The sequence below is a fragment of the Methylobacterium sp. GC_Met_2 genome (assembly GCF_026540795.1).
Taxonomy (GTDB): domain Bacteria; phylum Pseudomonadota; class Alphaproteobacteria; order Rhizobiales; family Beijerinckiaceae; genus Methylobacterium.
Genome location: NZ_JALNUM010000041.1, coordinates 1 through 48,567 on the forward strand (window position 1 = coordinate 1; position 48,567 = coordinate 48,567).

Consider the following 48,567-nt stretch of genomic DNA (forward strand, 5'->3'; position numbering starts at 1 on the left):
CGATACCGCCGAGCGCCACCACCGGCAGGCCTGCTGTCCGCGCGGCGACGATGCCGTCGGGACCAAGGGCAGGTCCGTAGCCCGGCTTGCTCAAGGTCGGAAAAATCGGGCTGAGCGTCACGTAATCGGCACCGTTCCCCGCCGCCTGCGCGACCTCATGCGCTGCATGGGCCGACACACCGATCAGCGCCCCCGCTCCCAGCGCGTCACGCGCCGCCGCGATCGCCTCCGCGTCCGAGCCGCCGCCGAAATGCACGCCGTCGGCGCCGAGCGCCCGGGCCAGGGCGACATCACCGCCGACCGTCAGGACCCCGCCCGCTGTTCGGACGCGCGCCGCCACGGCCTCACCGAGCCGCCGCCGCGCCACAGGCTCCAGGTCGCGGTCGCGGAACCAGATCCAGCGCCCGCCGCCCTTTAGGATCGCTTGGACAGTCTCGGCGAGCGGCCGCGCATGGCCATGCCGGTCCGTCACCGCCAGCAGCGGCGACGGCAGTGCCCTCACGAGCCGACGAGGCCGAGCTGCGGGCTCGACGGCTCGGCCCGGCCGCGCCGCGGGATGCGCCCGGCCAAGTAAGCGTCACGCCCGGCTGCCACGGCCCAGCCCATGGCACGAGCCATGCGCACCGGGTCGTCGGCCTTGGCGATCGCGGTGTTGATCAGGCATGCGGACGCGCCGAGCTCCATGGCGATCACCGCATCCGATGCGGTGCCGATCCCGGCATCGACCACGACGGGCACCTTGGCCCGGCGGCAGATCAGTTCGAGATTGGCCGGGTTGGCCACCCCCATCCCGGAACCGATCAGCGAGCCCATCGGCATCACGGCGGCGCAGCCGAGATCCTCCAGGCGCTGGCAGACGATCGGGTCGTCGTTGCAATAGGGCAGGACCACGAAGCCGTCGTCCACGAGGTGGCGGCAGGCCTCCATCAACTCGACGACGTCCGGGTACAGGGTCTCGCGGTCGCCGATCACCTCGACCTTGATCCAGTTGGTGTCCAGCGCCTCGCGGGCGAGTTCGGCGGTCATGATCGCGTCACGGGCGGTCTCGCAGCCGGCCGTGTTCGGCAGGAAGCGCCTGCCCTTCAGCAGCGTCACCGTGTCCGAGCCGTGGCCCTGAAGCGAGACCCGGCGGATCGAGGCGGTCACCACCTCGGCCCCGCTCGCCGCGACGGCGTCGCGCATGATCGCCTGCGTGGGATAGCCGGCGGTACCGATGAACAGTCGGGACGACAGGTTCACCCCGGCGATGGTGAAGCTGTCGGGCGTCGGATCGGGGCGCAGCGGCGTAACGCTCTGGTCCATGGTCAACCTCCCTGCATGGCGCGGACGATCTCGACGCGGTCCCCCTCGGCGACCGGGGTCTCGTCCCAGTCCCGGCGGCGGAGCACCCGACCGTTCAGCGCGATTGCGATGCCCTGCGGGCTCTCGATGCCGCTTTCCTCCGCCTCCTGGCGGAACAGGGCGTTCACGGTCCCGGCGTCGCGCTCGCGCGGCTCGCCGTTGATGAAGACCTTCATGCCGAGGCCCTCCAAGGCTCGGCCTGAACAAACCGCGCCCGGGTGAAGGGACGGGCCACCTCGGGCAGCGCGCCGTTCGTCACCAGCTCGGCCACGGCATCGGCGGTGACGGGGGCGAGCAGATAGCCGTTGCGATGATGCCCCGTGGCGGCAACCAGCCCGGGCGCCAGCGTGTCGATGATCGGCGCGTCGTCGTCCGAGGTCGGCCGGTAGCCGCTCCAGACGGCCTCCACGTCCATCTCCTCGATCCCGGGCAGGACCCGCCGCGCACCTTCGAGCAGCGCGTAGAGGCCGCCCGCGGTGACGCCGGGACGGAAGCCGCAATCCTCCACGGTCGCGCCGACGATGAGCTGGCCATCGCTCTTCGGTGCCATGTGGACCTGCTCGGTCCATACCATCCGGCCGAGCGTACCCGTCCGGCGCGTGGTGCGCAGGGCCAGGGACTGGCCCTTCAGGGGCCGCACCGGCAACGACAGGGTCTCCGGCAGCAGCCCACCCTCCCCGCTCCAGGCGCCCGAGGCCAGGATCACGGTGCCGGACCGGATGGCGTGCTCGCCGACGTGGAGTCCCGCGACGCGGCCCCCCGACCAGTCGAGGGCCGTCACCGGGGCGTGCTCGATCAGGCTGACGCCGGCCCGACGGCAGGCCTCCGCCAGGGCGGCCATCACGCGGCACGGATCGACCTGATGGTCCATTGGGCAGTGAACGCCGGCGGTGATCGAGGGGCGCAGGCCGGGCTCCAGGCGCCGGACCTCGCTGCCCGAAAGCCACGTCGCGTCGAGCCCGGAGCGGCGTTGGAGATCGTAGCGGAAGCGCAGGCGCTCAACCTCGTCGCGACCGACCGCCAGGACCAGCGTGCCGTCCGGCCGGTAGTCGATCGACAGGCCCGCATCGGCCTCCAGGGCATCGCGGAAGGCCGGCCAGCGCCGGAGCGAGTCCAGGGCGAGCGGCAGCAGCGGATCGGAGCCGGGTTCGTGCTCGGCGGCCGGCGCCAGCATTCCGGTGGCCGCCAGGCTCGCACCCGCGCCGATCGTCTCGCGTTCCAGTACGGTCACGGAATGGCCGGCCCGGGCGAGCCGCCATGCGATCGACAGGCCGATCAGTCCGCCGCCGACGATCGCGATGTCGGTGGTGTCAGGAAGATGGACCTGCTCACGTGCGCCCGCAGGGCCGCGGCGTTGTCCGATCGGTGACGGGGGGCGGTCCAGGGACACGCGTCTCTCCACAGGGTTCGGTCGTGGAGATCGGGCCAAGTGCTTCGGTAAGAAGCTGTGGCCTGCCTTTCGGGCGGCCGCGGTCCAATCCCTACGCCGGTATGAGCCGGATCAGGTTCAAAGGATTTCCGCGCCGCAGGTCCTGACGGACGTGCCAGCGGTTTCTCAGCCCCTTGCCGGGGATCTCCCTGGAACACGCATAGATTTGGTCGCCCGCTTGCCGCCGGTCAACCCCGCCGCCGGGGCGACGACCGGTCTTCGGGCGAAAACAACCGGGTTCCGGTCATGGTCCGGACACCACGCCGCGCGGAAACGGCACCCCACGGCGCCGGCGTCAGGTCCCGCGCACGATCCCTTCATGGCTCCGGGGTCTCATCGCCCAACGGCTGCACCCCCACCCACAGGCTGACCCGCGTGCGCACAATCCTGCTCGTCTGCACACTCGGCTTCCTGGGTGTCACGGCTGCGCAGAAGCTGCGAGAGGGCCTGCGCCCGGTGCCGGCCGCCCTGCTGGTCGCGTCCCAGCCGAAGCCGGCCCTCGAAGCCGTCGTGACGTCGGGCGTCGCGCTTCAGGCTGGCCGCAACGGCCATTTCTTCGTCCATGCCCTGCTGGACGGCCGTACGCTGCCGATGATGGTGGATACCGGTGCGAGCGCCTGCGCGTTCTCCGAGGAGGATGCGGCGCGCATCGGGATCCGGGTCGGTCCCGCGGATTTCACGCGCGTCTGGAACACGGCGAACGGTCGGGTCCGGGTCGCACCGATCCGGATCGCGGTGGTGCAGATCGGTTCGATCACGGTGCGGGACGTGGAGGCGGTGGTGATCCCGCGGGGGCTCCTCGCGACCAGCCTGCTGGGGATGTCGTTCCTCGGGCGCCTGCGCGAGTTCAGCGTTGCCGGCAGCACGATGACGCTCCGGGGCTAACCGACCGGGCGCTGTGTTCACGTCGCTTTCCGGCCTGCATTGGTACGAAGATGCGTATGGTATGCAGCCAAGAAAAACGCACTCGGTTGTAATCTATAGGTCTATGACTGGTTTAAGTGATTCAATCGTCTTCATTTTATAAGTATAAGCAACATCTTAATCGTACCATCCGGTCGTTTTGCGCGCCCGACGCATCATGTTATGTCCGCGGTCAATTACGGTCGAGCGTCGAAATCGACGTGCGGGACAGTTCGATGACGAAAAAAGCAGGCCCGACGATCTGTCTGTCGATGATCGTCAAGGATGAGGCCCACGTTATCCGTCGATGTCTGGATTCGGTTCGGCCGATCATCGATCATTGGATCATCGTGGATACCGGATCCTCGGACGGGACCCAGGACATCATCCGCACGGCGATGGCCGATATACCGGGCGCCCTCGTCGCGCGGCCCTGGGTCGATTTCGCCACGAACCGAAACGAGGCCCTAAAGCTCGCACGCCGCCACGCGGATTACGTTCTGATCATCGACGCCGATGACACGCTGATCATCCCGGACAACTTCACGATGCCGAAGCTGTCCCAGCCCGGATACCGGTTCGAGATCATCGATACGCAGACGCGGTACTGGCGCAATCAGCTCGTCAGCAGCAGGAAGGATTGGCGCTATCGGGGCGTCCTGCACGAGTTCCTCTCCTGCCCGGGCGTCGAGCGAATGCCGATCCTCCCCCTGGCGATGCGCCGGGGTGATGACGGGGCCCGTCACCGCGACAAGACGGCGGATGCACGTGACATCGCCCTCCTCGAAGGGGCCCTGGCGGTCGAGACGGATTCCTTCATGGTCGCGCGATACACGATGTATCTCGGCAGCACCTATGATGCAGCCGGTGAATACCGGAAGGCGTTCGACTGTTTTCTGAAGCGGGCCGATCTGGGCGGTTGGGACGAAGAAATCTATTTCAGCCTGCTGATGGCCGCGGTGAATGCGGAGCGCGTGGGCGAGCCCGACGACAGGGTGTTGCAGCTCTACGACCGCGCGATCCTCATCCGCCCGGCACGGGCGGAGGCCCGCCATGGGGCCAGTCGGTTATGCAGGCAGAAGAAGCGGTTTGCGGACGGCTATCGCTACGCCGAGGCGGGCCTCGCGCTGGAGCTTCCGAGCGAGGGCATATCGTTGAATCCATGGGTCTATGACTACGGATTGCTCGATGAGTTCGCCGTCAACGCCTTCCACATCGGCCAATACGGCGCCTGCGGATACGCCTGCCTGAAGATCCTCGGGCGACCCGACGTCCCAAGGGACGTCTTCGCCCGCGCCTGTACGATGGCCCGGGAGGTGACGGAGAAGATGGTCGATCCGGTCTGGGGTCTTCAGCCAACCCCTTACAGGTCGGCGTTCGAGCCGGAGTGGGAGAGATTGAGAGCTTAGAGCCGTGCCCGATCGCGTTGCACACGGTACACGACAGTGACACCACCGTCGCCGAATAGGGCGCGGGTCCCCTCTCCCGTGCGGGAGAGGGACAGGGTGAGGGATGAGAACTTTCCGGAAGAGGCGCACCCTGTCAGCGCCTTGAAGGTGCGCGCGATCCTGAACTTTCTCGACCTTCACCCCAACCCTCTCCCGCACGGGAGAGGGGGCATGTCGCGCTTGCCACCCGTGTTGGCAGACGCGTGTCGTGTACCGTGCGCGTTGCAATCGCGCGCGGCTCTCAACCCTTGTTGTGACGCGCTCTCTTGCGCCGAACCGGTGTCCACTTCGGCGGAGAGCGCTCTAGCGCGCTGCGGGGAGGGAGAGGTCGCGTGACGACATCGTCAACGAGACCTGAAAGCCTCCGGTGCAACTGTCCAACCCACACCCTCGTCCTGAGGAGGTGCGGGTGCAAAGCGGAGGCCTTTCGAAGGCTTCGCGATCCCTGCAGCCCTGCTTCGACGCCGGTGCCCAGCACGTCAGGATCAAAGGGTTGGTGGTATCGCCCCGCACAGCGCGCTCAGCTCGGCTTGCGCGGCCGCAGGAACTTCGGTCGGAACACCGCCATCGGCTCCCGGAAACCGTCGAGCACGTGCTCGCCCAGGGGGATCGGATCCCCCCAGAGAAAATCGACGAACGGCTTCGACATCAGCAGCGGCTCGCCCAGGATCCGGTTGAGCTGGGCCAGACGGCTCGCCAGATTCACGTCCCGGCCGATCACCGTGAAGTCGAGACGGGAGCCCGAGCCGACATTGCCGTAGGCGGCCTCGCCGTGGTGGAGCGCGATGCCCGCCGCGACCGGCACCGGGAACTGGTGCAGGGCGTTGGCCTCGTCGAGGGCCGCGAGCGCGTGCTGGGCCGCCGTGAGCGCCCCCTTGGCGGCGCCGCCCAAATCATCACCGGTCTCGCGAAAAATCGCCAGCAGGCCGTCGCCCAGGTACTTCAGCACCTCGCCGCCCTCGCGCTCGATCGGCGGCACGAGGCAGTCGAAGAACACGTTGAGCAGGCCCACCACCTCCTCGGGCGTCATGTCGGCGGAGGTGCGGGTGTAATCGCGCATGTCGGCGAACAGGATCGCCGAGCGGATCCGTGTGACCTGCCCGCGGCGGATGTCGCCCGCCAGGATCGCCCGGTGCGGCTCGTCGCCGACATAGAGCCGCAGCACGTGATCGAGCTGCTTGTTGAGGACGCGCATTTCCGCCACGGCGGCCAGCGCCGGCATGACGAAGCGCAAGATGGCGATGTCGTCCTCACCAAAGCCCTCCGGCGCGCGGGTCGCGAAGGTGATGCCGTTCTTGGTGCCGTTGGTGAAGAACAGCGGCGCGACGACATAATGCGTGTAGCCCCCGGCCTTCAGGTCCGGGATGATCGCGTAGGCGTCGTCCGGAGTCTCGGCGAGGTCGAGGATCAGCCACTCCCCGGTTTCGTGAACCGTGTGGAACGGGCTGTTGAGATAGGCGTCCGTGGATCGGGCACCGTGCGGAAACAACCGCACGGTGGTGCCGCTGTCCCTGGTCCAGATCCGCCCGACGCCGGCATATTCCGAGTGCAGGGTGTCGATGGCCGTGGAAGCCCTGTCTACCGGGACGCCGACGGCGATCAGCCGCTCGGCGAGGCCTTCGAGCATCTCCTCGGCCTTTTCCAACCGGGCGCCCTCGCCCAGCAGCCAGTCGCGGATGCCCACGGATGGCTGCAACGCGCCGAAGGGCACGTCGTCGGCCTCGGAGCCATCCGCGAAGGCCGTTGGAACTCCGGGCGTTGGCGGGCGGCGTTCGAGCATGGCGCCAGTGTCATGCCGCGCGGCGGCGCGGTTGAAGTGCAGGCGCCGCGGACCGTGCCGCGGCGGGGGCTCAGTTGTCCAGGAAGCTCCGCAGCTTCCGGCTGCGTGAGGGGTGCTTCAGCTTGCGCAGCGCCTTCGCTTCGATCTGGCGAATGCGCTCGCGGGTCACCGAGAATTGCTGGCCGACCTCTTCGAGGGTGTGGTCGGTGTTCATGCCGATCCCGAAGCGCATACGCAGCACGCGTTCTTCACGCGGGGTCAACGACGCCAGGACGCGCGTCGTCGTCTCGCGAAGATTGCTTTGGATCGCCGCGTCGATCGGCAGGACGACGTTCTTGTCCTCGATGAAGTCGCCGAGGTGGCTGTCCTCCTCGTCGCCGATGGGCGTTTCGAGGGAGATCGGCTCCTTGGCGATCTTCAGGACCTTTCGAACCTTCTCCAGCGGCATGGCCAGCTTTTCGGCCAGCTCCTCCGGAGTCGGCTCGCGGCCGATCTCGTGCAGCATCTGGCGCGACGTGCGGACGATCTTGTTGATCGTCTCGATCATGTGCACCGGGATGCGGATCGTGCGCGCCTGATCGGCGATCGAGCGGGTGATCGCCTGCCGGATCCACCACGTGGCGTAGGTCGAGAACTTGTAGCCGCGGCGGTACTCGAACTTGTCCACCGCCTTCATCAGGCCGATGTTGCCCTCCTGGATCAGGTCCAGGAACTGCAGGCCGCGGTTCGTGTACTTCTTGGCGATCGAGATCACGAGGCGCAGGTTCGCCTCGATCATCTCCTTTTTGGCCTGCCGGGCCTCGCGCTCGCCCTTCTGGACCATGTTGACGATGCGGCGGTACTCGCCGATCTCCAGGCCGGTCTCGGAGGCGAGGTCGAGGATCTGCGCGCGCAGATCCGTTACCTGCTTCGAGCCCTTCTCGACCAAGTTCTTCCAGCCCTTGCCGCCGAGAGTGCCGACGCGCTCCATCCAGTTCGGATCGAGCTCGTAGCCCTGGTAGTGGCGCAGGAACTCGTCGCGAGCGACGCCGTGGCTCTCGGCGAAGCGCATCAGCCGGCCCTCGTGGCCGATCAGCTGCTTGTTGATCGAGTAGAGCTGGCCGACCAGCGCCTCGATGCGATTGTTGTTAAGCGACAGGGACTTCACGTCGGCGACCACGATGTCCTTCAGCTCGCCCTGCTTCTGGTTCTGAGCCGGTGTGTTCTGCCCACCCGTCGCCTTGCGCTCGGTGCCTTCCGCCTGGAACTTGCGCAGCTTCCGGTAGTTCGCCGCGATTGCATCGAAGGTCTCGAGGACCCGCGGCTTGATCTCGGCTTCCATGGCGGCGAGCGAGACGTTGTTCTCCAGATCGTCCTCGTCGTCGCCGCCTTCGGGGGGCGCGGGCGCCTCGGCGTCCTCGGCGTCCTCACCCTCGCCCTCGGCGATCTGCGGGGCGTTCTTGCCGTCCGGACCTGCGTAGGTCGCCTCCAGATCGATGATGTCGCGCAGGAGGACCTTGCCCTCCACCAGCTCGTCCCGCCAGATAATGATCGCCTGGAAAGTCAGGGGGCTCTCGCACAGGCCGGCGATCATCGCCTCGCGGCCGGCCTCGATGCGCTTGGCGATCGCGATCTCGCCCTCGCGGGACAGGAGCTCCACGGAGCCCATCTCGCGCAGGTACATCCGCACCGGATCGTCGGTGCGGTCAGTTGGCTCCTTGGTGGTGGTGGCGACCGTGACCGCGCGCGCCGGCGCGACCTCGGCGACCTCGCCGCCCTCGGCCTCCTCCTCCTCGCCCTCCGCCGCCTTCTCGCCGGTGGCGGCCTCTTCGGTCTCCTCGGCTTCGACGACGTTGATGCCCATCTCGGACAGCTGCGACAGCACGTCCTCAAGCTGGTCCGGATCGGACTGGCCCTCAGGCAGAACCTCGTTGACCTCTTCGTAGGTGACGTAGCCGCGCTTCTTGGCGAGCTTCACCATGCGCTTGACCGAAGCATCCGTCAGGTCGAGGAGCGGCCCGTCGGTCTGCTGCTCTGGGGCAGCGTCCGTCTCGTCCCGTTCCGTTGCCTTCGTTGCCATGATCAGCCTATTGTTTCGTGGGCGGAGCGCTGCGGAGGCCCTTGAGAGGCCGGTCCACGCCAGCGACGCCGCGGTACGGGATCGGCGCCGGATTGCTCCGTCGCCTTGAGTCGTCGGTATCCGTATGCAAGCCTGAGGCTTGACCGATTGTTAACTATGACGGGCTGCCCCCTGTCGCTACCGCCAGCCCATACCGCCATGACACGGCCGTCAGGCAGCCGTCGAGTCGCTCGACTCCGGCTTGTCGGCCTCAGCCTCGGCAGCGATGACGGTCTCCAGCCTCGCCTTCACCTCGCAGAGCCATGCCCATCCGGCATCGGTCGGATCGTTCTCAAACGCCTGCCGTGCTTCGCGAAGTTCGCTATGTAGCGCTCCTGCCTGCCGGTGCAAGATCATCGCCTGTCGGAGCGCGTCTGCGCGGTGCGCCGGATCGGCATGGGGCGCAAGGGTCAAGCGGTCTCGCGAGCGTCCTAGCGTCAGAATCCGCTCGGAGGCCGCCGTAAGTCCGGCGCGACTGATGCGATTTTGCAACATTGCGGGATCCGTGTGCGGATCTTCGGCTGCGCTGGCAAGGAGCACCGACAGGAGCGCCCGCGCGTCCGGATCCTCGAAATCCAGTTCGGCGATCTCTTCGGCGAACTCACCGAGCATCTCGGGATGCGCCAGCAGCGTTCCAACGATCACCGCCTCGCGGACCGGCGCCGCACCGATGAAGCCCGCCGAGGCCGTCATGGATGCGCTCGGGCTGCCGGTGATCCGTGGCGAGACCGTCTCGCCGGGGCGGACGAAGCGGGTTCGCCCGCGGGGCGCCGGTCCCGAGGCCCGAGCGCTGCGCGGAGACAAAGAGCGGAGCCGTTCCTCGATATCGTCGCGATAGTAGCGCCGCACGGTCTCGTCGCGGATCGTCGCGACGGTCGTGCGCAGGGTCTGGGTCAGGCCGGCACGCCGCTCTGGGGTGTCGATCGGACCGGCCTCGACCGCGCGACGCCAGAGAAGTTCGGAGAGTGGCAGCGCCGCGTTCAGCACCTGATCGATCGCGCCCGCTCCGCCCGAGCGCAGCAGATCGTCGGGATCCTGACCGCCGGGGAGCAACGCAATCCGCAGCGAGCGGCCCGGTTCGAGAAGCGGCAGCGCGATGTCGAGCGCGCGGAAGGCGGCCCGCTGGCCGGCCTTGTCGCCGTCGAAGCACAGGATCGGCTCGTCGGCGTGGCGCCAGAGAAGGCCGAGCTGCTCCTCGGTCAGCGCCGTGCCGAGCGGCGCCACCGTCTCGGGATGGCCGGCCAACGTCATGGCGATGACGTCGACATAGCCCTCGACCGCGATGATCGAGCCGCGATCATGCGCGGCCTTGCGGGCGCCGTGCAGGTTGTAGAGCGTCCGGCCCTTGTGGAAGAGCGGTGTTTCGGGGGAGTTCAAGTACTTGGCGCGCACCTCCTTGGAGAGCGCCCGCCCGCCGAAGGCCACGACCCGACCGCGCGTGTCGGTGATCGGGAACATCACCCGGTCGCGAAAATAATCGTACGGGACCGACACGCCCTCCCCGGTCGCCAGAAGGCCCATCTCGAGCATCAGATCCTTCTCGACCCCCTGCCCGGCGAGATGATCGCGCAGGGCGTAACGGTCGTTCGGCGCATAGCCGAGCCGGAACTTCTGCTGAGTCTCGCGGCCGAGGGCCCGGCGTTCGAGGTAGGCGCGGGCCTCGCTGCCCTGCCCGGATTGAAGCCGGTCCTCGAACCAGCGGGCAGCCATCTCCATCACCTCGATGGCGCCGGCCCGCTTCTGCTCGCTGGCCCGGTTGTCCTCAGTGGGCGCAGGCAGGCTGACGCCCGCCTCCCCGGCCAGCCGCTCGACCGCCTCGGGGAAGCTGAGACCCTCCGTCTCCATCAGGAAGGTGAAGATGTCGCCGTGCTTGGACGAGGAGAAGCAATGGTAGAACTGCTTCTGGTCGTTCACGTAGAAGGACGGGGTCTTCTCGGCGTTGAACGGCGACAGGCCGCGCCATTCCCGGCCGGCCTTCTTGAGCTGCACCCGCCGCCCGACCACGGCGGAGGCCGGCAGCCGGGCACGGATCTCTTCCAGAATGTGGGGCGGATAGCGCACGGGGCCTGGGATGGTTTGCGGGGCCGCCGATCATAGCGTGCCGGACGTGCCGGAGTCTCAACGCCGCCGTCGTGAAAAGGCATCGCCGGGGGATTGCGTGGAGAACTGCGCGTACCGGTCTCCGCTAGGCGATGGCAACCCAGGGCCGGCGCTCCGGCAGGCCTGCCGGTGTATATACATCTGTATCGACGTTGATTCGACTTTGGGCTAGGATATGCCATGGGACGGGTTCGCCTGGGACGAGAGCAAGCGAGCCACCAATCTCGATAAGCACGGTATCGATTTCCGCGACGCGATCGGCATCTTCGATGGGCCGCACCTGAAAAGCAAGACGATCCGGAACGATGAGGTTCGGATGGTCAGCCTCGGTCGGATCGCCGAAAGCGTCATCGCCTTCGTCTGGACCGACCGGGCGGGTGTCGTGCGGATCATCTCCGCGAGAGCAGCGAGGCGAAATGAGAGACAGATCTTCGCGGCGCGCTTCGGTGCTTGAGCGCCAGCCCGGTGTGACCGATCTGGCGCGTATCTCCGCGCTGAGCGACGCCGAGATCGCGGCGGCGGTCGCAGACGATCCGGATGCCGCGCCGCTCGATATCGATTGGGCGCGCGCCGAGGTGGTGGTCCCGGCGCGCAAGGTCGCCGTCTCCATTCGGCTGGACGCCGACATCCTCGACTATTTCAAGGATGGCGGCGGTGGCTATCAGAGCCGGATCAATGCGGTGCTGCGGAGCTATGTCAGGGCCTGCACCGCCGGAGAGACTTGAGCGCCGTCACCCCTTCGCGGCGAGGGCCGCCTTCACCAGCCCGCTCGCCTTGCCGAAATCCATCCGGCCGGCATAGGCGCCCTTCAGGGCGGCGATCACCTTGCCCATATCCTTCGGCCCGGCGGCGCCGGTCTCGGCGATTGCGGCCTCGATCGCCGCCGTCGTCTCGGCCTCGTCCATCTGCTTCGGCAGGAAGCTCTCGATGACCGCGATCTCGCCGCGTTCGTTGGCGGCGAGTTCCGGCCGGCCGTTCTGCTCGAAGACCTCGGCCGATTCGGTGCGCTGCTTGATCATTTTCTGAAGCAGCGACAGGATCTCGTCGTCGGAGATCGGATCCTTGCCGTTGCCGCGAGCCTCGATGTCCCGGTCCTTCAGGGCCGCCTGTATCATCCGGACGGTCGCCAGCCGCTCCTTGTCGCCGGCCTTCATGGCCTCCTTCATTTCGGTGGTGAAGCGGGCGCGCAACATTCGGGTAAACCTTCCAACGGTCGAAACGGCGGGCTGGCCTGCGATTTGCGGATCTGCCCCGTGATAAGCAGACGTTGAGACCTTCAGGGCGCGGAGCCACATTGACCCCATCGCGGGCCGCTCGCTAAGAGCGCCGCACACGATCATGCCGCAAGCCGAGAGCGCCGCAACCCGGCGCTCGCCTTCGGCCGGACATAAGCGAGACTCACCCCATGCTGCAAGACGCCGCCGCGCACGCCCCAGACGCCACGGCGCCCGAGCCCTGGGCCGAGCCGGTGGCCACGGCGCTGCTGGTCCTGGCAGACGGGACCATCCTCGAGGGCTTCGGCATCGGGCAGACCGGTATGGCCGACGGCGAGGTCTGCTTCAACACGGCGATGACCGGCTATCAGGAGATCCTGACCGACCCGTCCTATGCCGGGCAGATCGTCACCTTCACCTTCCCGCATATCGGCAATGTCGGCACCAACGACGAGGATTTGGAGAGCCTGGATGCGGCCCCGGCCTCCGGCGTGCGCGGCACGGTGATCGCCTCGGCGGTGACGAAGCCGTCGAGCTGGCGCTCTTCTTCGCACCTGGACGGCTGGCTCAAGGCCCGCGGCATCGTGGGTATCACCGGCGTCGACACCCGGGCGCTCACCGCCCGGATCCGCGACCAGGGCATGCCGAACGCCGTGATCGCCAACGACCCGGAGGGCCGGTTCGACCGGGAGGCCCTGAAGGCCCGGGCCGCCGCGCTCGCGCCGATGGAAGGGCTGGACCTCGTGCCGCCGGTGACGAGCCGGGCGCCGTCCGAGTGGTCCGAGACCGTCTGGGCGCTCGGCAACGGCTACGGCAAGCGCGTCGCCGGCGAAGGCCTGAAGGTCGTGGCGATCGATTACGGTGTGAAGCGCAACATCCTGCGGTTGCTGGCCCAGGCGGGCTGCGACGTCACCGTGGTGCCGGCCACCACCCCGGCGGACGAGATCCTGGCGATGAAGCCGGATGGCGTGTTCCTGTCGAACGGACCCGGTGACCCCGCGGCGACCGGCGCCTACGCGGTTCCGGTGATCCGCAGGCTGCTCGACGAGAAGGTGCCGACCTTCGGCATCTGCCTCGGCCACCAGCTGATGGGCCTCGCCCTCGGCGGCCGGACCGTGAAGATGGGCCAGGGCCATCACGGCGCGAACCATCCGGTGAAGGACAAGACCACCGGCAAGGTCGAGATCGTCTCGATGAACCACGGCTTCGCGGTGGATCCGACGAGCTTGCCGCAGACCGCGGTGGAGACCCACGTCTCGCTGTTCGACGGTTCGAATTGCGGCCTGACGCTCACCGACCGGCCGGCCTTCTCGGTCCAGCACCACCCGGAGGCCTCGCCCGGCCCGCGCGACAGCCACTACCTGTTCGAGCGATTCGTGACGCTGATGCGCTCGGGCGAGCCAGAGGCAAAGGCCTGATCGGCAGCCCGGCGGTATCCCATTCGGGCCCCGCCGGGGCCATAAAATCCGCCGAATTGACCGGCTTTAAGACGACCCATGACGGCCCTCGAACGGCGGCGCATCCGCGCCGACCGGCAGCGGCCCGTCAGAGGGGAATGCCGGATGACCATCGACGAGGCGCGCGACGATTTCACCCGCCTGCACCGCACCTTCACGTTGCATCTCGGCGTCGCCGTGGGCCTGTCCTGGCTGACCGCCCTCACCGCCGCCTTCTACGCCCCGTGGGTGCGCAACATCCGCGCGCTGATCGATCCGAACGGCGGCCTCGACCGCGTCGAGAGCACGGTGTCGTACCTCTTTGTCCTGCCGGCCGTCCTCGCCCTGGCCTGGGTGTCGCTCTTTTTCGGCCGCGAGGCCCTCCGCCGTGCGCAGACGCTCTCCAACGTCGCCGTCGAGTTCGCGGCCGCCGCGTTGGTGGCCTTCGGGGTGTTCTACCTCTCGATCGACCGGGCCGTGGCCGCCCTCTACGCCGGCTTCTGAGACAGGGCGGCATCTGCCGCTCCGAACGGGTTACTGCACCTTCTCGAACAGCGGCCCGAACCGTTTGGCGGCGAGCTTGCCGTGCGGGACCGCGTTGGCGGCCTCCAGGTTCTGCGGCTTGTCGCCGACCTGGATCAGGCCGACCATGCCCATGATGTCGTGCGGCGCGCATTTGAAGCCGTACAGGCCGGGCTGGTCGAAGGTCACGGCCTCCTCCTTCCCCACCACGGTTTTGAAGCCCGGCACACCCTCGGGGGCCATGCCCTTGATGCGTTCGGCGTTGTAGCCCTTGTCGGCTGCCACGAAGCGAATTGTGTCGCCGGGCTGAATCTTCACGTCAGCGGGATCGAAGACCATCATCCCGCTTGGGCCGCTGTTCGAGGTCTTCGCGACGGTCTCCGCGGCGCCCGCTCCCAAGATCGATCTGATCAGCACCGCCACGGCTCCCATGGATGCCCTGATCATTGTCAGTCTCGAATTGTTATGCTGTCGATCGACGGAAATGACGATCGTTGATGCCTTACGGACCGCGTCCAGGGTCTGCAAGCAATTGCGTCATCCGTCGACAAAGTTGGGAATCTTCAAATACAACTCGCCTGCGGCAGCCTGATGCGTCGTGTGTGCACGTGGCGCGCGAATCCGACCCGGCCTTCCAAAGCGTGGACACCCCGTGTTAACGCGGGGCTCAACGACATTCCCGCCACGTGCGTCCGGGAGCAGGGCTGATGTCAGCCTTGCCCGATCGGGCGCGCTTGGCCTGAGAAGGCCCCCGATGCCCAAACGCACCGACATCTCCTCGATCCTGATCATTGGTGCGGGTCCGATCATCATCGGACAGGCCTGCGAGTTCGACTATTCCGGAACTCAGGCCTGCAAGGCGCTCCGCGAGGAGGGCTACCGCATCGTCCTGGTCAATTCGAACCCCGCCACGATCATGACCGATCCGGACATGGCAGACGCGACCTATGTCGAGCCGATCACGCCCGAGATCGTCGCCAAGATCATCGAGAAGGAGCGCCCCGACGCGATCCTGCCGACCATGGGCGGCCAGACGGCGCTGAACTGCGCCTTGTCGCTCCAGAAGATGGGCGTGCTGGCCAAGTACGGCGTGCAGATGATCGGCGCCACCGCCGAGGCGATCGACAAGGCCGAGGATCGGAGCCTGTTCCGCGACGCCATGACCAAGATCGGGCTCGACACCCCGAAATCGGCTTTGGCCAACGCCTCTGCCGCCAAGAAGGCCGACCGCGAGAAGTATTTGGCCGAGGTTGCGCGGATCGAATCCGCCAATACGGATCCGGAGGCGCGCCAAGCCGCGTTGAAGGCCTTCGAGAAGAGCTGGATGGCGGGTGAGTCGGACCGGCGCAAGCGCTACGGTGAGCATGCTATCGGGCAGGCGCTGATCGCGCTGGCCGAGGTCGGCCTGCCGGCAATCATCCGACCGTCGTTCACCATGGGCGGCACCGGCGGCGGCATCGCGTATAACCGCGAGGAGTTCCTCGACATCGTCGAGCGCGGCATCGACGCCTCGCCGACCAACGAGGTGCTGATCGAGGAGAGCGTGCTCGGGTGGAAGGAATACGAGATGGAGGTCGTTCGCGATAAGAACGACAACTGCATCATCGTCTGCTCCATCGAGAATATCGATCCGATGGGCGTGCATACCGGCGACTCGATCACCGTCGCCCCGGCTCTGACGCTCACCGACAAGGAGTACCAGGTGATGCGCGACGCATCGCTGGCGGTGCTCCGGGAGATCGGCGTCGAGACCGGCGGTTCGAACGTCCAATTCGCGATCAACCCCGAGAACGGGCGCATGATCGTGATCGAGATGAACCCGCGCGTCTCGCGTTCCTCGGCGCTGGCCTCGAAGGCAACCGGCTTCCCGATCGCCAAGGTCGCCGCCAAGCTCGCCGTCGGCTACACGCTGGACGAGATCGCCAACGACATCACCGGCGGCGCGACCCCGGCCTCCTTCGAGCCGACGATCGACTACGTGGTCACCAAGATCCCGCGCTTCGCCTTCGAGAAATTCCCCGGCGCCGAGCCGACGCTCACCACGGCCATGAAGTCGGTGGGCGAGGCGATGGCGATCGGCCGGTGCTTCGCGGAGTCCCTGCAGAAGGCGCTGCGCTCGCTCGAGACCGGCCTGACCGGCCTCGACGACATCGAGATCGAGGGCCTGGGCAAGGGCGACGATCACAACGCCATCAAGGCCGCCATCGGCACCCCGACTCCGGACCGGCTGCTCAAGGTCGCGCAGGCCCTGCGGCTCGGCGTCAGCCACGAGCAGGTCTACGCCTCCTGCAAGATCGATCCGTGGTTCTTGGAGCAGCTCCAGGCGATCATCGATCTGGAGAACCGGGTGAAGGCCCACGGCCTGCCGAAGACGCCCGGCGCCTTCCGGCAGCTCAAGGCCGCCGGTTTCTCGGATGCCCGCCTCGCCGTGCTGGCCAAGACCGAGGAGGCCGCGGTCACCGCGGCCCGTTGTGCGCTCGCCGTGCGCCCGGTGTTCAAGCGGATCGACACCTGCGCGGCCGAGTTCAAGTCGCCCACCGCCTACATGTACTCGACCTACGTGGCGCCCTTCGCCGGCACGGTCGCCGATGAGGCGTTCCCGAGCGACGCCAAGAAGGTCATCATCCTGGGCGGCGGCCCGAACCGGATCGGCCAGGGCATCGAGTTCGATTATTGCTGCTGCCACGCCTGCTTCGCGCTGGCGGATGCGGGCTACGAGACCATCATGGTCAACTGCAATCCGGAGACGGTCTCGACCGACTACGACACCTCGGACCGGCTCTATTTCGAGCCGCTGACCGCCGAGGACGTGCTGGAGATCATCGAGACGGAGCGTCAGGCCGGCACCCTGCACGGGGTGATCGTGCAGTTCGGCGGCCAGACCCCGCTGAAGCTCGCCCGGGCGCTGGAAACCGCCGGCGTGCCGATCCTGGGCACCTCGCCCGACGCGATCGACCTCGCCGAGGACCGCGACCAGTTCAAACGCCTCCTCGACAAGCTCGGCATGAAGCAGCCGAAGAACGGCATCGCCTACTCGGTGGAGCAGAGCCGGCTGATCGCAGCCGATCTTGGCCTGCCCTTCGTGGTGCGCCCGAGCTACGTGCTCGGCGGGCGCGCCATGGCGATCATCCGCGACGAGGCGCAGTTCGCCGACTACCTGCTCGACACGCTGCCCAGCCTGATCCCCTCCGAGGTCAAGGCCCGCTACCCGAACGACAAGACCGGCCAGATCAATACGGTCCTGGGCAAGAACCCGCTGTTGTTCGACCGCTACCTCTCGGACGCGGTGGAGATCGATGTCGACGCGGTCTGCGACGGCACGGACGTGTTCATCGCCGGCATCATGGAGCACATCGAGGAGGCCGGCATCCATTCCGGCGACTCGGCCTGCTCGCTTCCGCCGCGATCGCTCTCGCCCGAGATCATGGAGGAGCTGGAGCGGCAGACGAAGGCGATGGCGCTGGCCCTCAACGTCGTCGGCCTGATGAACGTGCAGTACGCCATCAAGGACGGCCTCATCTACGTGCTCGAGGTGAACCCCCGCGCCTCGCGCACGGTGCCGTTCGTCGCCAAGGTCATCGGTGAGCCGATCGCCAAGATCGCGTCGCGGATCATGGCGGGCGAGCCTCTGGCGAGCTTCGGGCTCAAGCCGAAGACCTTGACGCACATCGCTGTGAAGGAGGCCGTGTTCCCCTTCGCGCGCTTCCCGGGCGTCGACGTGCTGCTCGGCCCGGAGATGCGCTCCACCGGCGAGGTGATCGGGCTCGATGCAAGCTTCGGCGTCGCCTTTGCCAAGAGCCAGCTCGGTTCCGGGACCCAGGTACCGAAGGCCGGCTCCGTGTTCGTCTCCGTGCGGGATGCCGACAAGGCCCGCATCCTGCCGACCATGCAGCTTTTGTCGGATCTCGGTTTTACGATCGTGGCGACCGGCGGCACGCAGCGCTACCTCGTGGAGAACGGTGTTCCGACCGAGCGGATCAACAAGGTGCTCGAAGGCCGGCCGCACGTGGTCGATGCCATCAAGAACGGCGGGATCCACCTCGTCTTCAACACAACAGAGGGCGCCGGCGCCCTGTCGGACTCACGCTCGCTCCGGCGTGCGGCCCTCTTGCATAAGGTGCCGTATTACACCACTCTAGCTGGCGCGATGGCTGCGGCTGAGGGGATCAAGGCCTACTTAGAAGGCGATCTCAAGGTCCGTGCCTTGCAGGAATACTTCGCGGCCTGAGCCTCAGGGTTCCGCCGACTTAATCTCGTGGCCCGGAGGGAGTGCTACACTCTCGGCCGGGCCTCTTCATTGTGGCGCGAGACGATGGCGATAGATAAAGTTCCGATCACGGTGGGCGGGCTTGCAGCCCTCGAAGAGGAGCTGAAGCACCGTCAGCAGGTGGAGCGCCAGCGCATCATCCAGGCGATCGCGGAAGCGCGCGCCCTAGGCGATCTGTCGGAGAACGCAGAATACCATGCCGCCAAGGAGGCGCAGTCCCACAACGAGGGCCGCGTCATGGAACTGGAGAGCATGATCGCGCGCGCCGAGGTGATCGACGTCTCGAAGCTCTCGGGCGATAAGATCAAGTTCGGCGCCACCGTGAAACTCGTCGACGAGGACACGGAGGAGGAGAAGACCTACCAGATCGTGGGCGAGCCGGAGGCCGACGTGCGTTCTGGCCGAGTCTCGATCACCTCGCCGATCGCCCGCGCGCTGATCGGCAAGGGGGTGGGCGACACCGTTGAGGTGACCACGCCCGGCGGCGGCAAGTCCTACGAGGTCGTTGCCGTCCGGTTCGGCGGCTGAGCGCATGTCTGCGCGTTCCCGGGGCTGGCTTGCCGGCCTGATCCTCTCCGCCGTCGCGGGCTCCGCGGCGGCAGACGACTTTCCGGCGACCGCCCAGTTCTCCGATATCCGCGTCGACGTCCGGCCTTTGATCGACAAGGGGGCGGGCCTGCAGGCGGAGGCGCTGGCGGCCGACCTGACCGAGGCCCTGCGCAAGAATTTTGCGGGCCGGGTCGGCGGGCGCGGACCCCGCCTCGTCGTGGTGCTGAGCGGCCTGTCGCTGCGGCCTTTTGCCGGCAGTGGCGGGCGGCCGGGCTTGGGCGGTAATTTCCAGACCGATTATCTTGAGGGCGAGGCACTGCTCGTCGGGCCGAAGGGACAAATCCTCGGCCGTCACCCGCAAATGACCGCATCGCCGTCGAGCTACGGCGGCGCGTGGTACGATCCAAACTTCGACGGGCGTCGGCTGGCGGCGATCGCCGACATCTACGCCCAGTGGCTCGCACGGGATCTGCCGAAGGAGTGAGGGTGCTCCGCCGACGATTTGGCGTTGAAGACGACGCGCTGATCCGTCGGTGCGGCATGTGTTGAAGGCGCGGGGTCCTATTCCCTTTATTCGTCCGGGATCGCAGAGGCAGTCGCTCTAGGCGGTGTCCTGACGGTCGGGCTCGGCACCGGGGCAGAACGGGTTTTTCGAGCAAGGCGCATGGCAAGCACTGACGTCACGGAGGCGAAACCCGCTTCGCGCAACCGCCCGGGCGCGCGGTCCGAACCGTTGCCCGAACTGGCCCGCGCCCGCGCCTGGATCGTTACGGACGGTAAGGCCGGCGACGAGAACCAGTGCGTCGGGATCGCCGAGACATTGGGCGTTGCCTTCGAGATCCGGCAGGTTCCGGCTTCCGGGCCGTTCGGCTGGATGGCGCCCTGGGGCCCTATCGATCCGCGGGAGGGTCCCCGGCGCAGAGCCGGTGCCCTTGCGGGGCCCTATCCCGACATCCTGATCGCCTCCGGGCGCCGGTCGGTGCCCTACCTGCGGGCGGTGCGGCGCGCCACCGGCGGGCGCACTTTCACGGCTTTCCTGAAGGATCCGCGCACCGGCGAGGACAGCGCCGACTTCATCTGGGTCCCGGATTACGACGACCTGCGCGGCCCGAACGTCTTCACCACGCTGACGGCGCCGCATCTCGTGACGGCGGCGCGCCTCGCCGCGGCCCGCGCCCGGCCCGACCCACGCCTCGCGCAGCTCGACGGGCCACGGGTGGCCGTCCTGGTCGGCGGTGACAGCCGCCACCTGAGCTACCGCAAGACCGATATGGTTCGCCTCGTCGGCGACCTGCGCTCGCTCGTCGACAAGGGGTGCCGGTTGATGGTGACGATCTCCCGCCGGACCCCCGATCCGCTGCGCAATGCCGTGAAGGCGCTGACTGCGGAGACCGGCGGCTTCCTCTGGGACGGGACCGGCGAGAATCCCTACGTCGCCATGCTGGCCCTGGCCGAGGCGATCGTGGTCACCTCCGATTCGGCCAACATGGTAAGCGAGGCCGTGGCCACCGGCGCGCCGGTTCTGCTGTTCGACCTGCCGCGTACCTATATCCGGCATCGGCGGATGTTCGCCGGGCTGGCGATCGCCGGAGCCTTGCGGCCGTTCACCGGTCAGTTGGTGGATCTGTCGTACAAGCCCATCGACGCGACGCCGGTGATCGCCGAGGCGCTTGCGACCGCCTATGCTGCGCACCGCACGGCCGACCACGTCTGAGGAGACCGAGAGATGGCCCATACCCACGCCAAGTTGGTGATCATCGGCTCGGGGCCGGCCGGCTATACGGCGGCGATCTACGCGGCGCGTGCCATGGTCGAGCCGCTGCTGATCTCGGGGTTCCAGCCGGGCGGTCAGCTCATGATCACCACGGATGTCGAGAACTATCCGGGCTTCGCCGAGGCGATCCAGGGACCATGGCTGATGGAGCAGATGCGGCTTCAGGCCGAGCATGTCGGGACCCGGATCGTCTCCGAGTACATCACGAAGGTCGATTTGAAGCAGCGGCCGTTCCGGCTGGAAGCCGATTCGGGCGAGACCTATTCGTGCGACGCGCTGATCATCGCCACCGGCGCCCAGGCCAAATGGCTCGGTATCCCCTCCGAGGCGACCTTCCAGGGCGGCGGCGTGTCGGCCTGCGCGACCTGCGACGGCTACTTCTTCCGCGGCAGGGAGGTCGTGGTGGTCGGCGGTGGCAACACCGCGGTCGAGGAGGCGCTCTACCTCGCCAACATCGCCAGCAAGGTGACGGTGGTCCACCGCCGCGATGCATTCCGGGCCGAGCGGATCCTGCAGGAGCGCCTGTTCAAGCACCCGAACGTCGAGGTGCTCTGGCACCGGGAGATCGCCGAGATCTGCGGCGCGCTGAAGCCGGCGCCGGGCGTCACCCATGTCCGTCTGAAGGACCCCCGCTCCGGCGAAATCAGCGAGGTGAAGGCGGACGGGGTGTTCGTGGCGATCGGCCACCAGCCGGCGACCGCGATCTTCGAGGGGCAGCTGCCGATGCGCCACGGCGGCTACCTGACCGTCAAGCCCGGCACTACGGAGACCGACATTCCCGGCGTCTACGCGGCGGGCGATGTGACGGATGACGTCTACCGCCAAGCGATCACGGCGGCCGGCATGGGCTGCATGGCCGCTCTGGAGGCGGAAAAATTCCTGGCGAATCTAGAGATCGGCGAGAATCCGGTCCAGGCTGCGGCGGCTGAGTAGGCCAACATTCCCCAGCGACGCCACGTGCGGTTGTGATTCTGCTGCGGAACCGCTGTCTTGCACGAGATTCCTGATCCATGCGCTTGCGCTCCACCATGCGCCGTGCGCATAGGAGTATCGACTGCGCCGGGATGCATCTCACGCATACCCGCGCGGTGCCGCGCGTGTTTCTCCACGGCCGGCGCCGCGCAGCTCGCCCGGTGATCCGCCCGCTACGCCACGTGTCCGCCGCATTCGGGCACCGAGAGTGGGCTTGCGCTGGTAGGGATTCTCACCTTGGACTGGGACAAGATCCGGATCTTCCTGAACGTCGCCGAGGCGGGCAGCTTCACCAAGGCGGGTGACGATATCGGGCTCAGCCAGTCAGCGGTCAGCCGTCAGATCAGCGCGCTGGAGCGCGAGCTGAAGGCACCGCTGTTCCATCGCCACGCACGGGGCCTCCTCCTCACCGAGCAGGGCGACCTGCTGTTCCGGGCTGCCCGGGACATGAAGCTGCGGCTGGAGAATACCCGAGCCCGCTTGGTCGAGACCGCCGAGCGGCCGACCGGCGATCTCAAGGTGACCACGACAGTGGGCCTTGGCACCTCCTGGTTGTCCCAGCGGGTCGGCGAATTTCTCGATCTCTATCCGGACGTGCGGATCGAATTGATCCTCACCAATGAGGAGTTGGATCTCGCCATGCGGGAGGCCGACGTGGCGATTCGCATGCGTCGGCCGGCTCAGCCCGACCTGATCCAGCGGCGGCTGTTCACCGTCCACTACCACGCCTTTGCGAGCCAGGATTACGTCAAGCGCTTCGGCGAGCCCAAATCGGTCGACGACCTCGACGACCATCGCCTCGTATCGTTCGGCGGCAACGAGCCGTCCTACCTGCTCGCCGCGCATTGGCTGGCCGATGCCGGCCGGGAAGGCCGCGACCGGCGCCAAGTTCACCTGACGGTGAACAATATCGGCGCGCTACAGCGTGCGATGGAGGCCGGCGCCGGTATCGGGATTCTGCCCGACTACGCGGTGGATGGCGACCAGCAACTCGTGCAGGTCCTGCGTGAAACCGAGATGCCGAGCCTGGAGAGCTACCTCGTCTATGCCGAGGAGATGCGATCGGTCGCCCGGGTCCAGGCATTCCGCGACTTCCTCGTGTCGAAGGCGCAGCGCTGGACCTACTGATCGGCGCGGACGGTTCAGACGAACAGCCGCTCGCCCTCCAGACCCTTGTAGAGCGCAGCGACCTGCTCGCCGTAGCCGTTGTAGATCAGCGTCGGCACGCGCTGGTCGGTACCGAGCACCCGCTCGGTCGCCTGGCTCCAGCGCGGATGCGGCACGGCCGGGTTCACGTTGGCCCAGAAGCCGTACTCGGAGGCCTGCAGACCCTCCCAGAAGGTTTTCGGCCGGTCGGCCGTGAACGACACTTTCACGATCGACTTCGCCGATTTGAAGCCGTACTTCCACGGCACCGCGATGCGGATCGGCGCGCCGAACTGGTTGGGCAGCGGCTTGCCGTAGACGCCCGTCACCACGAAGGCGAGGTCGTTTCCGGCCTCGGCCAGTGTCAGGCCTTCAGTGTAAGGCCAGGGGTAGTAGAAGGCGCGCTGGCCCGGGGCCATCGCCTTGTCCATGAAGGTCTCGAAGCGGATATACTTCGCCCCCGAGGTCGGCTTGGCCAGCGCCACCAGCTTCGCGAGCGGGAAGCCGGTCCACGGCACCGCCATCGACCACGCCTCGACGCAGCGGTGGCGGTACAGCCGCTCCTCCAGGCCGACCTTCCGGATGAGATCGTCCACGCCGATCTCGAACGGCTTCTCGACCAGCCCGTCGATCTTCAGAATCCAGGGCTGGGTCTTGAGCGCATTCGCGGCCGGCAGCACCGTCTTGGACGTGCCGAACTCGTAGAAATTGTTGTAGTCGCCGCTGAACCGTTCGGACGTCACCGGCCGGTCGAGGGTGTAGGCGGGGTTCTGCGGCGCCGGATAAAGAGACGGATCGCCCGCGGCCGCCAGGGCGGTCCGGCCGCCGAGGAGTGAGCCGGCGGCGAGTCCGGCCGCACCGCCGATCAGCGCGCGCCGATTGAGGAACAGGGATTCCGGGGTGACGAGATGCTCCGGGATCTCCCAGCCGCGTTTGCGCTTGATCAACATCGCCGCCTCTTCGCGTTTCCTGGGCCTACAACTCACAGATCGGCTCAGGCCGACAGAGCTGCAAGCGCATCCTCACCTTTCGGCGCGTGCGGCTGGGCGGTTACGCGTCCAGGCGTCGCGGGCCGTGATCAGGCCCCCGGCGTCTCGTCCCGCAGCACCCGCCGCAGCACCTTGCCGACGTTGGTCTTGGGCAGGGCCTCGTGGAGCACGATCTGGCGCGGGACTTTGTAGCCTGTGAGCTGCGTGCGCGCATGGGCCCGGATCGCGTCGGGCGCGAGGGACGGATCCTTCAGCACCACGTGGGCGACCACCATCTCACCGGTCTCCGCATTCGGCTTGCCGACCACCGCGCATTCGAGCACGCCGGGATGGGCGGCGAGCACCTCCTCCACCTCGTTCGGATAGACGTTGAAGCCGGAGACGAGGATCATATCCTTCATCCGGTCGACGATCTTGAACTGGCCGTCCGGCAGCATGATCGCCACGTCGCCGGTGCGGAAGAAACCGTCGGCCGTCATGGCGCGGGCCGTCTCGTCCGACCGGTTCCAGTAGCCGCACATCACCTGGGGGCCGCGCACGCAGATCTCCCCCGGCTGCCCGGGCGGGACCGGCGCGCCGGCCGCGTCGCGGATCGAGACCTCGGTGGAGGGCAGCGGGAAGCCGATCGTGCCGGAAAATTCGCGCATCCCCCGCGGGTTGACGCAGACGACCGGCGACGTTTCCGACAGGCCGTAGCCCTCTATGATCGTGTTGCCGGTGAGCGCCTTCCAACGCTCGGCCACGGCACGCTGGACCGCCGTTCCGCCGCCGACCACGAAATCGAGGTGGGAGAAATCCACCGTGCCGATTTTCGGGTGGTTGATCAGCACGTTGAACAGCGTGTTGACGCCCATCAAACAGGTGAAGCGATAGCGGCTGAGCGTCTTGACCATCCCGTCGCAGTCGCGCGGGTTGGGGATCAGCAGGCACGATCCGCCGCTGCGCATGAACTGGAAGAAGCACGCGGTCAGCGCGAAGATGTGGTAGAGCGGCAGCGCCGTGACGGCGCAGCGCTCGATGCTCGGATCCTTCGAGGCGAACCAGAGCTGCGACTGCTCGACATTCGCCATGATGTTGCGGTGGCTCAGCATCGCCGCCTTGGCGATGCCCGTGGTGCCACCCGTATATTGCAGGAATGCGAGGTCCTCCGGGCCGACCTTGGCCGTGGCCCGGGGCAGCGCGCGGCCCTGGCGGAGCAGTGCGGCGAAGGGCAGTGCGAGCCCCTCCGGCAGCCGGAACGGCGGCACCGCCTTGCGCACGTGCCGGCTGGCAAGGTTGATCACGCGGCCCTTCAGGCCGAGCCCGTCCCCGGGTCCGACCAGGACGACGCGGTTCAGCGTCAGATCCGGCAGGGCGGACGCGACCGTGGCGCCGAAATTCTCCAGGACGATCAGGATCCGCGCGCCGGAATCGTTGAGCTGCTGCGTGAGTTCCCGGGGCGTGTAGAGCGGATTGGTGTTCACGACCGTCCCGCCCGCCAGCAGGACGCCGAAGATCGCCACCGCGTAGGCCGGCACGTTCGGCAGCATGATGGCGACGCGGTCGCCCTTGGCCAACCCTTCCGCCTGAAGCCAGGCTGCGAGGTCGCGCGCCTGCTGGCTCAGCGTGGCGTAGGTCATGGCCGAGCCGAAGCACAGCATCGCCGGGCGGTCCGCGAAGGTCGCCGCGCTGGTCTCGAACAAATCGACCAGGGTGCCGAGTTGCGCCAGATCGATCTCGACCGGTACGTTCGGGGGATACGACGCCAGCCAGGGCCGCGCCGCTTCGTCGCCGGCCGGTGAATGCGGCATCCGTCCAGACGGCAGCGCCTGCGCGCCGTGATCGATCACGTTCGCCTCATGCATCGTGAAGCCTCCCCCGGGCCCGGCTCTCGACGGCCGAGTCCCTCAACGCGGAACGGGCTGACTCTGCGGGAACGGCGCCCGCCTCGCAAGGCGGTGCGCTCAGGAGGCCGGACGAAGCCGGCGCAGTGTCGTCAGCGCAGCGTGCGGCAGGGCGGCGGCGACCAGCAGAAGGGCGGCCAAGCCGGCTTCGTCGATGCGCAGCGCCCGGTGCGGCCAGGGGCCGAGCCCGAGCGTGCCGGACAGACCAATGACGGCCGCGCCGAACCAGAGCGCCAGGAATGAGAGTGCTCCCGCGCCGAACCGCCTGAGCCGCGGCCGTAGCGGGCAGTTCGCCACAATGGCGAACAGGCCGAGAATGCCGCCGAACAAGGCCGCCGCCACGCCGGCTCCGAGCGCGTAGGCCAGCCACAGCGGCTGGTGGGTCAGGAACGCCATCCCGCCGGTGGCGAAGCCGGCGCGCAGGATCACGCCGCCGAAGGTCGGATAGAGCCCCGCCAGCAGCAGGATCACCGCGCCCACGAGGCCGAACGCGATGCGCCGCGGGATGGAGGCCGGCCCCGGCCCGGCGGCCACGCGGGCGAGATGGGCGAGCCCGTAGACGAGGGCAAAGATGAAGAGTGGGTATCGCCCGGCGAAATAGCCGAACACCCAGGGTTCGACCGCCTCCGGCAGCGCCGAGCGCTGGCTGAGACCGGTCGCTACGACCAGGGCCAGGGCGAGCAGCATGGCCAGGATCGGCCCGGTCGCCGCCAGCAACCGCGCGCCGGTCCATCGCTCCGCAGCCGGAGCCGCGCCGGCCAGCTCAATCGCTGTCGGCGGCGCAGGCCTCATGCGTTGCTCCACGCCGCCGATATGCGCCTCAAGCCTACTTCGCCTCGTAATGGTCCCGCACCAGCCGGTCGAGCAGGCGTACGCCCCAGCCGGCGCCCCAGCTGCGGTTGATCTCGCTGGCATTGGACGACATCGCCACGCCCGCGATGTCGAGATGCGCCCACGGCACCTCCTCGACGTAGCGCTTGATGAACGAGGCCGCCGTCGCCGCGCCGCCGTGGCGACCGCCGGTGTTCTTCATGTCGGCGAACTTGGAGTCGATCGCCTTGTCGTAGGCGGGGATCAGCGGCATCCGCCAGACCTTCTCGCCCGTGGCCTCGCCGGCCGCGTGGATATGGCCCGCCAGCGCGTCGTCGTTCGAGAACATCCCGGCGATGTCCTGGCCCAGAGCCACGATGATCGCCCCGGTCAGCGTCGCGAGGTCCACCATCGCCTTGGGCTTGTAGCTGCGGACCACGTGGGTGATCACGTCGGCGAGCACGAGCCGGCCCTCGGCATCGGTGTTGATCACCTCGATGGTCTGGCCGGACATGGAGGTGATGATGTCGGAGGGCCGATAGGCGCCGCCATCAGGCATGTTCTCGACGATGCCGATGGCGCCGATCACGTTGGCGCGCGCCTTCCGCGACGCGAGGGCGTGGAGCGCCCCGACCACCGCGGCCGCGCCGCCCATGTCGCCCTTCATGTCCTCCATGCCGCCGCCCGGCTTGATCGAGATGCCGCCGGAATCGAAGATCACGCCCTTGCCGATCAGCGCCACGGGCGCCTCGCCGGCGGGGCCGCCGTTCCAGCGCATGATCACGATCCGCGGCTCGCGGACGGAGCCCTGCGCCACAGCGAGCAGCGCGCCCATGCCGAGTTCGCGCATCCGGGCGGGCTCCAGCACCTCGATCTCGACGCCGAGTGTGCCGAGTTCCGAGGCGCGTTTGGCGAACTCCTCGGGGAAGAGCACGTTCGGCGGCTCGTTCACGAGGTTGCGTGCCAGGATCACGCTGTCGGCGAGCGTCCGGGCGCCCTCCCCCTCGCTGGAAGCCGCTTCATGGTCGGAGAGCAGCAGGGTCAGCGACGTCCCGGCCTTGTCCTCGGCATCGGGCTTCTTCTTGGTCTTGTAGCGGTCGAAGGTGTAGCTGCGCAGGCGCGCACCCAGGGCGAACTCGCCGGCCTCGCGGGCCGATACCGTCGCACCCGGCCAGTCAAGCACCACGCGGGCGGTGCGGCCAGAGACCTTGCCGGCCGTGAAGCCGCCGAGCGCCGGCCAGTCGGTCTTGGCGCGGTCCTTGTCGGAGCCGAGGCCCACGACCACGAGGCGATCCGCCGCGATGCCCGCGGGCGCCGGCAGGCTCATCGCGCTGAGCGAGCGGCCCTTGAATTTTTCCGAGGCGGCCGCGCGGGTGACGAGATCCGCGCCGGACGCACCGATGATCTCCCGGGCCGCTGATCCAAGGGCCAAGTCGTCGCCGACGAAGACCACGAGATCGCCGGATCCACCCGGGCCCGGCCCGCTCGTCTCCAGGGGACCGAAACCGATCTCGATACCGTCCGCCATACCCGCCGCCATCCCTGCCGCCCTATGGCCCGCTTGTGTGGAGCCGCAAACCGAGGCCGCGCGGTGCCCGCGCAGGCCATCCGCCCTGTGTAGCCGCTGAGACGGAGAACGCAACGCGGCGCGAAAGCCCTCGAATCGCCCCTTTTGTCGGGTCATCCCGCCTCGAGGGTGCGAAGGAACAAGCGGAACTGCCGGGCCGATGAGGCAGATCGAGCGCTACATCTTCCGGATCGCCCTGGGGGCCACCTTGGCCTGCCTGATCGGGCTGACCGGCACCATCTGGCTGACGCAGGCCCTGCGCGAGCTCGATCTCGTGACCGCGAAGGGGCAGACGCTGCTCGTCTTCCTGTTCGTCACGGGATTGTCACTGCCGACGCTGATCGTCGTGATCGCCCCGGTGGCCCTGTTCATCGGCACGATCTACGCCCTCAACAAGCTCAACGGCGATTCCGAGCTGATCGTGATGTCGGCGGCCGGCATGCCGCCCCGGGCGCTCCTGCGCCCGTTCCGCAGGCTCGCGGTGATCGTCAGCTTCGTGATCGGATTCCTGGTCGTCGTCGTGATGCCGGCAAGCTTTCAGGAGCTGCGCGACGTCATCACCCGGGTGCGCGGCGACTTCATCGCCAATGTCGTCAAGGAGGGTCAGTTCACCCAGCTCGACAACGGCATCACTTTCCACTTCCGCGAGCGCGGACCCGGCGGCACCCTTAAGGGCCTGTTCATCCAGGACCGCCGCGAGGCCGGCAAGACCAAGGTCTACCTCGCCGACCGGGGCAACGCCGTCGATATCGATGGGCAGAGCTACCTGATCCTGGAGAATGGCAGCGTCCATCAGCAACAGACGGACTCGCGCGATTCCTCGATCCTGACCTTCGAGCGCTACACGATCGACCTCGCGGCATTCGCGCCCCCGGATGCCGACACGATCTACAAGCCGCGGGAGCGCTCGACCACGCAGCTCCTGTTCCCCGATGCGAGCGAGGGCTACTACAAGCTGCAGAAGGGCCGCTTCCGGGCGGAACTGCACGACCGGCTCTCCGCCTGCCTGTACCCGCTGGCCTTCGCCTTCATCGCGTTCGCGGCGCTCGGCGACCCCCGCACCACCCGCCAGGGGCGCGGGCTCGCCATCGCGGGGGCGATCCTCGCAGTGGTGGGGCTGCGCATCGCGGGCTTCGCGGCGGTCAGTGCGGCGGCGCGCAGCCAGGCAGCGGTGGCGGCGGTCTATGGCGTGCCGCTGCTCGCCATCGGTCTGTCCTGCCTCGTCATCTTCTTCGGCCCCCGGGTGCGGGCGTTCAACGCTGCGGTGGCGCGGGGGCTGCGGGGTCTCCTGCCCGGCCGCCGCCTCGCGCCGGCGACCTGACCCGGCCATGTTCATCGGCCCAACCCTGGGGCGCTACTTCGCCGCCCGCTTCGCGCGCACGGTGCTCGGCGTCTTCGTCACCGTCTTCGCGCTGGTCTACACCCTCGATTTCGTGGAGCTGTTGCGCCGCGCCGGCGAGACCCAGGGCGCCTCCACCGGGCTGATGGCGCAGCTCTCCCTCTACCGGACCCCCGCGGTGGCCGAGGGCGTGCTGCCCTTCGCGGTCCTGTTCGGCTCGATGGCGGCCCTGCTTCAGCTCTCGCGCAAGCTGGAGCTGGTGGTGGCCCGGGCGGCCGGCATCTCGGCGTGGCAGTTCCTGCAGCCCGGGATCTTCGTGGCGCTGGCCCTCGGTGCGGCGGCGGTCGGGATCTACAACCCGGTCTCGGCGATGCTGAAGCAGCGCTCCACCGAGATCGAGGCGAAGATCTTCGCCAAGGCCACGAAGGCGAGTTCCGGCAAGGATCTCTGGATCCGCCAGAAGGGCGTCGACGGCGAGGCGATCCTGCGCGCCGAGACCGCGATCGAGGGCACCACGATCCTGTCGGGCGTTTCGGTCTTCGCGTTCGACGCGTCGGGCAAGTTCGTGGACCAGCTGGTGGCCGCCCACGCCACGCTCCACGACGGCTACTGGGAACTGACCGATGTGCGCGTTCTCACGCCGGACGCGCCGCCTGAGTCGTTCGACACCTACCTGATCGCCTCGAATCTCGACCCCGGGCAGGTCCGGCAGCGCTTCACACCCCCGGAATCTGTGCCTTTCTGGCAACTTCCCACAACGATCGCACGGACCGAGCGGGCCGGTTTGGACGCCACCCGATACCGCCTCCAGTACGATGTCCTGTGGGCAAGACCCATCCTCTTCGTTGCGATGGTGATCGTCGCTGCAACCGTTTCCTTACGGTTCTTCCGCTTTGGTGGTGTCGGCAAACTCGTCCTCGGAGGCGTCGCGGCCGGCTTCGCCCTCTACGTGATCCGACAGGTCATGGAGGGGCTCGGAGCGTCCGGTCTCGTCGCCGCACCGGTGGCGGCCTGGTTCCCCGCCGTGGTAGGCAGTCTTCTCGGTACGCTCACGCTTCTGTACCAGGAAGACGGCTGACGCTCGCGGTCACGCGTGGGCAGGGAGACCGGTGGTGGGGTTGGTGGCGGTTGACGTCACAGGGGTTGGGACACGCGTTGCGTAAGGTCGCCGACATCCTGCGGAAGGCGGGTCTCCTGGTCATGCTGACGCTTGCCGCGCCGCTGGCGGGTGGCCTGTCGGCGCACGCGCAAGGCCTGCCGGAGCTCAGGACCGGCAAGCCCGGCGACAAGCTCCTCGTCGAGGCCGACGAGCTGATCTACGACAACGACCACAGCACGGTGACCGCGCGCGGCAATGCCGAGCTGCATTACGGGCCCCGGACGCTGCAGGCCGACCGGGTGCGCTACGACCGGAACACCGGCCGGGTCTTCGCCGAGGGCAACGTCCGCCTCACCGAAGCCGATGGCGGCGTGGTGACCGGCGAGCGCATGGAACTCACCGACGACTTCAAGACCGGCTTCGTCGATGCCTTCCGCGGCCAGCAGACGGTGCAGCGCAAGTTCGAGACCGTGCGCACCCGCTTCTCCGCGCCCCGGGCCGAGCGCCTGAACGGCGAGCAGACGAGCTTCGAATCCGGCAGCTACACCGCCTGCGAGCCCTGCAAGGACCACCCCGAGACGCCGCCGCTCTGGCAGATCAAGGCGAAGAAGATCATCCACGACAACGAGACTCACACGGTCTACTTCGACGACTCGACGCTCGAACTCGCCGGCATCCCGGTCGCCTACCTGCCGTATTTCGAGGCGCCGGACCCGACGGTGAAGCGCAAGACCGGCTTCCTGACGCCGCGCTTCGTCAGCACCACGGCGCTCGGCACCGGCGTGTCGATCCCCTATTTCGTGGACCTCGCGCCGAACTACGACCTGACCCTGACGCCGACCGTGCTCAGCCGCCAGGGTCTCCTGGCGCAGGGCGAGTTCCGCCAGCGGGTCGACAACGGCTTCTACAACCTGCGCCTGTCCGGCATCTCGCAGACCACGCCCTCGGCCTTCCTGCCGAGTCCGCTCGGCGCCGGCGAGCGGGACTTCCGCGGCTCGGTCGAGTCCCAGGGCCGGTTCTACATCAACCCGCGCTGGCGCGCCGGCTGGGACCTCGTCGGCGTCACCGACAAGTGGTTCCTCGACAATTACCGGATCCGCAACCAGAACATCACCACGGATTATTTCCGCGAGGCGACCTCGACCGCCTACCTGATCGGCCAGGGCGACCGCTCGTGGTTCGAGGCGCGGGGCTACTACTTCAAGGGTCTGTCGAGCTTCGACTGGCAGAAGCAGCAGCCGATCGTCGCGCCGGTGATCGACTACGACAAGCGCATCAACGGCCCCGCGGAGATCGGCGGCGAGGTGCGCTTCCAGGCGAACATCACCAGCCTGAACCGCGAAACGACGCAGTTCCAGGGCCTGCCGCGGACGTCGAGCTACCTGTTCTCGCCGAGCGTCAACGGCGTGAGCTTCCCGCTGTACCAGACCTGCACGGTGTTCCAGCGCGGCACCTGCGCGATCCAGGGGCTCGCCGGCAACAACACCCGCGCCTCCGCGGAGCTGTCCTGGCGGCGCAGCTTCATCGACGATTTGGGCCAGAAGTTCACGCCCTTCGCCTATCTGCGCACTGACGCGTTCTTCAACAGCACGGACTTCTCGGGCTACCAGAACAACCTCGTCCCGCAGATCGCCCATGTCGACCAGGGACTGGCCGGCCGGGTCATGCCGGCGATCGGCCTCGACTACCGCTACCCGTTCGTCGCCAATTTCGGCGCCCTCGGCGTCCACACCCTGGAGCCGATCGGACAGATCATCGCCCGCCCCTCCGAGACGCGGATCGGCCACCTGCCGAACGAGGACGCGCAGAGCCTCGTCTTCGACGACACCTCGCTGTTCGAGTGGGACAAGTTCTCCGGCTACGATCGGGTCGAGGGCGGCGTGCGCACCAATCTCGGCGGCCAATACTCCGTCGTGACGCCGTCGGGCTGGTACGCCAACGTGCTGTTCGGCGAGTCGGTCCAGCTTGCGGGCGTGAACTCGTTCCGCCGCGGCGACATCGCCGATGTCGGCCTCGATTCCGGGCTCGAAACCCAACGGTCGGATTTCGTGGGCCGGTTCCAGGTCTCGCCGAACCAGAACATCACCTTCATCACCCGGGCCCGGTTCAACCAGTCCGACTTCCACGTGGCGCGGCTGGAGACCGGTGCGACGGCCCGGTTCGCGCCGTTCCTGCCGCTGACCCTGTCGGCGTTCTACTCGTACTACGAGGCGCAGCCGCTGCTGGGCTACAGCCACTACCGCGAGGGCGTCACCGCCACCGCCACCTACAACATCACGCCGAACTGGTTCATCTCCGGCTCGCTGCTGGTCGACCTCACGCACTACCTCGACGTCCGCAACACCTATCAGGACGCGCTGGCCTCCTATCTGGTGAACCCGATCGGGACCGTGCCGACCTACCAGAATCCGGGCCGGTTCTACCTCTCCGGGGCGAGCTTCGGCGGCGGCTACCAAGACGAGTGCACCACGGTCTCGCTGAACTACATCAACTCGCCGATCGCCACCGCCACGGGCGTGCGCGAGCGCAACCAGACGGTGCTGCTGCGCGTCGAGCTGAAGACGCTGGGCGAGGCGGACCTGCGCCAGAACGTCGGCACCGCGACCACCGCGGACGGCATCGCCTCGGTGCGGTAATCGCCGCCGGACGGCGGCGACGCGGATGCGCCCGCGTCCGGCGGGCGCTATAGACCCTCCATGCCGCCCCTCGCCCTCACCCTCGGAGACCCCGCCGGAATCGGTCCGGAACTGGCGCTCAGCGCCTGGCTCGCGCGCGGCGGTGCCGATCCGCTGCCGCCCTTCTTCCTAGTGGCCGATCCGGCGTTCATCGAGCGCCTCGCGAACCGCCTGAACCGCCTCGTCCCGGTGGCCGAGGTCGATCCCGAGACCGCCGCCGAGGTGTTTCCCAGCGCCCTGCCGGTCGTGCCGCTGCCGAGCGGCGCCCAAGTCAGCGCCGAGCCTGGCGTTCCGGACACCGTCAACGCGGGCGCGACCATCGAGTCGATCACCACCGCCGTGGGCTTCGTGAAGGCCGGCCGCGCCAGTGCCGTCGTCACCAATCCAATCGCCAAGTTCGTTCTGACCCGGACCGGCTTCGCCCATCCCGGCCATACCGAGTTCCTGGCGGCCCTGTCGGTGCCCCCCGGGCGCACGCCGCCGCGGCCGGTGATGATGATCTGGAGCGCGGGGCTCTCGGTCGTGCCGGTGACGATCCACGTGCCCCTGAAGGATGTGCCCGGCCTCCTCACGCAGGACCTGGTGGAGGAAACCGCCACCATCGTCGCCCGGGATCTGCGGCAGAGATTCGGGCTGCCGGAGCCGCGCCTCGTGCTCGCTGGCCTGAACCCCCATGCCGGCGAGGCCGGCACGATCGGCCACGAGGATCGCGACGTGCTCGCCCCCGCGGTGGCGCGGCTGCGCGCGGCCGGGATCGACATCCGGGGGCCGCTCCCGGCCGACACCCTGTTCCACGCCCGCGCCCGGGCAGCCTACGACGTCGCCCTGGCGCCGACCCACGATCAGGCTCTGATCCCGATCAAGACCATCGCGTTCGACGACGGGGTGAACGTCACCCTGGGCCTGCCGTTCGTGCGCACCTCGCCGGACCACGGCACGGCCTTCGACATCGCCGGCCAGGGAATCGCGCGGCCCGACAGCCTCATGGCGGCCCTGCGCCTGGCCGCCCGGCTCGCTGCCAACGCCGCCGATCCCGCCGAGACGCCCGGCGGCGAGGTCATCCCGTTCAACGTCTATGCCGGACGGCCGAGACCCGCCGGCGCCCGGCACTTCGACCCGGAGGACGAGCTGTGAGCGCCGGCGACGGTCTACCCCCGCTCCGCGAGGTCGTCGCCCGGCACGGGCTCGAACCCCGGAAGGCGCTCGGCCAGAACTTTTTGTATGATCTCAACCTGACGGGCCGGATCGCGCGCGCCGCCGGGCCGCTGGAGGGCGTCACGGTGGTGGAGGTCGGCCCCGGACCCGGTGGGCTCACCCGGGCGCTGCTCGCCGAGGGCGCCGCCCGCGTCGTGGCGATCGAGCGCGACCCCCGCGCGCTGCCGGCGCTGGCCGAGATCGCCGCTCATTATCCCGGACGCCTGGAGGTGGTCGATGCCGATGCACTGGTGTTCGATCCGCGGCCGTTGATCGGGTCCGGCCCGGCCCGGATCGTCAGCAACCTGCCCTACAATGTCGGCACGGCTCTGCTTACGGGCTGGCTCGACGGTGCGGCGTGGCCGCCCTGGTGGGATCAGGCCGTACTGATGTTCCAGCGCGAGGTGGCCGAGCGGATCGTCGCCGGGCCGGAGCAGCGGGCGGATTATGGGCGCCTCGGCGTGCTGTGCGGCTGGCGCAGCGAGGCCGAGATCCTGTTCGATGTCAGCCCCACGGCCTTCGTGCCGCCGCCCAAGGTCACGTCGAGCGTGGTCCGGCTGGTGCCGCGACGGGAGCCCCTGCCCTGCCGCGTCGGAGCGCTCGAGGCGGTGACCCGTGCGGCGTTCGGCCAGCGCCGCAAGATGCTGCGCCAGAGCCTGAAGGCCCTGACACCGGAGGCCGGACGCCTTCTGGAGGCCGCGGGCCTCGCCGAGACCGCGCGGGCCGAGGAGATCCCGGTGTCGGGGTTCGTGGACCTCGCCAACCTGTGGGACGCCCAAAGAAAAGCCGGCCCCGCGGAGGCGGCGCCGGCCTGAGGTAAGCAGCCCCCCGGCGCATGCCGGGGCGCAGTGCGGTCAGCGGGTCTGCTGGATCGCCGACAGCACCCAGCCGCGGCCGGGCTGGCGCTGAAAGGTCCACAACTCGGTGGCCTCCGACGAATCCGTGCTCACGATCCGGCCGCCGGCCCGCTCCACCATCACGTCCTTGAGGGCGTAGCGCATCGCGACGGTGGCGTAGTCGGTGCGATCCTCGCCCCAGGATTCCGCGAGGTCACCCTGGAGCAGCTTCACGTCCGTGATCTTGTTCACCACGCCGCGGGACGCGTTGTTACGCAGCTCCTCGTCGAAGTAGCTGACCATCTCGGGCGTCGACAGGTTGCCGAGCGTGACGCGATCCTCACGGGAGTAGGCGTCCTGGATATCGCCGAGCAGGCGCTCGAACGCCTGAAAGTCGTTCGGACCGATCTGCACGGGGCGGTTCTGCGGCGGGCGCTGGCCGCCGAACATTCCGGCGCCGGGACCGCCCGGTGCACCGCCCATCGGGCCGGTCGGACCCTGCTGGCCGTCGAGGGACGAGCGCGCGTAGGGCGCACCCGCGCCGGCCGGCTCGTTCCGGCGGCGGAAGAAGCGGAGCGCCAGCATCACCACGACCACGACCAGCCCGACTTGGAACAGCAGGCCGATCATCGAGGCGAGGCCGCCGAGGCCACCGAAGAAGCCGCCGCCGAGCAGCGCGCCGATCAGGCCGGCCCCGAGCAGGCCCGCGAAGAAGCCGCCGCCGAACCGGCGACCCTGCGCGGGGGCCTGCATACCGGGGCTGCCCATCCCGGGGGACGGAGACGTCTGCGAACGCTGCATCGTCATGCCGCCGCCCGGCGCTGTCGGCGTGGCAGAGGGCGCGTTGAAGGTGCGCGAACCGCGCGAGCCCATGGAGCCGCCGCCGCCCGGACGGGCCTCGACGACGGGCGCCGCGACGGTCAGCGCGGTGGCCAGCGCCAGGAGGGCGGCCACACGCCGGCGGCGCGAAATCTGAGTCAACATGAACAGGCCCCTGGGGACGAGAACCGAACGGCGCGGAGCGCCAGCAACAATATGGGAACGGCTGAGCGCGGGTTTTAGTCCTGCGTCAGCGACGGCGCGGTGACGTTCGCTGTTGCTCATGGCCGATCCGGCAGGGCGCACGGTGATTTAGGGCCGTGCCCGATCGCGTTGCACGCGATACGCGACATGCGTCCGCCGGACAGGGTTGGCAAGCGCGACAGGCCCCCTCGCCCGTGTGGGAGAGGGAACCTCCGCCTCATCCGGCGAGGCTGGCATCACTGTCATGTACCGTGCGCGTCGCAATCGCGCGCGGCTCTCCGCGCCTGTTGTGAAGCGCGCTCATGCGCCGAACCGGTCTCCACTCCGGCGGAGAGCGCTCAATGCAGCGTCCGGTCCGGTGCCGCCGGGAACGATAGACGCACCTCCGTCCCCGCGCCGGTCCGGCTGTCGAGGGTGATGGTCCCGTTCTGCCGCTTCATCAGGCCGTGGACGATCGCGAGGCCCGCGCCGCGGCCGGCTTCGCGGCTGGTCTGGAACGGGGCGAGCGCCCGGGCCAGCATCTCGGGCGACATGCCCTGCCCGGTATCGGCCACCAGGATGCCGACGCTGCCCTCCCCCGGATGCTGCATCGCCCGGTCGCCGGGGTCGATCCGGAAGGTCGAGAGCGTCAGGGTACCCCCGGAAGGCATCGCCTCGCAGGCATTGGCGACGAGGTGCCGCACGGCGAACTCGATCTGGGTCGGGTTGCTGATCGCCCGCGGCAGGCCGGCGGTGGGCGTGACCGTCAGGCGGATCCCGGCGGGCAGGTCGGGCGCGATGCGCGCCGCGAGATCCGCCACGATGGCATCGAGATCGACCGCCCGCACGTCCGGGGCGATGCGGCGGGAATAGGCGAGGAGCTGGCGCGTCAGGATGGCCGCCCGCTCGGTGGCGTCGGCCGAGCGGGAGATCGCTCGCTGGATGAACGGTTCCTGGCGGTCACCGAGCCGGCGCTTCAGGCCGTCGATGTAGCCGATCAGGATCTGGAGGAAGTTGTTGAACTCGTGGGCGACGCTGTTGGTCAGGAGCCCCAGCGCCTCGCGCTGCCGGGACAGGGCGAGCGCACCCTCCGCCTCGCGGCGCGTCGTGATGTCGAGGATCTGGCCGATCCGGAACGGGGTGCCGGGCAGCGGTACCGTGGTCAGGCAGGCCCAGAAACTCGTCCCGTCCGCCCGCGCCGCCGGGAATTCCTGCGCGCCGTCGCGGGCGGGATCAGGTGTGTGCGGCGTCTGCGCGTGCGGGGCCTTGATGAGGTCGAGCCCCTGCCGGACGAGCGCCTCCGCCGGCTGCGCGGTCAGGCGTTCGAGGGCGGGGTTGGCGTGACGGATGCGGCCCTGTGCATCGAGCAGCAGGCTCGGCGTCGGCAGGGCGTCGAAGAGCGCACGTGTCTCGGGCGACAGCGCCTCCGCGTGGGGATCCGTCCCGGGTTGCGCCATGCTGCGTTCGCGCTCAGCGGATGCGGGAGGCCCGCGACGGGCCAGCGATAACGGCGAACGCCGCCGCGGCCAAGCCGTCTGTGACGATCGGGGCCTTCGGTCGAGCCGAAGGTCTCTACTGCCGCACCCACATCACCCGCGCCATCCAGGCGACCTCGCCGAGATTCAGGACCCGATCCGCGTGCTCGGGGTTCAGAGAGGCAAGCTCCACGGTCCGGGCCGTGCGCCGCCTCAGTTCCTTGGCCAGCACCTCGCCCCCGTGCAGCCGGACCACGACGCGGTCGCCCTTGCGCACGCTTGCGGTCGGCGAGACGATCAGCACGTCGCCGTCGCGGAACAGGGGCATCATCGAATCGCCCTGGATCTCGAGTGCGAAGGCACGCTCCTCGCCGAGATCCGGGAACTCGATCTCCTCCCAGCCCGCGCCGCCGGTGGGCATGCCCTCGTCGGTGAACAGGCGGCCGGCGCCGGCCTGGGTCAGACCGATCAGCGGGACCATGGTGCGGGCCGGTATCTCCCGCGCCTCGATCAGCCGGAGGAACTCGTCCAGGCTGGAGCCGGTGGCGGCCAGCACCTTCGAGACCGATTCCGTCGAGGGCCAGCGCTTGCGCCCGTCCGCACCGACACGCTTGGAGCGGTTGAAGCTCGTCGCATCGAGTCCGGCGCGGCGGGCAAGGCCCGAGGCCGAATAACCGTGCCGTTCGGCGAGCCGGTCGATGGCGTTCCAGATCTGCTCGTGCGACAGCATGGCGGACTCGAAGGCTTCACCGTGAGCGGGCCGGCGCCTCCATCCTGCCAGCTTGAGGCTGGCCGTCGTAGGGGCACGAAGACGATATCCCGCCGGGCAGGGTCGGCACCCCGCGGTTACGCACGGAAACATCAGACCTGCCGCGGCCGCGGCCTGATATCCCGGCCCGGACGTTGCTCTATGACGCGCCGCCTAGTCGTAGGAAAGTAGAACTATAGGCGGCAGATTGCAATCGCTCCTCGAATCGCGGGGCGTCTCGGTGTTGCCGCAGGTCGGCGGCACCTCTATCCACGCCACGGTTCGGGGAGCTTCGATGGCGCTCATCTATAAGATCTGTCCGCGTGATCTGTGGCAGGAGGCCGAGGCCGCGGGGCGGTTCGAGGGCGCCCCGATCGACCGTCAGGACGGCTTCATCCACTTCTCTACCGCGGCCCAGGCGGCCGAGACGGCGGCCCGCCACTTCGCCGGGCAGGCCGATCTGCTCCTGATCGCCGTCGACGCGGAAGCCCTCGGCGACGCCCTGCGCCACGAGCCGTCGCGGGGCGGCGATCTGTTCCCGCATCTCTATGGCCCGCTCTCCCTCAATGCCGTGAAGTCGGTAGACGCGCTGCCCCTCGATGCGGAAGGCCGGCACGTGTTCCCGGCCGGGCTCCTGCCGGCATGATCGGCACGGTCTTTCCGCTCGTCCGGCCGCTGCTCCACCGCCTCGACGCGGAGCGCGCGCACGATCTGACCCTGCGCGCCCTGGCGCTCATGCCGGCCGGACGCCGGCCCGACGACGATCAACGGCTGGCCGTCGAACTCCTCGGTCGCCGGTTTCCCAATCCGGTCGGGCTCGCGGCCGGCTTCGACAAGGGCGCGCGTGTGCCGGACGCGCTGCTTGGCCTCGGATTCGGCTTCGTGGAGGTCGGCGGCGTCGTGCCGCAGCCTCAGCCCGGCAATCCGCAGCCGCGGGTCTTCCGTCTCACCGCCGACCGCGCGGTGATCAACCGCTACGGCTTGAACAGCGAGGGGCTGGCGGTCGTGGCCGCCCGCCTGCGCGCCCGGGCCGGTCGGCCCGGCATCGTCGGCGTCAATATCGGGGCCAACAAGGAGTCGGCCGATCGCCTGGCCGATTACGCGGCGTGCACATCCACCCTGGCGCCCCTGGTCGACTTCGTCACCGTCAACGTGTCCTCGCCGAATACGCCAGGCCTGCGCGATCTTCAGGGCGAGGCGTTCCTGGACGATTTGCTCGCCCGCACGGTCGAGGCCCGGGACGCGACCGGTGCGTCCGCGGCGATCCTGCTGAAGATCGCCCCCGACATGGCGCTGGACGCCCTCGATGCCGTCTGCGCCACCGCCCGGCGCCGGGGCGTGCAGGCGCTCGTCGTCTCGAACACCACGGTGGCGCGCCCTGCGTGCCTCGCCGAGCAGGGGCTCGCCCGGGAAACCGGCGGGCTCTCAGGCCGGCCCCTGTTCGGGCCGGCGACGCGGATGCTGGCCCAGGCGCGGCTGCGCCTCGGCACAGACCTGCCGCTGATCGGCGTCGGCGGCGTCGACTCGGCCGAGGCCGCCTGGACCAAGATCCTGGCCGGCGCGAGCCTCGTGCAGCTCTACTCGGCCCTGGTGTATGACGGGCCGGGATTGATCGGGCGCATCAAGGCGGGCTTGCGGGAGCGGATGGACCGGGCGGGCGTGACGCGACTCGACGCGCTGGTCGGGCGTGATGCGGGTGATCTCGCCCGCGCCGCGTAGATACGCTGGATCATTCCTTAGAAACACTTTGCACAACGGGCGTTTAGCCTGTGCCCCGTGCATGAGGGGCCTGCGCCCGCACGCCATTGTGAGGGCGGCGCAGACACGCTTATCTCGCGGTTGCGAGATTGCTCGTGTCATCAATTTCAGGACGGTTCATGGCCCAGTCTGAAGGGTCTTCCAAGCGCTCCTCCGCCGCCGGCGGCTGGGGTGCTCTGAAGAGCTGCGGCAAGCATCTGCTCAGCAGCCGCGCGCCCCTGACGGGCGCCCGCGCCCTGCTGAAGGCGAACCAGCCCGACGGGTTCGATTGCCCCGGCTGCGCCTGGGGTGACCCGGAGCACGGCTCGTCGTTCGAGTTCTGCGAGAACGGCGTGAAGGCCGTCTCCTGGGAGGCGACCGACAAGCGCACGCCGCCGTCCTTCTTCGCCAAGCACACGCTCACCGAGCTGCGGACCTGGAGCGACTACGCCCTTGAGGGCGAGGGTCGCCTCACGCACCCGCTGCGTTACGACGCGGCAAGCGACCGCTACCTGCCGGTGAGCTGGGACGAGGCCTTCGCGGAGATCGGCGCGGAACTCCGCGGGCTCGATCACCCGGATCAGGCCGAGTTCTACACCTCGGGCCGCGCCTCGAACGAGGCCGCCTACATCTACCAGCTCTTCGCCCGCGCCTACGGGACCAACAACTTCCCCGACTGCTCCAACATGTGCCACGAGGCCAGCGGCGTGGCCCTCGTCGATGCGATCGGCATCGGCAAGGGCACGGTGTTGCTGGAGGATTTCGAGAAGGCGGACGCGATCTTCTGCGTCGGCCAGAATCCCGGCACCAACCATCCGCGCATGCTCGGCGACCTGCGCCGGGCGGCCGAGCGCGGCGCCGAGATCGTGGTGCTGAACCCGGTGCGCGAGCGCGGGCTGGAGCGTTTCGCCGACCCGCAGAACACCGTCGAGATGCTGCGCGGTTCGAGCGGCGCGATCGCCAGTCACTACCTGCAACCGCGCTCCGGCGGCGACATGGCGGCGTTCCGGGGCATCGCCAAGATCGTGTTCGCCCGCGACGCCGAGGCGCTGGCGGCCGGCCGGCCCTCGCTCCTCGACCGGGCGTTCCTTGAGCACCACACCGCGGGGCTCGACGCCTACCGCGCCGCCGTCGAGGCGACCGCCTGGGAGGCGATCCTCGACCAGTCGGGCCTCACGATGGACGAGATCGCCGCGATGGCGGATGTCTATCTCGGGGCTCAGCGGGTCATCGCGACCTGGGCCATGGGCGTGACCCAGCACCGGCACTCGGTGGCGACGATCCGCGAGATCGCCAACCTCCTGTTCCTGCGCGGCCATATCGGCCGACCCGGCGCGGGGCTCTGCCCGGTGCGCGGCCATTCCAACGTGCAGGGCGATCGGACGGTCGGCATCAACGAGCGGCCACCGGCGGACTTCCTCGATGCGCTGGAGCGGCATTTCGGGGTCGCCATGCCGCGCCGGCACGGCCACAACGTGCTGGCGGCGATCCGGGCCATGCGGGACGGCACGTCCAAGGCCTTCATCGGGCTCGGCGGCAACTTTTTGCGGGCGACCCCCGATACCCCGGTGGTGGCGCAGGCTCTGGCCTCATGCCGGCTCACCGTGCACATCGCCACGAAGCTCAACCACGGCCATCTCGTGCCGGGCGCGGTCGGCTACCTGCTGCCCTGTCTCGGCCGCACCGAGATCGACCGGAACGCGGAGGGCAAGACCCAGATCGTGACCGTCGAGGATTCGATGAGCATGGTTCACGGCTCGGGCGGCATCAACAAGCCGGCCTCGAAGGAGCTGCGCTCGGAGATCGCCATCATCGCCGGGATCGCTGCGGCGACGGTCGGTACCGCAACGATCGACTGGCCCGGTTTCGCGGCCGATTACGACCGGATCCGCGCGGCGATCGGCGCCACGATCCCCGGCTTCTCGGATTACAACAGCCGGGTCCGCAAGCCGCGCGGCTTCAAGCTCCGCAACCTCGCGGCCGAGCGGGTGTTCGAGACCGCCACGGGCCGGGCCAATTTCTCCGCCGATGCCCTGCCGGACGAGACCGAGCATCAGGCCGCGCGGAAGACGAACGACACCTTCGTGCTGCAGACCTTCCGCAGCCACGACCAGTACAACACCACGATCTACGGCCTGGATGATCGATACCGAGGCGTCTACGGCGAGCGCCGCGTGGTGTTCGCCCACCCCGACGACCTCGTGGAGATCCGCGACCGGCTCGGCGAGCGCGTCGACATCGTCGGGACGCACGATGACGGCATCACCCGGCGCGCGGAGGATTTCCGCCTCGTGCCGTTCGACATGCCCCGTGGTGCGCTGGCAGGTTATTATCCGGAGCTGAACGTGCTCGTGCCGCTCTCGACCTTCGGCGAGAAGAGCGACACGCCGACCTCCAAGTCGGTGCTGGTGACGCTTGAGGCGCGCGCGGCAGCGTGAGCACATCGCCCGGGGAAGCGGCGTTCGTCGCGGCCCTCGACCGGGTATCGGCGGCCCACCCAACGCTGCCGCCTCTCGAGGCCGGCCTTCTTGCGTCGCTGGAACTCGGCTTGCCGGGCGACAGCCGCGCCTTTGCGCGCACTTTCGGGGTGGAGCACGCGCTCGTGCTGCGGGCGCTGGCCGGGCTTGAGGAAGGCGGCCACATCGCCGTCACGGCCCGGGATGCGCGGACGCAGCGGACGCGATTTACGGTGGTGTCTGTTTGAGGGTCGGGATTTTCGGCCGGCGACTCCCTCTCCCCGCGCGCGGGGAGAGGCCCGCATGGACCTCGTCGTCCGTGCGGGAAGCGGAGGCGAAGCCGCAGCGGCGGTGAGGGGGCGATTTAGGACGAGACTCCTCCAGAATCGCCCCCTCACCTTCGGCTGCCGCCTCGATGCGCCGACGACAAGGTCCTCATCCCTCTCCCCGCAAGCGGGGCGAGGGGGGGACTGTGGCTTTCGCTGGCGCAGCGAACGAAACACGTCCGTCCGCCCGCCCCTCAGAACCCCTTCGCCTTGATGGCCTCCGCCCAGGTCACCGCCCGACGGTTCACGCCGAGGTGCTGCCGTTCGTAGAGCCGGCCCTCCAGCTTGATCGCGCCGCGCTTGGCGTATTCCGGCCGCTCGAACGCCTCGATCACGAGCTTGGCCCGGCGCACCTCCTCCTCGGTCGGTGCGAACGAGGTGTTGGCGGGCTCCAGCTGCGTCGGGTGGATCAGGGTCTTGCCGTCGAAGCCGAGGTCTCGGGCCTGACGGCATTCCTCGCGGCAGCCCTCGGTGTCGGCGATGTCGTTGTAGACACCGTCGAGGATCGCCAGGCCCTCGGCCCGGGCAGCGGCCAAAGCCATCATCATCCAGGGCAGCATCGGCACGCGGCCGGGCACGATCTTCGCCCAGGTGTCCTTGGCGAGGTCGTTGGTGCCGAGCACGAGGCAGGTCAGGCGATTGCGCGGGTCGCGCTTGGCCCGGGCGATCTCCTGGATGTTCAGGATCGAGGCCGGCGTCTCGATCATCGCCCAGATCGCGAGGTTCTCCGGTGCATCGAGGGATTCCAACCGGTCGGCGATGCTCTCCAGCACGGCTGGTGACGAGACCTTGGGCATCAGGATCGCGTCGGGCTTGGCCTCGATGGCGGCATGGAGATCCGCCTCGCCCCAGGGTGTCTGCGGCGCGTTGACCCGGATCACGAGCTCCCGGCTGCCGTATTCCCCGCCCTTGACCGCCGCGCAGACCTGCGTGCGGGCGAGTTCCTTCTCCTCCGGGCCGACCGCATCCTCGAGATCGAGGATGATGCTGTCCACCGGCAGCGTCTTCGCCTTGTCGAGCGCCCGCTGGTTCGAGCCGGGCATGTAGAGCACGCTCCGGCGCAGGCGCAGGTCGGTCGTCAGGGCCATGGGCTTCTCCCGCGTGCGGCCGCTCGCGCGGCCCGTCGTCGTTGCAGCGCACCCTAAAGCACGTCGCGCGGCGCGCCACACCCCCAGAGGTACGGTTTCGTGAGTTCCGCCGTGGTTTGACACCAGCCTCAATCTTCGAGAGTCGAAGCCGCGGTTTGGTCATGTTCAGACGATTAAAAGCGGCCCGTATTCAAATCTCGGACTGTGGAATCTCTGACATGCGCAAAGTTCTGGCCGCCTTCGTTCTGGTCGGCGCACTCGCCGTGCCTGGACCGGCCGGCGCGCAGAGCCGGACGACGCTCGGGGTCGGCTCCGGGGCCGTCGCGGGCGCTCTGGTCGGCGGACCGATCGGTGCCGTCGCGGGGGCCGTGGTCGGTGGCTTCGTCGGTCATTCGACGGAACGGCGGCACCGCCGCGTGCGGCGTGGCCGTCGCTACCGCGATGCAGCTTCGCGGCGGCCCCTCCCGCGCCGGGCGGAGGCCGCGGTGCCGCGGGAGGCGCCTTCCGTGAAACGATCCGCAGCGGCGGAGGCGCCCGCCCCCGTCGCCACCACGTGGAAGGACCCGCGCTGACAGGGCGGTGCGACGGTCGACCTAACCCGCTCCCGGCGCCTCAGGCTGCATTCCGAAGGGATTGCGGGATACCGGACGTGAATGTGGCGCGGGCGAGCGCCGGGTACGCGACGGCCTGACCAAACCCGCGGGCGCCCAGGAACGCCACGAAGGCGAGCCACAGCCCGAAATTGCCGAGGCCGAGCGCTTGCACCAGCGCCAGCGTCGCGACGTAGACAGCCAGGGCGCACAGCATCAGGTTGCGCATCGCCCGCGTCCAGGTCGCCCCGATATAGATCCCGTCATAGGCAAACGGCGCCGCGGCCGCGAGCGGGGCCAGAGCGGCCAGGAGCAGATAGGCCCGCGCGGTCTCGCGTACCAGCGCGTTCGTCGTGACGAAGTCGATGAAGGCGGGGCCGCCGACCAGCGACAGCAGGCTCACCCCGAGCCCGAAACCGAGGCACCAGCGCAGGCTCAAAGCGGCCGAGGCGCGGAACGCCTCTTCGTCCCGGGCGCCCACCGCGCGCCCGCACAGCGTCTGGGCCGCGGTGGCGAAGCCGTCGAGGAAGAAGCCGCAGATCAGGAAGAGATTCCACAGCACCGAATTGGCCGCCAGCACCACGTCGCCCTGCCGGGCCCCGAGTGCCGAGAACAGGACGATGGCGGTGATCAGCGCGAGCGTCCGCAGGATCACGTCGACGTTGACACTCAGCGTCCGGCGCAGGGCTGCGGCGTCGCGCAGGTCGCGCAGGCGCACCCGGAACGGATGCGAGCCCAGCCGCCCCAGGACGACCAGCCCCAGCCCGAATCCCAGCGCTTCCGCGCAGACCGTGGCCAGCGCCGCCTCGGCCAGCCCCAAACCGAAGCCCAGGACCAGGGCGAGCGTCAGCCCGATATGGATCAGGTTGATCGCCACCTGGAGCAGCAGGCCGAGATCGGTCCGGCCGCGGCCCAGCACCGAGCCGAGCACCCCGTAATTCGCCAGCACGAAGGGTGCCGACAGGATGCGGATGTGGAAATAGGTGGCGAGCCCGGCGCGCACCGCGTCGCTCGCCCCGCTGATCGCGAAGGCGATCGGCCCGATCAAGCCCTGCAGGGTCACGAGGACGAGGCCGATCAGTCCACCCGCCGCCAGCGTCCGGGCCAGGATCCGGTCGACCTCCCGGTCATCCCGGGCGCCGACCGCCTGCGCGGTCAGCCCGGCGGTCGCCATGCGCAGGGTGCCGAAGGACCAGAAAATCGCGTCGAAGATCACCGCGCCGAGCGCGACGGCCCCGAGCAGGGCCGCGTCGCCCAGCCGGCCGATCACCGCCGCACCCACGAAGCCGAGCATCGGCGTCGTGACGTTGGCGAGCGTCATCGGCAGGGCGAGGGCCAGCACCCGGCGATGCGTCGGTCGGTCGAGGCGCGGGATCACGGTCGTCATGCCGCAAGCTTAGCGGGCACGAACGATTCGTGAACCCACGCGGACGCAAACCATCTTGAACGCGCGCCGACGCGTGGGCTGCCGGTCAGCGCGAGACGGCGAAGAGCCGCGCGATCAACCAGAGCGGCACGACCACGATCGCCCCCGCGACGATCCAGCCGCCGAAATCGTGCAGCGAGGCAAGGCCGACCTCCAGCAGCGCCCGGGTCGAGTCATAGAGGTGCCAGAACAGGCGCCCCGGGGTCACGCCGAGCATCGACATGAAGGCGCCGACCAGGATCGACAGGAACAGCAGGCGCGCCATCACGCCGGCGGGCGAGCCGCCGAGGAAGCGCCGGAGCGTCGAGTCCCGGGGGCGATGGGAATCCGGCCCGTAGGCGCCCGGCGGCACCGTGTGGTGTGTGTCGTCCCGCCGGTGCCGCTGATGATCGACGAGCATCGTGTCCTCGTGAAACTCTGTGCCGTTCGATCGGCGATGAAGCGGGCGGAACCGTGGCCAGGACGTCACACCGCATCGAAACCCGTTGGGCGATCGAGCGTTGGCTAATTTCTCCCGCGCTCTCGACATGGCAAGTGGCGATCACCTCGCCAAGATGTCCGGCGCGGCGGGAGGCGCGTCCGAGGAATGCCCGGCGTGTGTTACGATGGCCGTGGGAAAACCTCCCGGGTCTGTACGTTGCCGAGGGGTTTGAAGTGCCGACGGGACCAGACGCACGATGATCGACCACGCCCTGTTCGACCCGGCGACGATCGATCCCGAGATCACCCGGCTGAATGCCGAGATCGTGGCCGCCCACGCGGCCTTGCCCGATCCCTGGTCGCTGTCGATCGCGGAGGTGCGCGCGCGCCGTCGGGCCGGTACGAAGGCCGCGCCCGCGATGCCGCAGAGCGCCCGAGCCGAGTGGCTGACGATCGACGGGCCCGGCGGTCCGCTCAAGATCCGCGTGATCAAACCCAAGGCGGGCACCAAGCTGCGCGGGGCCTACCTGCACATCCACCGGGGCGGCTGGGTCTGGGGTGCGGCCGACGAGCAGGATCCCTGGCTGGAGCGGATCGCCGATGCCTGCGGGTTCGTCGCGCTGTCGGTGGAATACCGTTTGGCCCCCGAGCATCCCTACCCGGCCGCCCTCCTCGACTGCGAGGCGGCGGCTCTCTGGCTTGCCGGGCCCGGCAAGGCCGAATTCGGCATCAACGCCCTGACCATCGGGGGTGAATCGGTGGGCGCTCAGCTCGCCGTGATGGTGCTGCTGCGGCTGCGCGACAAGCACAACCTGACGCGGGCCTTCCGTGGCGCCAACCTCAATGCCGGGTTCTTCGACCTCGGTCTCACCCCCTCGGTGCGCAACTGGGGCGAGGAGCGCTTGGTCGTGAACACCCGCGACCTGACGCGGTTCGCCGATGATTATGTCCGCGAGGGGATCGACCGCCGCCGGCCGGACGTGTCGCCGATCTATGCCGAGCTGAAGGGACTCCCGCCCGCTTTGTTCACGATCGGCACCAGGGATCCTCTGCTTGACGATACGCTGTACATGTCGGCGCGCTGGGCGGCGGCGGGGAATGGCGGCCACACGGCGATCTATCCCGGCGGCTGCCACGTCTTCGCCCGCTATCCGAGCCCGATCAGTGAGCAGGCCCTGGAGTTGATCGACCGCTTCCTGATGGCGCTCGCCTGAGCGACCCGGCGGAGATCCTGCCGGAGCGGTTCCGGGCGTGGTTTTCCGCGCGCGGCTGGGCCCCCCGGCCGCACCAGCTCGATCTCCTGCGGATCGCCGGGGCCGGCCGCTCGGCCCTGCTGGTGGCGCCGACCGGGGCCGGCAAGACGCTCGCGGGGTTCCTGCCGAGCCTCGTCGCCCTCGCGGAACGCAGGCCGCAGACGTTGAAGCCCAAGGGGCTCCACACCCTCTACGTCTCGCCGCTGAAGGCGCTGGCGGTCGACATCGCCCGCAACCTCGATGCGCCGATCGCCGAGATGGATCTACCGGTGCGCGTCGAGACCCGCACCGGCGACACGCCGGCCCACAAGCGCACCCGTCAGATCAGCCGGCCGCCCGACATCCTGCTGACCACGCCCGAGCAGCTGGCGCTGCTGATCGCCCATCGCGAGGCGGCTGAGTTCTTTTCGGGATTGCGCTGCGTGGTGCTGGACGAATTGCACGCGCTCGTGACGTCGAAGCGCGGCGATCTGCTGTCGCTGGCGATGGCCCGGCTGCACCGGCTGAGCCCGGGACTCGCGGCGGTCGGGCTCTCCGCGACGGTGCGCGAGCCGGATGAATTGCGGAAGTATCTGGTGCCGCAGAACCAGCCCCTCCCTCCCCCCTCCGCGGGGGAGGGTACCCTGCGCAGCAGGGGGGGAGAGGGGCAGCGCGACGATTCAGGAGAAAGCGCCG

43 protein-coding genes and 1 riboswitch are annotated in these 48,567 nt (G+C 68.7%); of the genes, 24 read left to right on the top strand and 19 right to left on the bottom strand.

Annotated features, from left to right (window positions below):
• From OXS49_RS15415 to thiO, 4 genes are all read right to left on the bottom strand, one after another.
• A partial coding sequence (locus OXS49_RS15415) for a thiamine phosphate synthase (RefSeq protein ID WP_267425406.1) occupies positions 1–502 on the bottom strand: 502 nt, incomplete at its 3' end.
• Positions 499–1,302, bottom strand: a complete 804-nt coding sequence (locus OXS49_RS15420) for a thiazole synthase (RefSeq protein WP_267425407.1) — start codon at positions 1,300–1,302, stop codon at positions 499–501. The genes OXS49_RS15415 and OXS49_RS15420, both read right to left, overlap by 4 nt.
• Positions 1,303–1,304: 2 nt before the next feature.
• Entirely contained in the window at positions 1,305–1,517 is a 213-nt protein-coding gene (gene thiS, locus OXS49_RS15425; RefSeq protein WP_267425408.1) for a sulfur carrier protein ThiS, read from the bottom strand.
• Positions 1,514–2,704: a glycine oxidase ThiO gene (thiO, locus tag OXS49_RS15430; protein ID WP_267425451.1), complete on the bottom strand. Its 1,191-nt coding sequence runs from the start codon at positions 2,702–2,704 to the stop codon at positions 1,514–1,516. The genes thiS and thiO overlap by 4 nt, the downstream gene beginning before the upstream one ends.
• A gap of 97 nt (positions 2,705–2,801) precedes the next feature.
• A riboswitch (TPP riboswitch) is annotated at positions 2,802–2,930 on the bottom strand.
• Between the two features lie 215 nt (positions 2,931–3,145).
• On the opposite strand from thiO, the gene OXS49_RS15435 reads away from it, so the two are divergent.
• On the top strand, positions 3,146–3,655 hold the full coding sequence (locus OXS49_RS15435; protein ID WP_267425410.1) for a TIGR02281 family clan AA aspartic protease: 510 nt from the start codon (positions 3,146–3,148) through the stop codon (positions 3,653–3,655).
• 116 nt (positions 3,656–3,771) lie between these two features.
• A complete protein-coding gene (locus OXS49_RS15440; protein ID WP_267425412.1) occupies positions 3,772–5,082 on the top strand; it encodes a glycosyltransferase in 1,311 nt (436 codons plus the stop codon).
• Between the two features lie 559 nt (positions 5,083–5,641).
• Here OXS49_RS15440 and OXS49_RS15445 read toward each other — a convergent pair.
• The 3 genes from OXS49_RS15445 to dnaG all read right to left on the bottom strand — a co-directional run bounded on the left by OXS49_RS15445 (position 5,642) and on the right by dnaG (position 11,060).
• Positions 5,642–6,901, bottom strand: a complete 1,260-nt coding sequence (locus OXS49_RS15445; RefSeq protein WP_244005674.1) for an adenylate/guanylate cyclase domain-containing protein — start codon at positions 6,899–6,901, stop codon at positions 5,642–5,644.
• Between the two features lie 70 nt (positions 6,902–6,971).
• The gene (rpoD, locus tag OXS49_RS15450) at positions 6,972–8,960 is read right to left on the bottom strand and encodes an RNA polymerase sigma factor RpoD (RefSeq protein ID WP_267425416.1); all 1,989 of its coding nucleotides are present in this window, start codon (positions 8,958–8,960) and stop codon (positions 6,972–6,974) included.
• A gap of 210 nt (positions 8,961–9,170) precedes the next feature.
• Positions 9,171–11,060, bottom strand: coding sequence for a DNA primase (gene dnaG / locus OXS49_RS15455; RefSeq protein ID WP_267425419.1), 1,890 nt, complete (start codon positions 11,058–11,060; stop codon positions 9,171–9,173).
• Positions 11,061–11,274: 214 nt separating this feature from the next.
• On the opposite strand from dnaG, the gene OXS49_RS15460 reads away from it, so the two are divergent.
• Both OXS49_RS15460 and OXS49_RS15465 read left to right on the top strand, forming a co-directional pair.
• A complete protein-coding gene (locus OXS49_RS15460; RefSeq protein ID WP_267425421.1) occupies positions 11,275–11,553 on the top strand; it encodes a BrnT family toxin in 279 nt (92 codons plus the stop codon).
• A 13-nt stretch (positions 11,554–11,566) separates the two neighbouring features.
• Complete coding sequence (locus OXS49_RS15465) at positions 11,567–11,824, top strand: BrnA antitoxin family protein (RefSeq protein ID WP_267425423.1); 258 nt, start codon at positions 11,567–11,569, stop codon at positions 11,822–11,824.
• A gap of 6 nt (positions 11,825–11,830) precedes the next feature.
• Here OXS49_RS15465 and OXS49_RS15470 read toward each other — a convergent pair whose 3' ends face one another.
• Entirely contained in the window at positions 11,831–12,292 is a 462-nt protein-coding gene (locus tag OXS49_RS15470; RefSeq protein ID WP_244005683.1) for a GatB/YqeY domain-containing protein, read from the bottom strand.
• A 212-nt stretch (positions 12,293–12,504) separates the two neighbouring features.
• Here OXS49_RS15470 and carA point away from each other — a divergent pair, with 212 nt between their 5' ends.
• Positions 12,505–13,731: a glutamine-hydrolyzing carbamoyl-phosphate synthase small subunit gene (carA, locus tag OXS49_RS15475; RefSeq protein WP_267425425.1), complete on the top strand. Its 1,227-nt coding sequence runs from the start codon at positions 12,505–12,507 to the stop codon at positions 13,729–13,731.
• A gap of 144 nt (positions 13,732–13,875) precedes the next feature.
• Positions 13,876–14,253: a hypothetical protein gene (locus tag OXS49_RS15480; protein ID WP_267425453.1), complete on the top strand. Its 378-nt coding sequence runs from the start codon at positions 13,876–13,878 to the stop codon at positions 14,251–14,253.
• Positions 14,254–14,283: 30 nt separating this feature from the next.
• On the opposite strand, the gene OXS49_RS15485 is transcribed toward OXS49_RS15480, so the two are convergent.
• Positions 14,284–14,718 carry a pseudoazurin gene (locus tag OXS49_RS15485; protein ID WP_267425456.1) on the bottom strand — a complete coding sequence of 145 codons (435 nt, stop codon included), beginning with the start codon at positions 14,716–14,718 and terminating at the stop codon, positions 14,284–14,286.
• A 307-nt stretch (positions 14,719–15,025) separates the two neighbouring features.
• Here OXS49_RS15485 and carB point away from each other — a divergent pair, with 307 nt between their 5' ends.
• The 6 genes from carB (at position 15,026) to OXS49_RS15515 (ending at position 22,961) form a co-directional block, all read left to right on the top strand.
• Positions 15,026–18,499 carry a carbamoyl-phosphate synthase large subunit gene (carB, locus tag OXS49_RS15490; RefSeq protein WP_267425427.1) on the top strand — a complete coding sequence of 1,158 codons (3,474 nt, stop codon included), beginning with the start codon at positions 15,026–15,028 and terminating at the stop codon, positions 18,497–18,499.
• A gap of 90 nt (positions 18,500–18,589) precedes the next feature.
• Entirely contained in the window at positions 18,590–19,066 is a 477-nt protein-coding gene (gene greA / locus OXS49_RS15495) for a transcription elongation factor GreA (RefSeq protein ID WP_243917246.1), read from the top strand.
• A gap of 4 nt (positions 19,067–19,070) precedes the next feature.
• Entirely contained in the window at positions 19,071–19,571 is a 501-nt protein-coding gene (locus tag OXS49_RS15500) for a hypothetical protein (RefSeq protein WP_267425429.1), read from the top strand.
• A 180-nt stretch (positions 19,572–19,751) separates the two neighbouring features.
• The gene (locus tag OXS49_RS15505; protein ID WP_267425431.1) at positions 19,752–20,801 is read left to right on the top strand and encodes a mitochondrial fission ELM1 family protein; all 1,050 of its coding nucleotides are present in this window, start codon (positions 19,752–19,754) and stop codon (positions 20,799–20,801) included.
• A 12-nt stretch (positions 20,802–20,813) separates the two neighbouring features.
• Positions 20,814–21,794, top strand: a complete 981-nt coding sequence (gene trxB / locus OXS49_RS15510) for a thioredoxin-disulfide reductase (RefSeq protein ID WP_267425433.1) — start codon at positions 20,814–20,816, stop codon at positions 21,792–21,794.
• Between the two features lie 276 nt (positions 21,795–22,070).
• Positions 22,071–22,961 carry a LysR family transcriptional regulator gene (locus OXS49_RS15515; protein WP_244005696.1) on the top strand — a complete coding sequence of 297 codons (891 nt, stop codon included), beginning with the start codon at positions 22,071–22,073 and terminating at the stop codon, positions 22,959–22,961.
• Positions 22,962–22,975: 14 nt separating this feature from the next.
• On the opposite strand, the gene msrP is transcribed toward OXS49_RS15515, so the two are convergent.
• From msrP to OXS49_RS15535, 4 genes are all read right to left on the bottom strand, one after another.
• The gene (msrP, locus tag OXS49_RS15520; RefSeq protein ID WP_244005698.1) at positions 22,976–23,929 is read right to left on the bottom strand and encodes a protein-methionine-sulfoxide reductase catalytic subunit MsrP; all 954 of its coding nucleotides are present in this window, start codon (positions 23,927–23,929) and stop codon (positions 22,976–22,978) included.
• Between the two features lie 128 nt (positions 23,930–24,057).
• The gene (locus tag OXS49_RS15525) at positions 24,058–25,758 is read right to left on the bottom strand and encodes an AMP-binding protein (protein ID WP_244005792.1); all 1,701 of its coding nucleotides are present in this window, start codon (positions 25,756–25,758) and stop codon (positions 24,058–24,060) included.
• Between the two features lie 153 nt (positions 25,759–25,911).
• Positions 25,912–26,643, bottom strand: a complete 732-nt coding sequence (locus OXS49_RS15530; protein ID WP_267425435.1) for a hypothetical protein — start codon at positions 26,641–26,643, stop codon at positions 25,912–25,914.
• A 34-nt stretch (positions 26,644–26,677) separates the two neighbouring features.
• Positions 26,678–28,189: a leucyl aminopeptidase gene (locus OXS49_RS15535; RefSeq protein ID WP_267425437.1), complete on the bottom strand. Its 1,512-nt coding sequence runs from the start codon at positions 28,187–28,189 to the stop codon at positions 26,678–26,680.
• Positions 28,190–28,388: 199 nt separating this feature from the next.
• Here OXS49_RS15535 and lptF point away from each other — a divergent pair, with 199 nt between their 5' ends.
• The 5 genes from lptF (at position 28,389) to rsmA (ending at position 35,350) form a co-directional block, all read left to right on the top strand.
• Positions 28,389–29,549 (top strand): LPS export ABC transporter permease LptF, encoded by a 1,161-nt coding sequence (gene lptF, locus OXS49_RS15540; protein WP_267425439.1) that lies wholly within the window; start codon positions 28,389–28,391, stop codon positions 29,547–29,549.
• Between the two features lie 7 nt (positions 29,550–29,556).
• On the top strand, positions 29,557–30,645 hold the full coding sequence (lptG, locus tag OXS49_RS15545; protein WP_244005707.1) for an LPS export ABC transporter permease LptG: 1,089 nt from the start codon (positions 29,557–29,559) through the stop codon (positions 30,643–30,645).
• A 77-nt stretch (positions 30,646–30,722) separates the two neighbouring features.
• Complete coding sequence (locus OXS49_RS15550) at positions 30,723–33,302, top strand: LPS-assembly protein LptD (RefSeq protein ID WP_267425440.1); 2,580 nt, start codon at positions 30,723–30,725, stop codon at positions 33,300–33,302.
• A 60-nt stretch (positions 33,303–33,362) separates the two neighbouring features.
• Positions 33,363–34,475: a 4-hydroxythreonine-4-phosphate dehydrogenase PdxA gene (gene pdxA, locus OXS49_RS15555; RefSeq protein ID WP_267425441.1), complete on the top strand. Its 1,113-nt coding sequence runs from the start codon at positions 33,363–33,365 to the stop codon at positions 34,473–34,475.
• On the top strand, positions 34,472–35,350 hold the full coding sequence (gene rsmA / locus OXS49_RS15560) for a 16S rRNA (adenine(1518)-N(6)/adenine(1519)-N(6))-dimethyltransferase RsmA (RefSeq protein ID WP_267425442.1): 879 nt from the start codon (positions 34,472–34,474) through the stop codon (positions 35,348–35,350). The genes pdxA and rsmA overlap by 4 nt, the downstream gene beginning before the upstream one ends.
• Positions 35,351–35,389: 39 nt before the next feature.
• Here rsmA and OXS49_RS15565 read toward each other — a convergent pair whose 3' ends face one another.
• The 3 genes from OXS49_RS15565 to OXS49_RS15575 form a co-directional block, all read right to left on the bottom strand.
• Positions 35,390–36,355, bottom strand: a complete 966-nt coding sequence (locus OXS49_RS15565) for a TIM44-like domain-containing protein (RefSeq protein ID WP_244005716.1) — start codon at positions 36,353–36,355, stop codon at positions 35,390–35,392.
• A 377-nt stretch (positions 36,356–36,732) separates the two neighbouring features.
• On the bottom strand, positions 36,733–37,830 hold the full coding sequence (locus OXS49_RS15570; RefSeq protein ID WP_267425443.1) for an ATP-binding protein: 1,098 nt from the start codon (positions 37,828–37,830) through the stop codon (positions 36,733–36,735).
• A 115-nt stretch (positions 37,831–37,945) separates the two neighbouring features.
• A complete protein-coding gene (locus OXS49_RS15575; RefSeq protein ID WP_243917142.1) occupies positions 37,946–38,578 on the bottom strand; it encodes a helix-turn-helix transcriptional regulator in 633 nt (210 codons plus the stop codon).
• 313 nt (positions 38,579–38,891) lie between these two features.
• Between OXS49_RS15575 and OXS49_RS15580 the strand changes: the two genes are divergently transcribed.
• From OXS49_RS15580 to OXS49_RS15595, 4 genes are all read left to right on the top strand, one after another.
• Positions 38,892–39,242, top strand: coding sequence for a DUF952 domain-containing protein (locus OXS49_RS15580; protein ID WP_267425444.1), 351 nt, complete (start codon positions 38,892–38,894; stop codon positions 39,240–39,242).
• Positions 39,239–40,315 (top strand): quinone-dependent dihydroorotate dehydrogenase, encoded by a 1,077-nt coding sequence (locus OXS49_RS15585; protein ID WP_267425445.1) that lies wholly within the window; start codon positions 39,239–39,241, stop codon positions 40,313–40,315. Before OXS49_RS15580 ends, OXS49_RS15585 begins: the two co-directional genes overlap by 4 nt.
• Before the next feature lie 158 nt (positions 40,316–40,473).
• Entirely contained in the window at positions 40,474–42,771 is a 2,298-nt protein-coding gene (locus tag OXS49_RS15590) for an FdhF/YdeP family oxidoreductase (protein ID WP_267425446.1), read from the top strand.
• Positions 42,768–43,037 carry a hypothetical protein gene (locus OXS49_RS15595; protein WP_267425447.1) on the top strand — a complete coding sequence of 90 codons (270 nt, stop codon included), beginning with the start codon at positions 42,768–42,770 and terminating at the stop codon, positions 43,035–43,037. The genes OXS49_RS15590 and OXS49_RS15595 overlap by 4 nt, the downstream gene beginning before the upstream one ends.
• Before the next feature lie 272 nt (positions 43,038–43,309).
• Here OXS49_RS15595 and OXS49_RS15600 read toward each other — a convergent pair whose 3' ends face one another.
• Positions 43,310–44,203, bottom strand: a complete 894-nt coding sequence (locus OXS49_RS15600) for a CoA ester lyase (RefSeq protein ID WP_244005729.1) — start codon at positions 44,201–44,203, stop codon at positions 43,310–43,312.
• Positions 44,204–44,421: 218 nt separating this feature from the next.
• Here OXS49_RS15600 and OXS49_RS15605 point away from each other — a divergent pair, with 218 nt between their 5' ends.
• Entirely contained in the window at positions 44,422–44,775 is a 354-nt protein-coding gene (locus OXS49_RS15605; protein ID WP_267425448.1) for a hypothetical protein, read from the top strand.
• A 40-nt stretch (positions 44,776–44,815) separates the two neighbouring features.
• Here the strand turns inward: OXS49_RS15605 and OXS49_RS15610 are convergent, their stop codons facing one another.
• Positions 44,816–46,180, bottom strand: coding sequence for an MATE family efflux transporter (locus OXS49_RS15610; RefSeq protein ID WP_267425449.1), 1,365 nt, complete (start codon positions 46,178–46,180; stop codon positions 44,816–44,818).
• Positions 46,181–46,265: 85 nt separating this feature from the next.
• On the bottom strand, positions 46,266–46,619 hold the full coding sequence (locus OXS49_RS15615) for a DUF6460 domain-containing protein (protein WP_244005735.1): 354 nt from the start codon (positions 46,617–46,619) through the stop codon (positions 46,266–46,268).
• 277 nt (positions 46,620–46,896) lie between these two features.
• On the opposite strand from OXS49_RS15615, the gene OXS49_RS15620 reads away from it, so the two are divergent.
• Both OXS49_RS15620 and OXS49_RS15625 read left to right on the top strand, forming a co-directional pair.
• Positions 46,897–47,853 carry an alpha/beta hydrolase gene (locus OXS49_RS15620; RefSeq protein ID WP_244005737.1) on the top strand — a complete coding sequence of 319 codons (957 nt, stop codon included), beginning with the start codon at positions 46,897–46,899 and terminating at the stop codon, positions 47,851–47,853.
• Positions 47,850–48,567: DEAD/DEAH box helicase (locus OXS49_RS15625; RefSeq protein WP_267425459.1), on the top strand; the 718-nt coding region annotated here is incomplete at its 3' end. The genes OXS49_RS15620 and OXS49_RS15625, both read left to right, overlap by 4 nt.

Coding starts and splice junctions, on each gene's coding strand:
- trxB (WP_267425433.1), top strand. CDS start 20,814: ATGGCCCATACCCACGCCAAGTTGGTGATCATCGGCTCGGGGCCGGCC.
- OXS49_RS15565 (WP_244005716.1), bottom strand. CDS start 36,355: ATGTTGACTCAGATTTCGCGCCGCCGGCGTGTGGCCGCCCTCCTGGCG.
- OXS49_RS15605 (WP_267425448.1), top strand. CDS start 44,422: ATGCGCAAAGTTCTGGCCGCCTTCGTTCTGGTCGGCGCACTCGCCGTG.
- lptG (WP_244005707.1), top strand. CDS start 29,557: ATGTTCATCGGCCCAACCCTGGGGCGCTACTTCGCCGCCCGCTTCGCG.
- thiS (WP_267425408.1), bottom strand. CDS start 1,517: ATGAAGGTCTTCATCAACGGCGAGCCGCGCGAGCGCGACGCCGGGACC.
- OXS49_RS15615 (WP_244005735.1), bottom strand. CDS start 46,619: ATGCTCGTCGATCATCAGCGGCACCGGCGGGACGACACACACCACACG.
- pdxA (WP_267425441.1), top strand. CDS start 33,363: ATGCCGCCCCTCGCCCTCACCCTCGGAGACCCCGCCGGAATCGGTCCG.
- rpoD (WP_267425416.1), bottom strand. CDS start 8,960: ATGGCAACGAAGGCAACGGAACGGGACGAGACGGACGCTGCCCCAGAG.
- OXS49_RS15570 (WP_267425443.1), bottom strand. CDS start 37,830: ATGGCGCAACCCGGGACGGATCCCCACGCGGAGGCGCTGTCGCCCGAG.
- OXS49_RS15610 (WP_267425449.1), bottom strand. CDS start 46,180: ATGACGACCGTGATCCCGCGCCTCGACCGACCGACGCATCGCCGGGTG.
- OXS49_RS15575 (WP_243917142.1), bottom strand. CDS start 38,578: ATGCTGTCGCACGAGCAGATCTGGAACGCCATCGACCGGCTCGCCGAA.
- OXS49_RS15530 (WP_267425435.1), bottom strand. CDS start 26,643: ATGAGGCCTGCGCCGCCGACAGCGATTGAGCTGGCCGGCGCGGCTCCG.
- OXS49_RS15500 (WP_267425429.1), top strand. CDS start 19,071: ATGTCTGCGCGTTCCCGGGGCTGGCTTGCCGGCCTGATCCTCTCCGCC.
- OXS49_RS15485 (WP_267425456.1), bottom strand. CDS start 14,718: ATGATCAGGGCATCCATGGGAGCCGTGGCGGTGCTGATCAGATCGATC.
- OXS49_RS15470 (WP_244005683.1), bottom strand. CDS start 12,292: ATGTTGCGCGCCCGCTTCACCACCGAAATGAAGGAGGCCATGAAGGCC.
- OXS49_RS15620 (WP_244005737.1), top strand. CDS start 46,897: ATGATCGACCACGCCCTGTTCGACCCGGCGACGATCGATCCCGAGATC.
- OXS49_RS15460 (WP_267425421.1), top strand. CDS start 11,275: ATGCCATGGGACGGGTTCGCCTGGGACGAGAGCAAGCGAGCCACCAAT.
- OXS49_RS15505 (WP_267425431.1), top strand. CDS start 19,752: ATGGCAAGCACTGACGTCACGGAGGCGAAACCCGCTTCGCGCAACCGC.
- OXS49_RS15480 (WP_267425453.1), top strand. CDS start 13,876: ATGACCATCGACGAGGCGCGCGACGATTTCACCCGCCTGCACCGCACC.
- OXS49_RS15600 (WP_244005729.1), bottom strand. CDS start 44,203: ATGGCCCTGACGACCGACCTGCGCCTGCGCCGGAGCGTGCTCTACATG.
- OXS49_RS15525 (WP_244005792.1), bottom strand. CDS start 25,758: ATGCCGCATTCACCGGCCGGCGACGAAGCGGCGCGGCCCTGGCTGGCG.
- OXS49_RS15590 (WP_267425446.1), top strand. CDS start 40,474: ATGGCCCAGTCTGAAGGGTCTTCCAAGCGCTCCTCCGCCGCCGGCGGC.
- msrP (WP_244005698.1), bottom strand. CDS start 23,929: ATGTTGATCAAGCGCAAACGCGGCTGGGAGATCCCGGAGCATCTCGTC.
- carA (WP_267425425.1), top strand. CDS start 12,505: ATGCTGCAAGACGCCGCCGCGCACGCCCCAGACGCCACGGCGCCCGAG.
- carB (WP_267425427.1), top strand. CDS start 15,026: ATGCCCAAACGCACCGACATCTCCTCGATCCTGATCATTGGTGCGGGT.
- OXS49_RS15535 (WP_267425437.1), bottom strand. CDS start 28,189: ATGGCGGACGGTATCGAGATCGGTTTCGGTCCCCTGGAGACGAGCGGG.
- lptF (WP_267425439.1), top strand. CDS start 28,389: ATGAGGCAGATCGAGCGCTACATCTTCCGGATCGCCCTGGGGGCCACC.
- OXS49_RS15420 (WP_267425407.1), bottom strand. CDS start 1,302: ATGGACCAGAGCGTTACGCCGCTGCGCCCCGATCCGACGCCCGACAGC.
- OXS49_RS15580 (WP_267425444.1), top strand. CDS start 38,892: ATGGCGCTCATCTATAAGATCTGTCCGCGTGATCTGTGGCAGGAGGCC.
- OXS49_RS15585 (WP_267425445.1), top strand. CDS start 39,239: ATGATCGGCACGGTCTTTCCGCTCGTCCGGCCGCTGCTCCACCGCCTC.
- OXS49_RS15445 (WP_244005674.1), bottom strand. CDS start 6,901: ATGCTCGAACGCCGCCCGCCAACGCCCGGAGTTCCAACGGCCTTCGCG.